The 56831-nt window shown below is 46.4% G+C and carries 63 protein-coding genes and 1 other annotated feature (2 of these 64 running past the window's edge); of the genes, 51 read left to right on the top strand and 12 right to left on the bottom strand.

Annotated elements, in window-relative coordinates:
* The 13 genes from alaS to KNO87_RS05355 form a co-directional block, all read left to right on the top strand.
* Positions 1-1365, top strand: partial view of an alanine--tRNA ligase gene (alaS, locus tag KNO87_RS05415; protein ID WP_214789245.1) — the 3' portion only. 1278 nt of this gene lie to the left of the window's left edge; 1365 of the gene's 2643 nt are visible here — the last part of the coding sequence; the start codon falls outside the window, past its left edge; the stop codon is at positions 1363-1365.
* A 37-nt stretch (positions 1366-1402) separates the two neighbouring features.
* Positions 1403-1669, top strand: coding sequence for an IreB family regulatory phosphoprotein (locus KNO87_RS05410; RefSeq protein ID WP_015881196.1), 267 nt, complete (start codon positions 1403-1405; stop codon positions 1667-1669).
* Position 1670: 1 nt separating this feature from the next.
* On the top strand, positions 1671-2093 hold the full coding sequence (gene ruvX / locus KNO87_RS05405) for a Holliday junction resolvase RuvX (protein ID WP_214789243.1): 423 nt from the start codon (positions 1671-1673) through the stop codon (positions 2091-2093).
* A gap of 14 nt (positions 2094-2107) precedes the next feature.
* Complete coding sequence (locus KNO87_RS05400; RefSeq protein ID WP_078146594.1) at positions 2108-2404, top strand: DUF1292 domain-containing protein; 297 nt, start codon at positions 2108-2110, stop codon at positions 2402-2404.
* Positions 2405-2471: 67 nt separating this feature from the next.
* Complete coding sequence (gene mltG, locus KNO87_RS05395; protein WP_214794270.1) at positions 2472-3614, top strand: endolytic transglycosylase MltG; 1143 nt, start codon at positions 2472-2474, stop codon at positions 3612-3614.
* 62 nt (positions 3615-3676) lie between these two features.
* Positions 3677-4318: an O-methyltransferase gene (locus KNO87_RS05390; RefSeq protein ID WP_214794585.1), complete on the top strand. Its 642-nt coding sequence runs from the start codon at positions 3677-3679 to the stop codon at positions 4316-4318.
* A gap of 16 nt (positions 4319-4334) precedes the next feature.
* A complete protein-coding gene (gene udk, locus KNO87_RS05385) occupies positions 4335-4970 on the top strand; it encodes a uridine kinase (protein WP_074035132.1) in 636 nt (211 codons plus the stop codon).
* 66 nt (positions 4971-5036) lie between these two features.
* Positions 5037-5510: a transcription elongation factor GreA gene (gene greA / locus KNO87_RS05380; protein ID WP_214789237.1), complete on the top strand. Its 474-nt coding sequence runs from the start codon at positions 5037-5039 to the stop codon at positions 5508-5510.
* Between the two features lie 54 nt (positions 5511-5564).
* Complete coding sequence (gene mtnN, locus KNO87_RS05375; protein WP_214789234.1) at positions 5565-6266, top strand: 5'-methylthioadenosine/S-adenosylhomocysteine nucleosidase; 702 nt, start codon at positions 5565-5567, stop codon at positions 6264-6266.
* Between the two features lie 85 nt (positions 6267-6351).
* The gene (locus KNO87_RS05370) at positions 6352-7311 is read left to right on the top strand and encodes a beta-ketoacyl-ACP synthase III (protein ID WP_214794269.1); all 960 of its coding nucleotides are present in this window, start codon (positions 6352-6354) and stop codon (positions 7309-7311) included.
* Entirely contained in the window at positions 7308-8540 is a 1233-nt protein-coding gene (gene fabF / locus KNO87_RS05365) for a beta-ketoacyl-ACP synthase II (protein ID WP_214794267.1), read from the top strand. Before KNO87_RS05370 ends, fabF begins: the two co-directional genes overlap by 4 nt.
* 66 nt (positions 8541-8606) lie before the next feature.
* Positions 8607-10139, top strand: coding sequence for a peptide ABC transporter substrate-binding protein (locus KNO87_RS05360; protein ID WP_214794265.1), 1533 nt, complete (start codon positions 8607-8609; stop codon positions 10137-10139).
* A 202-nt stretch (positions 10140-10341) separates the two neighbouring features.
* On the top strand, positions 10342-11997 hold the full coding sequence (locus tag KNO87_RS05355) for a peptide ABC transporter substrate-binding protein (protein ID WP_214794263.1): 1656 nt from the start codon (positions 10342-10344) through the stop codon (positions 11995-11997).
* 107 nt (positions 11998-12104) lie between these two features.
* Here the strand turns inward: KNO87_RS05355 and trpS are convergent, their stop codons facing one another.
* Together trpS and KNO87_RS05345 are read right to left on the bottom strand one after the other, a co-directional pair.
* The gene (gene trpS / locus KNO87_RS05350; RefSeq protein WP_214794261.1) at positions 12105-13106 is read right to left on the bottom strand and encodes a tryptophan--tRNA ligase; all 1002 of its coding nucleotides are present in this window, start codon (positions 13104-13106) and stop codon (positions 12105-12107) included.
* A gap of 51 nt (positions 13107-13157) precedes the next feature.
* Positions 13158-13364, bottom strand: a binding site (T-box leader).
* 42 nt (positions 13365-13406) lie between these two features.
* On the bottom strand, positions 13407-13775 hold the full coding sequence (locus tag KNO87_RS05345) for a DUF3899 domain-containing protein (protein WP_214794259.1): 369 nt from the start codon (positions 13773-13775) through the stop codon (positions 13407-13409).
* 270 nt (positions 13776-14045) lie between these two features.
* On the opposite strand from KNO87_RS05345, the gene KNO87_RS05340 reads away from it, so the two are divergent.
* From KNO87_RS05340 to KNO87_RS05320, 5 genes are all read left to right on the top strand, one after another.
* Positions 14046-15665, top strand: coding sequence for a peptide ABC transporter substrate-binding protein (locus KNO87_RS05340; protein WP_214789212.1), 1620 nt, complete (start codon positions 14046-14048; stop codon positions 15663-15665).
* Between the two features lie 306 nt (positions 15666-15971).
* Positions 15972-16898: an oligopeptide ABC transporter permease gene (gene opp3b / locus KNO87_RS05335; RefSeq protein WP_214785236.1), complete on the top strand. Its 927-nt coding sequence runs from the start codon at positions 15972-15974 to the stop codon at positions 16896-16898.
* Positions 16898-17923 (top strand): oligopeptide ABC transporter permease, encoded by a 1026-nt coding sequence (gene opp3C / locus KNO87_RS05330; protein WP_371816623.1) that lies wholly within the window; start codon positions 16898-16900, stop codon positions 17921-17923. Before opp3b ends, opp3C begins: the two co-directional genes overlap by 1 nt.
* Positions 17924-17946: 23 nt before the next feature.
* The gene (locus KNO87_RS05325; RefSeq protein WP_015881213.1) at positions 17947-19020 is read left to right on the top strand and encodes an ABC transporter ATP-binding protein; all 1074 of its coding nucleotides are present in this window, start codon (positions 17947-17949) and stop codon (positions 19018-19020) included.
* The gene (locus tag KNO87_RS05320; protein ID WP_074035095.1) at positions 19020-19970 is read left to right on the top strand and encodes an ABC transporter ATP-binding protein; all 951 of its coding nucleotides are present in this window, start codon (positions 19020-19022) and stop codon (positions 19968-19970) included. The genes KNO87_RS05325 and KNO87_RS05320 overlap by 1 nt, the downstream gene beginning before the upstream one ends.
* A 73-nt stretch (positions 19971-20043) precedes the next feature.
* Here the strand turns inward: KNO87_RS05320 and KNO87_RS05315 are convergent, their stop codons facing one another.
* Entirely contained in the window at positions 20044-20577 is a 534-nt protein-coding gene (locus KNO87_RS05315; protein ID WP_214794257.1) for an HD domain-containing protein, read from the bottom strand.
* A 221-nt stretch (positions 20578-20798) separates the two neighbouring features.
* Here KNO87_RS05315 and KNO87_RS05310 point away from each other — a divergent pair, with 221 nt between their 5' ends.
* From KNO87_RS05310 to KNO87_RS05295, 4 genes are all read left to right on the top strand, one after another.
* Positions 20799-20936 (top strand): hypothetical protein, encoded by a 138-nt coding sequence (locus KNO87_RS05310; RefSeq protein ID WP_015881216.1) that lies wholly within the window; start codon positions 20799-20801, stop codon positions 20934-20936.
* 177 nt (positions 20937-21113) lie between these two features.
* Positions 21114-21512, top strand: a complete 399-nt coding sequence (spxA, locus tag KNO87_RS05305) for a transcriptional regulator SpxA (RefSeq protein ID WP_015881217.1) — start codon at positions 21114-21116, stop codon at positions 21510-21512.
* A gap of 171 nt (positions 21513-21683) precedes the next feature.
* On the top strand, positions 21684-22340 hold the full coding sequence (mecA, locus tag KNO87_RS05300; protein ID WP_214794255.1) for an adaptor protein MecA: 657 nt from the start codon (positions 21684-21686) through the stop codon (positions 22338-22340).
* A 64-nt stretch (positions 22341-22404) separates the two neighbouring features.
* Complete coding sequence (locus KNO87_RS05295) at positions 22405-23637, top strand: DUF2254 domain-containing protein (protein ID WP_214794253.1); 1233 nt, start codon at positions 22405-22407, stop codon at positions 23635-23637.
* A 38-nt stretch (positions 23638-23675) separates the two neighbouring features.
* Here the strand turns inward: KNO87_RS05295 and KNO87_RS05290 are convergent, their stop codons facing one another.
* Positions 23676-24401, bottom strand: a complete 726-nt coding sequence (locus KNO87_RS05290; protein WP_214794251.1) for an SDR family NAD(P)-dependent oxidoreductase — start codon at positions 24399-24401, stop codon at positions 23676-23678.
* A gap of 83 nt (positions 24402-24484) precedes the next feature.
* On the opposite strand from KNO87_RS05290, the gene cls reads away from it, so the two are divergent.
* The 3 genes from cls to pepF are packed head-to-tail and all read left to right on the top strand — an operon-like array spanning position 24485 to position 28890.
* Positions 24485-25996 (top strand): cardiolipin synthase, encoded by a 1512-nt coding sequence (gene cls / locus KNO87_RS05285; RefSeq protein ID WP_214789197.1) that lies wholly within the window; start codon positions 24485-24487, stop codon positions 25994-25996.
* A gap of 12 nt (positions 25997-26008) precedes the next feature.
* A complete protein-coding gene (locus KNO87_RS05280; RefSeq protein WP_214794249.1) occupies positions 26009-27103 on the top strand; it encodes a competence protein CoiA in 1095 nt (364 codons plus the stop codon).
* The gene (gene pepF / locus KNO87_RS05275) at positions 27088-28890 is read left to right on the top strand and encodes an oligoendopeptidase F (RefSeq protein ID WP_214794247.1); all 1803 of its coding nucleotides are present in this window, start codon (positions 27088-27090) and stop codon (positions 28888-28890) included. Before KNO87_RS05280 ends, pepF begins: the two co-directional genes overlap by 16 nt.
* 204 nt (positions 28891-29094) lie before the next feature.
* On the opposite strand, the gene KNO87_RS05270 is transcribed toward pepF, so the two are convergent.
* Both KNO87_RS05270 and KNO87_RS05265 read right to left on the bottom strand, forming a co-directional pair.
* Positions 29095-29868, bottom strand: coding sequence for a DsbA family protein (locus KNO87_RS05270; RefSeq protein WP_214794245.1), 774 nt, complete (start codon positions 29866-29868; stop codon positions 29095-29097).
* An 86-nt stretch (positions 29869-29954) separates the two neighbouring features.
* Complete coding sequence (locus KNO87_RS05265; RefSeq protein WP_214789185.1) at positions 29955-30536, bottom strand: CYTH domain-containing protein; 582 nt, start codon at positions 30534-30536, stop codon at positions 29955-29957.
* Between the two features lie 109 nt (positions 30537-30645).
* Here KNO87_RS05265 and yjbM point away from each other — a divergent pair, with 109 nt between their 5' ends.
* Genes yjbM through KNO87_RS05250 form a run of 3 tightly spaced genes read left to right on the top strand, consistent with a single transcriptional unit; the run spans position 30646 to position 32967 of the window.
* Positions 30646-31290 carry a GTP diphosphokinase gene (yjbM, locus tag KNO87_RS05260; protein ID WP_015881226.1) on the top strand — a complete coding sequence of 215 codons (645 nt, stop codon included), beginning with the start codon at positions 30646-30648 and terminating at the stop codon, positions 31288-31290.
* 12 nt (positions 31291-31302) lie between these two features.
* Positions 31303-32100, top strand: coding sequence for an NAD kinase (locus tag KNO87_RS05255; protein ID WP_214789179.1), 798 nt, complete (start codon positions 31303-31305; stop codon positions 32098-32100).
* Positions 32101-32103: 3 nt separating this feature from the next.
* The gene (locus KNO87_RS05250) at positions 32104-32967 is read left to right on the top strand and encodes an RluA family pseudouridine synthase (RefSeq protein WP_214794243.1); all 864 of its coding nucleotides are present in this window, start codon (positions 32104-32106) and stop codon (positions 32965-32967) included.
* A gap of 41 nt (positions 32968-33008) precedes the next feature.
* On the opposite strand, the gene KNO87_RS05245 is transcribed toward KNO87_RS05250, so the two are convergent.
* Positions 33009-34175: an FtsW/RodA/SpoVE family cell cycle protein gene (locus KNO87_RS05245; RefSeq protein ID WP_214789173.1), complete on the bottom strand. Its 1167-nt coding sequence runs from the start codon at positions 34173-34175 to the stop codon at positions 33009-33011.
* 149 nt (positions 34176-34324) lie between these two features.
* Between KNO87_RS05245 and fabI the strand changes: the two genes are divergently transcribed.
* Both fabI and KNO87_RS05235 read left to right on the top strand, forming a co-directional pair.
* Positions 34325-35098 (top strand): enoyl-ACP reductase FabI, encoded by a 774-nt coding sequence (gene fabI, locus KNO87_RS05240; RefSeq protein WP_214695521.1) that lies wholly within the window; start codon positions 34325-34327, stop codon positions 35096-35098.
* Positions 35099-35181: 83 nt separating this feature from the next.
* Positions 35182-35370 carry a hypothetical protein gene (locus KNO87_RS05235; protein ID WP_074035057.1) on the top strand — a complete coding sequence of 63 codons (189 nt, stop codon included), beginning with the start codon at positions 35182-35184 and terminating at the stop codon, positions 35368-35370.
* Positions 35371-35372: 2 nt separating this feature from the next.
* Here the strand turns inward: KNO87_RS05235 and KNO87_RS05230 are convergent, their stop codons facing one another.
* Entirely contained in the window at positions 35373-35882 is a 510-nt protein-coding gene (locus tag KNO87_RS05230; RefSeq protein WP_214789170.1) for a YjcG family protein, read from the bottom strand.
* Between the two features lie 175 nt (positions 35883-36057).
* On the opposite strand from KNO87_RS05230, the gene KNO87_RS05225 reads away from it, so the two are divergent.
* The 7 genes from KNO87_RS05225 to KNO87_RS05195 all read left to right on the top strand — a co-directional run bounded on the left by KNO87_RS05225 (position 36058) and on the right by KNO87_RS05195 (position 41649).
* The gene (locus KNO87_RS05225) at positions 36058-36603 is read left to right on the top strand and encodes a phosphatidylglycerophosphatase A family protein (protein WP_015881233.1); all 546 of its coding nucleotides are present in this window, start codon (positions 36058-36060) and stop codon (positions 36601-36603) included.
* A complete protein-coding gene (locus KNO87_RS05220; RefSeq protein ID WP_214794241.1) occupies positions 36603-37190 on the top strand; it encodes a phosphatase PAP2 family protein in 588 nt (195 codons plus the stop codon). Before KNO87_RS05225 ends, KNO87_RS05220 begins: the two co-directional genes overlap by 1 nt.
* The gene (locus KNO87_RS05215; RefSeq protein WP_214794240.1) at positions 37187-37723 is read left to right on the top strand and encodes a hypothetical protein; all 537 of its coding nucleotides are present in this window, start codon (positions 37187-37189) and stop codon (positions 37721-37723) included. Before KNO87_RS05220 ends, KNO87_RS05215 begins: the two co-directional genes overlap by 4 nt.
* Positions 37716-37907: a hypothetical protein gene (locus KNO87_RS05210; RefSeq protein WP_214794238.1), complete on the top strand. Its 192-nt coding sequence runs from the start codon at positions 37716-37718 to the stop codon at positions 37905-37907. The genes KNO87_RS05215 and KNO87_RS05210 overlap by 8 nt, the downstream gene beginning before the upstream one ends.
* A gap of 160 nt (positions 37908-38067) precedes the next feature.
* The gene (locus tag KNO87_RS05205) at positions 38068-40092 is read left to right on the top strand and encodes a BglG family transcription antiterminator (RefSeq protein ID WP_214794236.1); all 2025 of its coding nucleotides are present in this window, start codon (positions 38068-38070) and stop codon (positions 40090-40092) included.
* Positions 40089-40355, top strand: a complete 267-nt coding sequence (locus tag KNO87_RS05200; protein WP_214739852.1) for a PTS sugar transporter subunit IIB — start codon at positions 40089-40091, stop codon at positions 40353-40355. The genes KNO87_RS05205 and KNO87_RS05200 overlap by 4 nt, the downstream gene beginning before the upstream one ends.
* A gap of 31 nt (positions 40356-40386) precedes the next feature.
* Positions 40387-41649, top strand: coding sequence for a PTS ascorbate transporter subunit IIC (locus KNO87_RS05195; protein ID WP_214789155.1), 1263 nt, complete (start codon positions 40387-40389; stop codon positions 41647-41649).
* A gap of 48 nt (positions 41650-41697) precedes the next feature.
* On the opposite strand, the gene KNO87_RS05190 is transcribed toward KNO87_RS05195, so the two are convergent.
* Together KNO87_RS05190 and KNO87_RS05185 are read right to left on the bottom strand one after the other, a co-directional pair.
* Positions 41698-41985 carry a hypothetical protein gene (locus tag KNO87_RS05190; RefSeq protein ID WP_015881237.1) on the bottom strand — a complete coding sequence of 96 codons (288 nt, stop codon included), beginning with the start codon at positions 41983-41985 and terminating at the stop codon, positions 41698-41700.
* A 273-nt stretch (positions 41986-42258) separates the two neighbouring features.
* Positions 42259-42990 carry a hypothetical protein gene (locus KNO87_RS05185; RefSeq protein WP_214789152.1) on the bottom strand — a complete coding sequence of 244 codons (732 nt, stop codon included), beginning with the start codon at positions 42988-42990 and terminating at the stop codon, positions 42259-42261.
* A gap of 149 nt (positions 42991-43139) precedes the next feature.
* On the opposite strand from KNO87_RS05185, the gene KNO87_RS05180 reads away from it, so the two are divergent.
* The 8 genes from KNO87_RS05180 (at position 43140) to nadE (ending at position 48723) form a co-directional block, all read left to right on the top strand.
* Positions 43140-43715: a GNAT family N-acetyltransferase gene (locus tag KNO87_RS05180; protein WP_214789149.1), complete on the top strand. Its 576-nt coding sequence runs from the start codon at positions 43140-43142 to the stop codon at positions 43713-43715.
* The gene (locus tag KNO87_RS05175; protein ID WP_214794234.1) at positions 43712-44431 is read left to right on the top strand and encodes an alpha/beta fold hydrolase; all 720 of its coding nucleotides are present in this window, start codon (positions 43712-43714) and stop codon (positions 44429-44431) included. Before KNO87_RS05180 ends, KNO87_RS05175 begins: the two co-directional genes overlap by 4 nt.
* Entirely contained in the window at positions 44418-44978 is a 561-nt protein-coding gene (locus KNO87_RS05170; RefSeq protein ID WP_214794232.1) for an NADPH-dependent FMN reductase, read from the top strand. The genes KNO87_RS05175 and KNO87_RS05170 overlap by 14 nt, the downstream gene beginning before the upstream one ends.
* 68 nt (positions 44979-45046) lie before the next feature.
* The gene (locus tag KNO87_RS05165) at positions 45047-45286 is read left to right on the top strand and encodes a hypothetical protein (RefSeq protein WP_214789140.1); all 240 of its coding nucleotides are present in this window, start codon (positions 45047-45049) and stop codon (positions 45284-45286) included.
* Between the two features lie 85 nt (positions 45287-45371).
* Positions 45372-46463 (top strand): virulence factor, encoded by a 1092-nt coding sequence (locus KNO87_RS05160; RefSeq protein WP_214794229.1) that lies wholly within the window; start codon positions 45372-45374, stop codon positions 46461-46463.
* A gap of 245 nt (positions 46464-46708) precedes the next feature.
* Entirely contained in the window at positions 46709-46903 is a 195-nt protein-coding gene (locus KNO87_RS05155) for a hypothetical protein (RefSeq protein WP_214695545.1), read from the top strand.
* 98 nt (positions 46904-47001) lie between these two features.
* Complete coding sequence (locus KNO87_RS05150) at positions 47002-47796, top strand: BsuPI-related putative proteinase inhibitor (RefSeq protein WP_214794227.1); 795 nt, start codon at positions 47002-47004, stop codon at positions 47794-47796.
* Between the two features lie 111 nt (positions 47797-47907).
* On the top strand, positions 47908-48723 hold the full coding sequence (gene nadE, locus KNO87_RS05145; protein ID WP_214789128.1) for an ammonia-dependent NAD(+) synthetase: 816 nt from the start codon (positions 47908-47910) through the stop codon (positions 48721-48723).
* 45 nt (positions 48724-48768) lie between these two features.
* Here the strand turns inward: nadE and KNO87_RS05140 are convergent, their stop codons facing one another.
* Positions 48769-49155 carry a disulfide bond formation protein B gene (locus KNO87_RS05140; protein ID WP_214794225.1) on the bottom strand — a complete coding sequence of 129 codons (387 nt, stop codon included), beginning with the start codon at positions 49153-49155 and terminating at the stop codon, positions 48769-48771.
* Between the two features lie 108 nt (positions 49156-49263).
* On the opposite strand from KNO87_RS05140, the gene KNO87_RS05135 reads away from it, so the two are divergent.
* From KNO87_RS05135 to KNO87_RS05115, 5 genes are all read left to right on the top strand, one after another.
* Positions 49264-50139 carry a transcriptional regulator CcpC gene (locus KNO87_RS05135; RefSeq protein ID WP_214789121.1) on the top strand — a complete coding sequence of 292 codons (876 nt, stop codon included), beginning with the start codon at positions 49264-49266 and terminating at the stop codon, positions 50137-50139.
* Entirely contained in the window at positions 50139-51260 is a 1122-nt protein-coding gene (locus tag KNO87_RS05130) for an N-acetyldiaminopimelate deacetylase (RefSeq protein WP_074035009.1), read from the top strand. The genes KNO87_RS05135 and KNO87_RS05130 overlap by 1 nt, the downstream gene beginning before the upstream one ends.
* Positions 51261-51518: 258 nt before the next feature.
* Positions 51519-52907, top strand: coding sequence for a cytochrome ubiquinol oxidase subunit I (locus KNO87_RS05125; protein ID WP_214794222.1), 1389 nt, complete (start codon positions 51519-51521; stop codon positions 52905-52907).
* A 14-nt stretch (positions 52908-52921) separates the two neighbouring features.
* Positions 52922-53953, top strand: coding sequence for a cytochrome d ubiquinol oxidase subunit II (locus tag KNO87_RS05120; protein WP_214794220.1), 1032 nt, complete (start codon positions 52922-52924; stop codon positions 53951-53953).
* Between the two features lie 130 nt (positions 53954-54083).
* Positions 54084-54746, top strand: a complete 663-nt coding sequence (locus KNO87_RS05115; protein ID WP_214695570.1) for a potassium channel family protein — start codon at positions 54084-54086, stop codon at positions 54744-54746.
* Between the two features lie 82 nt (positions 54747-54828).
* Here KNO87_RS05115 and KNO87_RS05110 read toward each other — a convergent pair whose 3' ends face one another.
* Positions 54829-55605, bottom strand: a complete 777-nt coding sequence (locus KNO87_RS05110) for a Cof-type HAD-IIB family hydrolase (protein WP_251126751.1) — start codon at positions 55603-55605, stop codon at positions 54829-54831.
* 212 nt (positions 55606-55817) lie between these two features.
* Here KNO87_RS05110 and rnjA point away from each other — a divergent pair, with 212 nt between their 5' ends.
* Positions 55818-56831, top strand: partial view of a ribonuclease J1 gene (gene rnjA / locus KNO87_RS05105; protein WP_015881254.1) — the 5' portion only. It continues 654 nt past the right edge of the window; the window shows 1014 of its 1668 coding nt (coding positions 1-1014); the start codon lies at positions 55818-55820; its stop codon lies off the right edge, out of view.

Here is a 56831-nt window from a genome sequence, read left to right as displayed (position 1 = left end):
GCGATGAACGAGCAACGTGAACGTGCACGTCAAGCACGCGCTGACGTCGAATCGATGCAAATCCAATCTGGCGTACTCGCGGATATTACGATGCCATCGACGTTCCTCGGATACAACAATCTTGAGACGAACGCGAAAATCGTCAGCTTGATTCACGACGGGGAACTCGTCGACGTGGTTGCAGCAGGAGAAGAAGCGCAAGTGATCCTTGATCAAACGCCATTCTATGCAGAGAGCGGCGGTCAAATCGGGGACAAAGGACAAATCGTTGGGGAAGACTTCCTTCTTCGCGTGAAAGATGTCTCGAAAGCACCGAACGGCCAAAACTTGCATACGGTCACAGTTGAGTCAGGCGTCGCGAAAGCGGAAGTGGCAGTGACAGCGACGGTTGACCAAGACTCACGTCAAGCGATTGTGAAGAACCATACCGCGACGCACCTCTTGCACCGTGCACTCAAAGACACACTCGGTGAGCACGTCAATCAGGCAGGGTCACTCGTGACACCAGACCGTCTTCGTTTTGACTTCTCTCACTTCGGACAAGTGACACCAGAAGAGCTTCAATCGATTGAGCGTCAAGTGAACGAGAAGATTTGGGCATCGATCGGTGTCGACATCGAAGAAATGAACATCGCTGATGCGAAAGCAAAAGGGGCGATGGCACTCTTCGGCGAGAAATACGGCGATGTCGTTCGCGTCGTATCTGCTGGAGATTACTCGGTTGAACTTTGCGGTGGGTGCCACGTATCCAATACGGCTGAAATCGGACTCTTTAAAATCTTGTCTGAGTCAGGAATTGGCGCAGGAACACGTCGAATCGAAGCGGTCACAGGGGCTGGCGCATACGAAGTGATGAACCAGCAAATCGAGACGCTCGAAGCGGCGGCGAAACTGTTGAAAACGAAACCACTCGAAGTTCCAGCACGTGTTCAAGCACTTCAGGCTGAAATCAAAGACGTGGAGCGTGCTTCAGAGTCGCTCAAAGCGAAACTCGCGAACATCGAAGCTTCTTCATTGACGGATGCGATCGAGACAATCGGTGACGTCCAATTGATCGCGAAGCGTGTCGATGGACAAGACATGGATGCCCTCCGAAGCATGGTCGACGATTTGAAAGGAAAACTCGGCTCTGCCGTGATCATCCTTGGGTCGGCGAACGGTGAGAAGGTCAACCTCGTCGCAGGTGTGACGAAAGACTTGAACGACCGTGGCTTCCATGCCGGAAAACTCATTAAAGAAGTCGCAACACGCTGTGGCGGCGGTGGTGGCGGACGTCCAGACATGGCACAAGCAGGTGGCCGTGACGCAACAAAACTGGACGAAGCATTGAAGTTTGCTTCACATTACGTTCAATCACTGGCATAATAGAGTGTGAAGTGCAAACGGAAAGAGGTGGATTCTTGTGAGCCAAATGGATCGCACGATGCAATTCAATTTTCCAGAAGATGATCAACGTGCTAACACACGTGAGACGCTGATTACGGTATATCAAGCACTCGAGGAAAAAGGTTATCAACCGATCAATCAAATCGTGGGATACTTATTATCAGGTGACCCCGCCTACATCCCACGTCATAATGATGCGCGAAACTTGATTCGCAAAATTGAGCGGGATGAACTTCTCGAAGAGTTGGTCAAATCGTATTTGAACGATCGTAGAGAGGATTAATATGAAGCGAGTCATGGGACTCGATGTCGGATCGAAGACAATTGGTGTCGCAGTAAGTGACCTGATGGGATGGACGGCGCAAGGTGTGGAAACGGTCTACTGGACTGAACCCGACTTTGACGAAGCCGTCCGTCTCCTTCGTCCGTTTATCGAGCAGTACGATGTGAAAGAAGTCGTCGTCGGTCATCCGAAAAACATGAACGGGACAATCGGTCCGCGTGGTGAGGCGTCTGAGGCATTTGCCGAGGCGTTCACAGAGCAGACAGGCTTACCTTGCGTGTTGGTGGATGAACGATTAACGACGATGCAAGCGGAACGGATGCTCATTTCAGCAGATGTAAGCCGGAAAAAGAGAAAAGCGGTCATCGACAAAATGGCGGCCGTGATGATTTTACAAAACTACCTGGATCGTTCCGGGAAATAAAGGAGGAATCTCTCATGGCAGAAATCCGTCGTGAAGAAGAAATGTACCGTATTCCAGATGAAAATGGAGACGAGCATTTATTTGCAGAAATTTTCCGTATGACAAGCGACCGTTCGAAGAAGACATTCGTCGTGCTCGAACCGGTTGGCGCTCCGGAAACAGAAGATGAAGACACAATCGAAGTATACGCATTTGAAATTGAAGAACTTGAAGATGGCGAATTCATCTTGAAGCTCGTCGAAGACGATGAAGACTTCGAAGAGGTCATGGAAGCATTCGATATCGTCAATGACGAAGTCGGTCTAGACTAAATAGGGGATGGGCGGCTAGGGATCTCCCTCGTCGCCTCTCTTTATAAAATGAACAGGGGAGAAATGCATGAATCATCCATCTATGTCAGATGAGAAACGTGCCCGCAACCGGATCGTCCGTCGCATCACGGTTGTCATCCTTGCCATCTTCCTTCTCGTCATCGCCACAGGCTCGGCACTCGCTTATGTGTTCGTGAAGCGCTCCGTCGAACCGATTGATCCAACATCGACTGAAACAGTTGAGGTCGAAGTCCCGCTCGGAGCTGGTTCGGGATATATTGGTGAATTACTTGAAGAGAATGGGCTTGTAAGGAGTAGCACGATTTTCCGTTTCTATACGCGTTTTAAAAACGAATCATCGTTCCAAGCGGGGACGTATACGTTGTCACCGTCTCAATCAATCGATGAGTTGATTGAAACGTTGCAAACAGGTAAAGTCATTGTGGTTCCTGATATCAAGCTTGTCATTCCGGAAGGATTCACAATCGACCAAGTCATCGCACGACTTGCGAAAGAGGCCGATATTCCAAAAGAACAGATTTCTGAACAATTGAGCGACCGTGAATATATCAGTTCGCTCGTGAACGAGCATGAGATGTTGACGGAAGAAGTATTGCAGGAAGGCATTTATCATCCGCTTGAAGGATACCTGTTCCCAGCAACGTATGAATTCAATAAAGGGGTAACGCTCACTGAAATCATCGATGAGATGCTACTCCCGACTGAAAGCATGTATCAAGAGTACAAAGGTCGTTTGGCCGATTCAGGACGTACGTTCCATGAGACGCTCGCGCTCGCATCGGTTGTCGAGAAAGAGGCCGTGTCAACGGAAGACCGAAAAGAGATTGCCGGTGTCTTTGAGAATCGTCTGAACGATGGTATGAAACTACAGTCTGACCCGACCGTCTGGTACGGTACAGGGGAGACGTCGATTTTCACTTCATTCGCAGACCTAGAGAACGATTCCTTATATAACACGTATCGTTATGAAGGAATTCCGATCGGTCCAATCGCGGCTGTTAGTCGTGATGCGTTTGAGGCGGTACTCAATCCAAATGATACGGAGAACATCTACTTCTATGCACGCCCTCCACGTGAAGGATTCCCGAATGGGGAAGTATTGTTCGAAGTGAACTATGAGGACCATCAACAAAACGTCAATAAATACCGTTCCGAATGGGAAGCGTTTGAAGAAGCGAACAGTAATTGATGGGACGACCGGAAGCGGATGCTTCCGGTCGTTTGAATGAAGAGAGTTAAGAGGTGGAACGAGTGGACCATGCATCCTATGAGGGATATGTAGAACAATTGATCAATGACCGCTCTCCGCTGCTGACGGAGATGGAAGCATTTGCGCGAGAACATCACGTTCCAATCATGGACTTGACGGGCTCTGAAGTGCTTCTCTCCTTGTTGGCGATGCAGCGACCGACCCGCATCCTTGAGGTGGGGACGGCAATTGGCTACAGTGCAATCCGTATGGCGGAGTTGTTGCCAGAGGCCGAAATCGTCACGATCGAACGAAACGCCCGTCGATTCGAAGAGGCGACTGGTTTTATCGGGCGATCGGACGTCCGCGATCGCATCACATTGATTCATGGCGACGCCGTTGAATTGATCGGTTCGATCGAAGGTGAGTTCGATGCCGTGTTTATTGATGCGGCAAAAGGACAATATCAAAAATTTTTTGATGGGTATGGCGCTTTAGTACCAATTGGTGGTACGATTTACAGCGATAATTTGTTTTTACGAGGGGACGTCTTGCTCGAGGATGTGTCAGTACTTGACCGTCGCAGACGCCGGCTTGTCCGTCTCGTGAAACAGTTTACTGAGCAATTGATGGCACGGACCGATTATCATACTGCAATTTTGCCCCTTGGTGATGGCCTAGCAATCAGTCGTAAATTACGATGAGGAGGACTTAACTTTGATGCAACATAAACCCGTCATTATTGGCGTGGCCGGGGGTACCGGATCTGGAAAAACGACCGTGGCCCGTGCGCTCGTCGATGCGTTTAAAGGTCAATCGGTCGTCATGATTGAACAAGACGCGTATTATAAAGATCAATCCGAAATGACGATGGAGGAACGGTACAAGACGAACTACGACCACCCCTTCGCCTTTGATAACGATTTGCTAATTGAACATATCCAACAATTGCAACAGCATCAAGCTGTCGAAAAGCCGGTATATGATTATGCGGCCCATACACGGTCTGATGAGACGATTTTGATCGAACCGGTCGATGTCGTCATCGTTGAGGGGATCTTGGCACTTGAAGATGCCCGCTTGCGTGAATTGATGGATATTAAAGTGTTCGTGGATACGGATGCCGACGTTCGAATCTTGCGCCGCATGCAGCGAGACATCAATGAACGAGGCCGTTCAATCGATTCAGTCGTGGCACAATACACGAATGTCGTACGCCCGATGCATTTACAATTCTGCGAGCCGACGAAACGGTATGCGGATATCATCGTTCCTGAAGGCGGAGAAAACTTTGTCGCAATCGACTTACTCGTGACGAAGATCCGTTGGGTGCTCACTGAGCGCAATCGCGCGTGAGGAAATAAATCGTTTTCAATTTACCCTAGCTGTAATATACTAGGAGACAATGAAGGAGTGACAGAAATGGCTGAAAAACAACATTATATGACGTTAGACGGAAAAGCGAAGATCGAGAATGAATTAAACGAACTGAAGACGGTCCGCCGTAAAGAAGTCGTTGAAAATATTAAGATTGCTCGTGATTTCGGTGACTTATCAGAAAACGCGGAATATGACGCGGCAAAAGAAGAACAAGCGATGGTCGAAGGACGAATCGCACAATTAGAAGAAATGCTCCGTAACGCCGTTATCATTCAAGATGATGCAGCGGATAACTCGGTTGTCTCAATCGGGAAAACGGTCACGTTCTTCATCCAAGAAGATAACGAAGACGAGACGTACACAATCGTCGGTGGTGCTGAGGCAGATCCGTTCACAGGGAAAATCTCGAACGAATCACCAATCGCGAAAGCACTTCTCGGTCGTACGGTCGGAGATGTGGTCACGGTTCAAACACCAGGTGGCGACATGATCGTCGAAATCAAAGAAATCAAATAAGTTGTTGAGCGACCTCCATCTTGGAAGTCGCTCTCTTTCTGAGGAGGAATCGGAATGAAAGTTGGAATCATCGGTGCGATGGAAGAAGAAGTGAACTTGCTTCGGAATGAATTGACGGAGCGCAAGGATACGGAAATCGCAAACTATCATTTTTATGAAGGTTATCTTGGAAACATGCAAGTCGTCATCTTGAAGTCAGGCATCGGGAAAGTCAATGCCGCGATCGGGACGACACTCTTGATTGATAAATTCAAACCGGACGTCGTCATCAACACCGGTTCTGCAGGCGGATTCAAAAAAGGGATGAAAGTCGGTGACGTCGTCGTCTCGACGGAAGTGCGCCACCACGATGTCGATGTGACGGCATTCGGTTATGAATACGGTCAAGTGCCAGGAATGCCACCGGCGTATGAAGCCGATGCGAAGCTCGTCAACGTCTGTAAAGATGTGATTGAAAGCTTGCCTGACGTGAACGTGCATCAAGGATTGATTGTAACGGGAGATTCGTTCATCAACGACTCGAAGCGTGTGGCTGATATCCTCGGTCATTTCGATGGCGTCGCTGCCGTCGAGATGGAGGCTGCTCCAATCGCGCAGACCTGTTACCAGTTCGGCGTACCATTCGTCGTTACGCGCTCGATCTCAGACAGTGCAGACGAAGAGGCGAACTTATCGTTTGATGAATTTTTAGAAACGGCTTCAATCAACTCCGCGAAGATGGTCATGGCTGTCACGAAACGTCTCGAACAAGCTTAATCGATTGATTACGAGGAGGATGCATTGACATCCTCTTTTTATTCCCTTATATTAGTACCAGATACTAAGAATAGGGGTCGACGATATGAATATTGGAATCATCGGCATCGGATCGTTCTTACCGGACAATCGGGTGACAAATATCGATTTAGAAAAACGAATGGATACGAGCGATGAGTGGATTCGTACGCGTACAGGCATCGAGGCACGACATTTAGCAGAAAGTGACGTGTCGGTCTCGGATATGGCAACACGCGCTGCAGAACGGGCGTTACAAAGCGCTGGTGTCACCATCGACGAGATCGAGGCGATTGTCTGTGCGACGGCGACTGCGCCAGCGTTTCCGGCAACCGCATGTGTGGTTCAGGCGAATCTTGGTGCGAAAGCCGCTGTGGCGTTCGACGTCAGTGCGGCGTGTAGCGGGTTTATCTTCGCGATGGATACAGCGAAGAGCCTGATGGATTCGAAAGGCTTCAAGAAAACGCTCGTGATCGGAGCGGAGAAGATGGGAAGTTTGATTGATTGGGATGACCGGTCGACAGCTGTCCTATTCGGAGATGGAGCTGGGGCTGTCGTACTCGGGGAAGACGATATCGCTTCAATCGACTCAATCGTACTTGGAAGTGATGGGACAGGTGGCAAGCACTTGTACGAAAATGATGAAGGAAAAATCGTCATGAACGGTCGCGAAGTATTCAAGTTCGCCGTACGGAAAATGCCCGAGATCGTTCTCGAGTCGTTAAACAAGGCCGATAAGTCGTTGAATGACCTCGACGTCCTCGTGCCGCACCAAGCGAATCGTCGAATCATTGATGCGGCGATGGAACGGTTAAACTTAGAAGAAGAGAAAGTCGTCATGACCATTCAAGACCATGCGAACACATCGGCGGCATCCATTCCGCTCGCCTTAGCGGAAGCCGTCAAATCTGGTAAAATCCAAGATGGACAAACGGTCGTCATCGCAGGGTTTGGTGCCGGGCTCACATGGGGTGCAAGCTGTCTGACATGGAATCATGCAACAATTACGGAGGGGAATCATTCATGAAACGAGTAGTAGTGACAGGATTAGGAGTCGTATCACCGTTAGGAAACGACGTGTCGGCAATGTGGGATCGTCTTTTAAAAGGGGATAACGCAATCGATACGTTGACAAAAATCGATATCAGTCAATATCCGGCGAAAGTCGGAGCGGAAGTGAAAGAGTGGAACATCGATCATTTGGTCGAACCAAAAGAAGCACGCAAGATGGACTCATTCATTCAATACTCTCTTTTAGCAGCAGACGCTGCTCATAAAGATAGTGGGCTCGATGTCAAAGCGATCGCGGATGAAGTCGGTACGTGGATCGGGAGCGGAATCGGGGGCGTCGAGACAATCGACAAGCAATCGGCGATCCTCCATGATCGTGGGCCGCGTCGTATCAGTCCATTCTTCATTCCGATGATGATTCCGAATATGGCGAGCGGACAAGTTTCCATCTATCTTGGAGCGAAAGGACCGAGTAACTGTTCTGTGACAGCTTGTGCGTCAGGAACGAACTCAATCGGAGAAGCGTTCCGCGTCATTCAACGGGGAGATGCGATTGCCATGTTCGCCGGTGGAGCGGAAGCACCGATCACACCACTCTCGTTCGCAGGTTTCTGTTCAAACAAAGCACTCTCGACGAATCCAGACCCGAACACGGCGTGCCGTCCATTCGACGAGAACCGCGACGGGTTTGTCATGGGTGAAGGCGCTGGCGTACTCGTATTAGAAGAGTACGAACATGCGAAGGCACGTGGAGCGAAAATGTATGCAGAAGTCGTCGGATACGGGATGAGTTCAGACGCTTATCACATCACTGCACCGTCACCAGAGGCAGAGGGTGGTTCAAAAGCGATGAGTGAGGCGATTCGCGATGCGGGAATCACACCGGAAGATGTGCAATATATCAACGCACACGGCACGAGCACACCGCTCAACGATATGCTCGAGACGAAAGCGATTCGTCGTGTGTTCGGGGAACACGCTGACAAACTCGCGGTCAACTCGTCGAAATCGATGATTGGACATCTTCTCGGAGGAGCAGGTGGCGTCGAGGCAGTCATCACAGCCCTTTCGATTCATGAAGGAAAGATTCATCCGACCATCAACTGTGAATCACCTGCAGCAGATTGCGACCTTGATTATGTACGTGAAGGAAATCGGGAACTTGACATTCAGTATGCACTCAGTAACTCACTTGGCTTCGGGGGCCATAATGCGACACTCGCATTTGCGAAAGTGACGAACTGACGGTAGAAAAATCATTCAAAAAAGGTTAGGGTATAAGGGTTGGTCTAACAGAAAGGAGTGCAACGAATGAAAAAGAAATCATTCATCGTGGCCGCCTTGTTAGGTTCAGTCCTTATCCTTTTTTTATTTATTTGGAACGAACAACGAGAGCAGTCACGTGAACTAGTACCACCAGAAGAACAAACAATTACAATCAATGGAGAATCTCTTCCGACACAACCGGACGTCATGCTCGCGATTGACCCGGCATCCCAAACGGTACTGTCGCATCTTTATGAAGGGCTCTACCGATTCGGCTCAGATGGGTCGATTGAACCGGCACTCGTCGAGAAGCTAGAACGTTCAGATGATGGGACGGTATATACATTCACGTTGAAAGAGAGTGTGACGACCGAAGGAAATGCGATCACGGCACAGACGTTCGTCAATCATTTCCGAAAACTCGTCGACGATGATACGAATTCACCATTTAGTTTCTTACTTGCGGATGTCAAAGCGGCAAAAGAAATTGGTCTCGGACAACAAGAACCAGACGCGTTAGGTGTTCGAGCCATCGATGACCGAACGCTTGAACTCACACTCATCCGACCGATGGAAGGGTTCGAAGAAATATTTGCAATGCCAGCATTTTTACCACAACCATCCGTGACATCATGGGAAGAGTTGGAAACGAACGGACCGTTTGAATTGAATCAAATGGATGATACAAGCATCTCGTTACATAAAAACGAAACGTACCGTGAAGCTGATCAAGTCACGCTCGAAACGATTTCCATCAGAAACGAGTCAAGCTTGTCGGAAGTGTCGGGGATGCATCCGATTCCGTATGACTTCGACACGTCTACCGTTGATGAGGAAGTCATGAATATTGAGGACGTTCCGCGAAGTGGCGTTTTTTATTTAAAACCGAACGTTGAAAAAGCACCATTCGATGATGTTGCGTTTCGACAAGCCCTCGCACTGACGCTGGAACGGACGACACTCGAAGAATCGCTTGCACGGTCGGAACAAACGACGGAAAGACTTCTCGTCATGGATGAAGAAGCTGCAGTTGCAGAGTTGGAAGGCGATGCCGACCAATTATTTGAAACCGTGAAAAAACGGTTAAAAACAGAAACAATCGAGATTGAATTACTTAGCTTTGTCGATGAAGAAGCACGTGAAATTTCGACAAAATTGAAGAATAATTTGGAACAGTTAGACGGATTGACCGTCAATGTCGTGGAGCTTCCGCTAGGAGATAAAGTTAGGAAAGAAGTCTCAGGAGATTATTCTTTCTCTTTATCCGGGTGGCAACCGGACTACCCGATGCTATCAGCCTATTTGACTCAGTTCGAATCTGACGATGTGCTCAATTCAAGTCGATATAGAAGCGAATCGTACGATCAGTTGATGGACGAGGCTCGCTCAACTGAGAATTTAGAAGAGCGCAATACAATTTTACGAAATGCAGAAGCGAAGCTATTAGAAGAGGCGGTTGTTATGCCAATCTATCAAGCGGGACGTTCCTATTTGGTTGAAAAAGGATACGATGAGATCGGTTATCCGGTCATCGGTCCTTCATATGTCCTAACCTTTTCGAAAAAATATGAAAATTGAGCTAAAAGCCCGCCGCTCTAGGCGGGCTTTTTGACTATAGAGAAAATTTTTTAGAAAAATCAAAATAAACACTTTGCAAAATTATCAGAATATTGTATTATTGCATCAACGGGATTTTGGTAACAAATACTGTCAGAAGAAATGACTGAATTTTCTACCATCATTCACTTCGTTAAAACGAAAAAATCAGGGGGTCATCGCAATGAATAAGAAAAAAGGTTTTGCTTTAGCATCTTCGGTTACACTTCTTTCAAGTGCTTTCCTAGCTGCATGTTCGACAGGGGATGAAACAGATTCTTCACAAGGATCATCAAATGAAGGGTCATCTGGTGAAGCGCAAGTCCTCAACTTGCTCGATAGCTCAGACATTCCTTCACTTAACCCAACACTCGCAACGGACGCTGTTTCGTTCAACGTATTGAACAACGTTAACGAAGGTCTTTACCGCATGGACGAGAACGATGAGCCAACTCCAGGTATGGCTGAATCTCACGAAGTTTCTGAAGACGGGAAGACGTACACGTTCAAAATCCGTGAAGGTGCGACTTGGTCAAACGGGGAGCCTGTCACAGCGAACGACTTCGAATACGCTTGGAAAGAAGTACTCAACCCAGATAACGCTTCACAATATGCATACGTTATGTCAGTCATCGAAGGCGCAGACGCGTACAACACTGGCGAAGGCGAGCGCGATGCAGTAGGCGTTAAAGCAATCGACGATCAAACGCTTGAAGTTAAATTGACAGCACCAGCTGATTACTTCCTCGGATTGACAAGCTTCGGCGTGTTCATGCCAAAACTTGAGTCATTCGACACAGAGCAAGGCGAAAACTTCGGTACATCTGCAGAGACAACTCTCTACAACGGACCGTTCAAACTCGACAGCTGGGAGCGCGAGCAAGGCTGGAAAATGGTCAAGAACGAAGACTATTGGGATGCGGACACAGTTAAACTTGAAGAAATCAACGTTAAAGTCGTTAAAGAAGTTTCAACAGGTGTCAACTTGTATGAAAACGGTGACGTTGACCGCACAGGCTTGACTTCTGAGCTCGTTGCTCAGTATCAAGATAGCGAAGACTTCTCAACTGTCGTTGAGCCAACACTCTTCTACCTCCAGTTCAACACTGCTGTGGAAGCGCTTGACAACCAAAAAATCCGTAACGCGATTGATCGCGCATACGATAAAGCTGCAATCTCTGAAACACTTCTTGCAAACGGTTCAGTCCCTGCAAACTACCTCGTACCGAAAGACTTCGTAACAGGTCCTGACGGTAAAGACTTCCGTGAAGCGAACGGCGACATCGGCGGATACAACGTTGAAGAAGCTCAAAAACTTTGGGAAGAAGGTCTTTCTGAGCTTGGAACGGATACAGTTGAGCTTGAACTCCTCAACTATGACTCAGAGTCTGCGAAGCAAATCGGTGAGTTCATCAAAGGTGAACTTGAGAAGAACCTTCCAGGTATGAGCGTTTCAATCAAGCAACAACCGTTCAACAACAAACTTGACCTTGAGAACAAAGGAGAGTTCCAATTCACATTCGCTGGTTGGGGCCCTGACTATCAAGATCCAATGACGTTCGTTGACCTCTTCGTCACAGACGGACCATACAACCGTGGTAAGTGGTCGAACGACGAGTTTGACAAGTTGATTGAATCTGCGAAGTCAAGCACAGATGCTGAACAGCGTTGGGCTGACCTTCAAGCTGCAGAGAAAATCGTTCTTGAAGAGAACGCGATCTCGCCAGTTTACCAACGTGGATCGGCTCGCCTCACGAAGCCATATGTTAAAGATATCGTTGAGCACGCATTCGGTGCAGACTACTCTTACAAGTGGGCTTCAATCGAAGGTAAAGAATAATTTCATTACACGCTTACAAGAGAGACAGGGACGCCTGTCTCTCTTTTTTATGTATCATTTTTTATACAAAAAAGAACTCTCACATGGAGAGTTCTGTAAAGGATGAGTTATTTTTTAACTTTCGCACGTTTACGACTGAGTCCCATCGCTTTTTCGATCTTCGCGAGGTTTTTGTTTGCGACGGCTTCCGCCTTGGCACGACCCGCATCGAGAATTTCATCAAGTTCTGGAGAATCGATCAGTTCGTGATAACGTGCTTGAATCGGTTCGAGCAAAGCAACGACCGCTTCTGCCACATCTTGTTTAAATGTTCCGTAATTTGAGTTCTCATATTGCTTGACGAGGTCATCGATTGATGTACCCGTCGATAACGAATAAATTTCTAACAAGTTTGAGATTCCTGGTTTGTTCTCTCGGTCAAAGGAGATGACACCACTTGAATCAGTCACGGCGCTCTTGATTTTCTTACGGATGACATTTGGCTCATCGAGCATCGAAATATATCCTTTCGCGTTTGCGTCCGATTTCGACATTTTCTTCACCGGATTCGTGAGGGACATAATCCGTGCGCCTTCTTTTTGGATCAGTGGTTCCGGCATTGTGAACGTCTCGTAATAACGTTTATTGAAACGCTCCGCCAAATCACGGGTCAATTCGATATGTTGTTTTTGATCATCTCCGACAGGGACTAGTTCTGTATTGTATAACAAAATGTCAGATGCCATGAGGGTTGGATAAACAAATAACCCTGCTCCGACATTCTCGTTTCCTTGTGATTTATCTTTATATTGCGTCATACGACCGAGCTCGCCCATTCCCGCGATGCATGTTAACATCCATCCGAGTTGAGCGTGTGCTTTCACTTCAGATTGAACGAAGATTGTCGCTTTTTCAGGGTCGAGGCCTGAAGCGAGATAGAGTGCAGCTAGTTTTCGCGTGTTGTTCATTAACTCGACGCGGTCGAGTTGTACGGTAATTGAATGCAAATCGACGATGCAATAATACGCATTGTTGTCGTCTTGAAGATCGACAAATTGTTTCATCGCGCCTAAGTAGTTGCCGAGCGTCACGACGCCGGTCGGTTTGATTCCTGAAAAAATCGTTGCCATGTGTATACACCTCCGAAGAATATAAAAAAACCGCAGTCGTCCGTCCGAATAAATCGGGACGAATAACCGCGGTGCCACCCAAATTTGCATATCATATGCCACTTGAACGCGGTAACGGGCGTGATCCGTCTCGCCATACTTACGTTCAAGCGAGCCACTCCAAAGTCCATTCATTCAAGTCTTTTCATCTACTCGCAGCACCGTAGACTCTCTGAGGAAAAGGGGATTTGAATTACTTGTCTTCTTCATTGTGTTCTTATTCTGCATTTAGTTTAGCATAGGATCACGCTCTCGAAAAGATTAAATCAAAGCGACGAGGAACGAGAGTGCGATACTTCCGACACCAACAAACACCCAGTTCCAAGCCGATTGTTTACGGAGTTGTCGATCTTCAGGATCTTCTTCTTCATCCTCTTCATAATCTGCATCAATTTCCTTTAACTTGGCACGCCGACTTCGCTTGAAACCGTACATGATGCCATCAAACAATCCAGTCGCACTCATATGGGAAAACATTCCGATCGCAAACGTGAGAATACCGGAAACGAAGAGGCCTCCGCTTAAATGAAATAGAACAGACTCGGTTCGAAAGTATGAAAAAATGGACCAAACGGTGTAGAGAATTGTGACAATCCCCCAAACAATCAATATATTTCGAAACTTTTTCAATGATGTAATCTCCTTTCAAGCAGTCAAAGGAATGGGGACACCATTCCACGTTTCTTCTATGATACTAGGAAGGCGGGGGAGAAAGCGAGTAAGAAAGTTGCGTTATATGACAGCGTTTTATTCTGTAGTTGACAGTTTGATTAAAAATTTCTTACAATAGCCCTAACGTTCTTTCGTCGAATACTTTATGAAATATTCAGAAAATTAAAGAAAAAGTAAGATGTTTATTCGACGAACGGCTAGCTTTTTAAAACGAAAGGGGAAATCGCAATGAAGAAAAAATCGATTTTGCTCATGATGACGATCATCTTGGCACTCGGTTCAGTACTCGCGGCTTGTTCGACAGGCGGAGACTCTGATGGCGGCGGTTCTTCATCAAACGGAGAAAAAGTTCTTCGCTTGACGGATACGTCAGATATCACAACAGCCGATCCGGCTCTTGCTACAGACGCGGTCGCATTCAACTTGATCGCCAACACAATGGAAGGTCTTTACCGTCTTGATAAAGACGGAAATGCCGTACCAGCTCTCGCTGAAGGCGAACCAGAAGTAAACGAAGATGAGACTGTTTACACATTCACACTTCGTGATGCAGAATGGTCAAACGGAGAGCCAGTCACAGCGAACGACTTCGTGTATGCATGGCAACGTGCTGTCGATCCTGCAACAGGTTCACAGTATGCATATATCATGAACACAATTAAAAACGCTGAAGCAATCAACACAGGTGATACACCAAAAGAAGAGCTTGGCGTTAAAGCAATCGATGAGAAAACACTCGAAGTCACACTCGAGCGTCCAGACCCATCATTCCTCTCACTTACTTCATTCGGTACATTCACACCGATCAATGAAGCATTCGCAACAGAAAAAGGCGAAGATTTCTCAACGAATCCTGAAAACCTTCTCTACAACGGACCATTCACTTGGTCGGAGTGGGATCGTGAACAAGGTTATGTCTTAACGAAAAACGAATCGTATTGGGATGCAGAAAACGTTGCTCTCGATTCAGTTGATGTGAAAGTTGTTAAAGAAACTTCTACAGTCGTAAACTTGTATGAAGCTGGCGATGTCGATTATGCTGGTCTCGCATCAGAACAAGTTGCTGCGTTCCAAGAAGATGAAGATTACAACACAGGTCTTCGTTCTGCCATCGGATATTTCAAATTCAACCACGAAGATGAAATCTTCTCTGATGTAAATGCACGTAAAGCAATCGCACGTGCGGTCGACCCAACTGGAATCATCGACCAACTCTTGAACAACGGTTCAATTGCAACAACATCATTCATTCCGAAAGACTTCATCAAATATGAAGACGGTACGGATTACACGGAAGGTGTTGAGTACTTCCAAACAAACGCTGACGAAGCGGCTTCACTTTGGGAAGAAGCTACAGGCGGAGAAGCGACAACAATTGAACTTCTCTCGTTCGATAGCGAAGTATCTAAACAAATCTCTGAATACATGAAAGGTCAAATCGAGTCGAACTTGCCGAACGTAACGGTTGAGATTGCTCAACAACCTTTCAACAACAAACTTGAGCGTGAAGCAAACGGTGACTACCAAATGTCATTCGCACTTTGGGGACCTGACTACCAAGATCCACTTACGAACCTTGGTATCTTCACATCAGACAATGGACAAAACGATATCAACTACTCGTCATCTGAGTATGACCAGTTGATTGACGAAGCGTCTGCTGAAACAAACATCGATGCACGTTATGACTTGTTCAAAGAAGCTGAAGCTCTCTTGATTGAACAAGACCAAGCGATCATGCCGATTTATCAAGCAGGTGTGGCATACTTGATTCGTCCAAACATCGAAAACTTTAACCGTCAATTGTTCGGTGCTGATTACCAGTACAAATACGTTGATATTAAGTAATGGGATGAGGGGGCATGCGATCCGCATGTCCCCGATTTTCTAAAAAAATCTTTCGAAGTAAGAGAAAATACTGTTCAAATGTTTTGTTGGTAAAGTATAATGTAGTAACAGTGAAAATTCAGAATAATCTCTGAAAAGAATATTCTTTGTTTTCAGCCGCTGTGCTAAGAGCCTTGAGATGACGTATACGCTATTCTTTCAGAATATTCCTTTCATTTTGTGAATTTGAAAAATAGGTCATATGTCATAGTGAAGCTGTTGGTGCAAGTAGTAGAAAGAATTAGAAAAAACAGGGGGTTTTTATTCATGGGACGTTATATCCTACAACGGCTGACTTACGGCCTCATCACGTTCTTCTTGATTGCCACGTTCACGTTCTTCCTGATGGACCTGCTCCCAGGTTCGCCGTATCAAAACCAGGAAAAACTGACAGAATCACAAATTCAATTATTGAATGACCGCTACGGACTCAACGATCCGCTTCCGGTCCGCTATGCAACGTACATTGGAAACATGCTCCAAGGAGATCTTGGCGTTTCATTCCGTACGGCTAACCGTCCAGTAACTGAGTTGATTATGGAACGAATCGGGCCTTCGGCACAATTAGGGCTCCAGGCATTAGTTCTTGGAACTCTTGTAGGTGTATTGTTAGGTGTTGTTGCGGCGATTCGTCACAATACGGTCATTGACTATGGTTCAATGTTCGTATCGGTAATCGGGATTTCTGTCCCATCGTTCGTTTTTGCAGCCCTCCTTCAGTACTATGTTGGAGTTAAATTGCAATTGCTTCCGGTCGCATTCTGGGAAACTCCAGCTCATACAATATTACCAACAATCTCATTATCGCTCGGTGTCACGGCAGCGATTGCCCGTTTCGTCCGAACGGAGATGTTAGAGGTTACCGGACAAGACTACGTCACCCTCGCGAAAGCGAAAGGATTGACGGGTAACGCCATCGTATGGAAACACATGGTTCGTAATGCGATGATTCCTGCAATCACGATTCTTGGACCGATGACAGCTGGACTCTTAACGGGTACGTTCGTTATTGAGAAAATCTTCGCGGTACCAGGCCTAGGAGAATTATTCGTCACGTCAATCACATTGAATGACTACTCAGTCATCATGGGAACGACATTGTTCTTCTCAGGATTGTTCATTATTATCATTTTGCTTGTCGACTTGCTCTATGGGGTTGTTGACCCACGTATTCGTCTTGGGGGGAATAACTGATGATTGAAAACAAAAAGAATTACGAACAGTTCGACCAAGACATGTTCACACCTGTTGAGATGAATGAACAGCTTGGTGAACGAATCGCCGGGAAAAGTTTAAACTTCTGGCAAGATGCATGGATGCGCCTAAAGAAAAACAAAGCGGCCATCATCTCGCTGTCGATTATTTTGATTCTCGTCGCACTTGCGTTGTTTGGACCGATGTTATCGGCTCGCGATGCTTATGAACAAAACATTTCACAAGCTAAACTTCCACCAAAAGTCACAGGACTTGAATGGGCTGGCTTCGATGGAATGGCGACACTCGGTGGACGCGATATCGACTTCTACGAACAAAAGAACGTAGAAGAGAACTTCTGGTTCGGTACCGACTACCTCGGTCGTGATCTTTGGTCACGTATTTGGGAAGGGACACGTATTTCCCTCTTCATCGGTTTCGTTGCGGCTATCATTGATACATTGATTGGTGTCGCATACGGTGGTGTCTCAGCTTACTTCGGTGGGCGTACGGATAACATCATGCAACGTATTGTTGAGATTTTGACTGGTGTACCTAACTTGATCTTGATCATCTTGTTCATCTTGATCTTTGACCCAGGTGTCTTCACCATCATCCTTGCCATGGCCATCACAGGATGGATTGGGATGAGTCGACTTGTTCGAGGTCAGATTTTGAAACTCAAAAACCAAGAATTTGTCTTGGCAGCTCGTACACTTGGAGCATCTAGTAGTCGTTTGATTTTCAAACACTTGATTCCAAACACATTGGGTGCGATTATCATCACGCTCATGTTCACGATTCCATCTGCCATCTTCTTCGAGGCATTCCTCAGCTTTATCGGGATCGGGCTTCAACCGCCACAAGCATCACTTGGTACGTTGATTAACGATGGATACAAAGAACTACGGACATTCCCGTTCCTTCTTATTATCCCGTCTGTCATCATCGTCTTGCTCATGGTCAGCTTCAACTTGCTTGCCGATGGCTTGCGTGATGCGTTCGATCCGAAAATGCGTAAATAAAAAAGAAAGAGGGGGACTCGTGCATGGAAACGATTTTATCAGTCCGAGACTTAGAGGTCTCGTTCCACACATATGCAGGAACGGTTCAAGCCGTTCGTGGCGTATCGTTTGATTTGAAAAAAGGCGAGACGCTCGCCATCGTAGGAGAATCGGGTTCAGGTAAATCCGTCACTTCGAAGGCAATCATGCGTCTCATTCCGAACCCTCCAGGTGAAATCACGAACGGAGAAATCATGTTCGAAGGAAAAGACTTGGCGAAACTTTCGGAAAAAGAAATGCTTAAAATTCGTGGTCGCGATATCGCAATGATTTTCCAAGACCCAATGACATCACTCAACCCGACCATGACGATTTATAAACAAATCGCAGAAGGGTTGAAACAGCACCAAGGGTTAACAGGTGAGGATGCAAAGAAACGTACACTCGAATTGTTGACACTTGTAGGGATTCCAAACCCAGAAGCACGCTTGAAACAATATCCACACCAACTCTCTGGTGGGATGCGTCAGCGTATCGTTATTGCGATCGCGCTCGCATGTAATCCGAAAGTGTTGATTGCCGATGAACCGACAACGGCACTTGATGTTACGATTCAAGCTCAAATTCTTGAACTATTAAAAGATATTCAACAAAAAACGGGCACAGCGATTATCTTCATCACGCACGACCTTGGCGTTGTTGCGAACATGGCTGACCGTGTCGCTGTTATGTATGCAGGTCGTCTCGTTGAAAAAGGAACGGTTGATGAAATCTTCTACGAGCCACGTCACCCGTACACATGGGGACTTCTTGGTTCGATGCCGCGTCCGACAGATGACCGGAACGAAGCGTTACCTGCAATCCCAGGTACGCCTCCAAACTTGCTCGATCCTCCGAAAGGGGATGCGTTCGCACCGCGTAACCCATACGCGATGAAGATTGATTTTGAGAAAGAGCCACCGATGTTCCAGGTAAGTGATACACACTTTGCTTCAAGTTGGTTATTACACCCACAAGCACCAGCGGTCAACCCGCCACGTGCGATTCGTGAACTCGCTCTCAAGTATCGTCCGGACAGTGCGTTCGCTAAATCGTTTACGAAAGGTGGTGCTGAATAATGGAACGCGAGAAGTTACTCGAAGTAAAAAACCTGAAGCAGCACTTTAAAATTGGCCGTGGCCGCGTCGTCAAAGCGGTAGACGGAATCTCGTTTGATATTTTCAAAGGTGAAGTGCTCGGACTCGTAGGTGAGTCTGGTTGTGGGAAGTCTACGACAGGACGTACAATTATCGGTCTTTATGACGCGACAGATGGTGACGTTGTGTTCAAAGGCGAAAACGTCCACGGTAAAAAATCAAAAGCAGACAAGTTGAAATTCAACCGTGCCATGCAAATGATTTTCCAAGACCCATACGCATCGCTTAACCCGCGTATGACGGTTGCGGATATCATCGCAGAAGGGATTGATATTCACGGTCTTGCGAAGACGAAAGAAGATCGTATGAACCGCGTCTATGACCTTCTTGAAACGGTTGGTTTGACGAAAGAGCACGCGAGCCGTTATCCACACGAATTCTCGGGTGGTCAACGTCAGCGTATCGGGATTGCCCGTGCCCTTGCGGTTGAACCGGACTTCATCATCGCCGATGAGCCGATTTCTGCACTTGATGTATCGATTCAAGCGCAGGTCGTCAACTTGATGAAAGAATTGCAACGCGATCGCGACTTGACGTATTTGTTCATCGCCCACGATTTGTCGATGGTTAAATACATCTCTGACCGTATCGGTGTTATGTATCAAGGTCACCTCGTAGAGCTTGCGACAGCAGATCGTCTTTATGAGAACCCGATTCATGCATACACGAAATCGCTCTTGTCAGCGATTCCGCTTCCGGACCCGGAGCATGAGCGTACACGTAAACGGATCGTATACGAGTCAACATCAAAAGGTCCAGTTGGACGTTCGGATGAAGATTCAAGTATCCCACCACTTCGCGAAGTCGAGCCTGGACACTATGTCTCGCTCACGGATGAAGAGTACGAAGCATACAAAGCACAACTCGTTTAATATAAAAACCTGATTTCTTCGCGAAATCAGGTTTTTTTGCACAAAAAAATCACCTAATGAACTAGGTGATTGATTATCCGTTTGAAATACGTGGCAAGTTCGCAAGGCGTTCCACGATGGCGTCGATTTGACGGACGCGAGCCAACGCATCCTCGATTTCCATTGTCTCATAGTGGTGAAGACCACCTGGTTGCTCCACGAACGTATCCGCGTCATGGACGAGTTGTTGGAGCGGTGTTCGTTGAATTCGGCTCGGTGGTAAATAAGAGTCGGTGTGTAGAAGAATCATGACAGAGATTTCTTTGGCACGGGCAGGGTCTTCCCCGAGACGAATCAATAACTTATGTGCCCGTTCCGCGCCTTTAATCGCATGAATGTCGTTCTGGCGATATAAATCATAATTCCATTTGCCTTCTGTATACCACTCATAGTGACCGATATCATGAAGAAGCGCAGCTTTCGTCGCCAAATCCGTATCGAGACCACGTTTCGTTGCCATTTCGAGAGCGCGTTCGCATACATCAACCGCATGCTTTAAGCCTGATCGAGTCAAATATTTTTGGGTAACCGGATGTCCCATAATCGTTTCTAGTGTGATTCTCATCATCGCTCTCCTCCTTATATAGAAAAAGGTTATTTCTATAAACTATACAGGTTTTTTAAATGTAATGCAAATGATACCTATGTAAAGAAACGATGAACTCGCAAGAATGATTCACATTTTACAAACAAATGTGCTATAATTTAATTGTAGATTAGTGCAAGTTCAAGATTTTCAGAATCGGTAATGCTCGGTCGGTTGCTTACGCTGTACGGGGGTGAGAGGCCATGAAAGAACGTGACAAAGTTCTACGAGAGAAAAAACGACTTTTGAAAGAAGTTTTGAAGAAGAAGTTGAAAGACTTACAAGTCAAGCCAGGGAAAGAGACGGTGTCTCAACCAGTGTCTCGAATCCCGGCATCTTGAGATGGGTCATTCAAGGTCGCATTCAACGAATGCGCCCTCTTTTCTTATCTGAATGATAAAGAATATCATTGAAGTTTTAATAATTAAGAATTATTATAATTAAGTGGATGCGAATTTGGGTATACAAATAGAGTCACTTAAAAAGATGGACGCATACTCGATCAGGGAGGAAGAAAAATGGTCACACTTTATACGTCTCCAAGCTGTACATCTTGCCGTAAGGCACGGGCTTGGCTCGAAGAACACGATATCCCGTTTACAGAACGAAACATATTTTCAGAACCGCTCTCGCTTAATGAGATTAAACAAATTTTACGTATGACGGAAGATGGAACAGATGAAATTATTTCAACCCGTTCAAAAGTCTTCTCTAAAATCGACGTATCCGTTGATGCGTTATCGCTTCAACAGCTGTATGATTTGATTCAAGAATATCCAGGCTTACTACGTCGTCCGATTTTGATTGATGAAAAACGATTGCAGGTCGGATACAACGAAGATGAGATTCGTCGATTCCTACCACGGAAAGTTCGAACTTTCCAATTACAGGAAGCACAACGACTTGTGAATGAATGAAAGCATACTGTTTAAGCAGTGTGCTTTTTATTATTGATTATTTCCTATAAAATAAAGTTATAACCCGTCATCTAGATTGAACGATGTCAAAAAGGGTACAACTATAAAAAGATAATTTCCCCTCTCCTCCTTATGTGAATTGGGAGTGAGGTGAGAAGGGAGTGGACAATCGTGAAAATTGAGCGCATCAATGACAATACCGTTAAATTTTTCATCACATATGTGGATATCGAGAAACGTGGTTTCGCACGTGATGAAATATGGTACAACCGAGAACGAGGCGAGCAGCTGTTCTGGCAAATGATGGACGAGGCTCACGAACGTGAAGACATCTCGTTTGATGGTCCACTGTGGATTCAGGTCCAAGCTTTTGAAAAAGGTCTAGAAGTAACCGTAACAATCGCTAAAAATGTGATGGACACGGAAGATGATTCTGAACTCGGTTCGCTTCTTCGCTCTGCGATTGATGAAGCACGGGATCAACAATCGGTACTTGACCAATTGAGTGAGTTGGATGAACTCGAAGCTGAGGCAGATGCTTGGGCGCCACTTGCGATGGAAACGAATGATTTTGAGGCAATCATTTCACTGAGTAAGCGTGCAGGTGACACGTTCAGTGATCTTGATTTGAAACTATATCATTATCAAGACCGCTACTACTTGTGGATTGATTTCCCTGATGAAATGGAGCCAGAAGACGAAGAGAATGCACTCAGTCTTTTAGCAGAATATTTAACATTCAGTACACAGACGCAACCGATGCTTGAAGAGTATGGTAAAGTCATTCTCGATGGCGACGTGTTTGCAAAAGTACGTCACTACTTCTAATGGTACATCGCCTGTTCAAACGGACAGGCGATTTTTTTCAAATCAATGTCAAAGAGGTGTTGGTATGGTGAGACGAATTCGACTACTACTAGACGATAGTGCATGGTTTGTCCCGTTTCTATACGGAATGGGAGGAATCGTATTAACGGCATTAACCCAGGTGTTCGGTGAGTTTTTCCGAGATTTATTGCCGGACTTTATTTATTTAGACCTAGACTCTGCGGCGTCTGTATTATCTTCGACGTTTACGAGTCTCATGACGATGATGACGTTCAGCTTTTCCACAATCCTCGTCGTGTTGACGACATATTCCTCTCAGTTTTCTCCTCGGACAATCAATAACTTTTTGACGAACTCATCGGCAAAGCATACGCTTGGTCTTTTCATCATGACGACCGTGTATGGGATTTCAAACTTATTCCTCGTCCGTACGGCAGATGAAGGTGTCGTTTTATCGTCAGGGATCAGTGTGCTCTTGGTGATTGGTTCAATTTGGGCGTTCGTGAAGTTCATTCAAACCATCAGTGTCTCGATTCAGGCAGAACGTTTGTTATCTGCGCTGCATAAGGAAGCGTTATCGGTGATTAGTGAGCAAAAAGATGCAATCGAGTCAGATGATGTAAATCTCGTACTACCACGTTCTGTTCATTCCTTTGAGGGTCAAGCGTTACGGGCACCGCAAACGGGTTATGTTCGCTTATTTTTAAGAGAGAAGCAAGGAGATCATGAAACGGACTTCGAGTCCATCGTTGCCGTTGGAGATTTCGTCGCTAAAGGTGATTTACTCGGATTCTGGAAAGGTGAGGACGCGCCGGACATCGACTTGTTTGAGATTGGAGAAGTCCGTTCTTCGATGCAAGATCCATCATTTGCGATTGAAAAATTAAGTGAGATTGCGCTGCGTGGTATTTCTCCAGGAATTAATGACCCGAATACCGCGATCCATGCGATTCACTATATTGGAGACATTTTACGAGAGCTCTGTGAACTGCCGGATGGTGATTTTTTATATTCGAACGGGAAGTCCGATTGGCATGTGAAGCGCAAAACGCTTGAGACGATTCTTTTTGAATCATTATCGCCGATGCAGACTTACGCCAGTAAAGATATCTTTGTGATGGGTTCCGTATTTGAGGCGGTTCGAATGGCGCGTCTTCAGGCGCATGAGACGTTAGATTCGACGTTTGAGGAGATGATTGATTACTTTGAAGATGTGATCGATTGGGAGAGTCTTCATACAAAAGAACAGAATTATTTACGTAATAAAATCGGTCGCGCGAAAAAGATGGCGACATGACAGGAGACCACCTTTTCAGAAGAAAAGGTGGTCTCTTTTCAAGAGAGGGTATAGCCGCCGTCGACCGTGATGGCTTGACCGTTAATATACGATGAGGCGTCGGTTAATAAAAACTCGACGACCGGAGCTATTTCTTCAGGCGAGGCAGCATGTCCCCGGAAATGATGAGACATCGCCTCTTTAAACTTTGCTTCTCCTCCATATAGCTTATGACTAAGCGGCGTATCGACTGGACCGAAACAGACGGCGTTGAATCGGACTTTCCCTTTCATCCGATGGGCGAACGTTTTCGTTAAGGCGACCACTGCGGCCTTGGAGGCGGCATAATGGGCGAGCATAGGTGGAAACTTGACGTGTCCGACGATCGCGGCATTGTTGACGACGCTGGCTCCTTGGTCAAACAAAGGAATGGCTCGTTGCGTCACCGTATTTAATGCATAGAGGTTGACGTCAAACACTTCAGTGTAAGCATCGTGCGTTAGACGCTCCGGTGTACCGGGTCTGCCGAACGTTGCTGCATTGTTGAAGAGACCATGTAACGTCACACCTTGCTCTTTTAGGTGAACAAAGAGATGGTCGATGTCTTCGGTTGAATGGAGATCACATCGGATGAACGTAGCCAATCCGTTCGAATCTGATTCGAGAGAAGCCCCTCTCGTCTCGTCACGACCAATCCCGATGACACGATGGCCATGTTCGGTTAACCGCAATGCTACGGCGCGCCCAATCCCACTTGTCGCACCTGTTATTAGAAAAGTCCCCATAATTTATTCGCTCCCCTCAAAAAATTGGCGTTACGATGTATAATTAATGATAATACATGACAGAAACGAGGTCAGGTTATAATATGTTGCGACGCATACAAGTACTCTTTTCCCTTATTTTGCTCGCAGGACTCATTGCGATATTATCGTATTACTGGAGCTCACAAGTAATCGGGCTCTTCTCGATTCTCGTTTTTTTGACAACGTTCAGTATTTTGCTTGTGATTTTGCTTGAAAATCGAAATCCGCAACGGACGTTGATCTGGGCGATTGTCATGATTGGCTTTCCTGTCGTCGGGCTGTTCGCTTACTTTGTGTTCGGTCAGAACTATCGTCGTAAGCGGATGTTTAAAGAGAAGGCGATGCTCGATGAAGAGACATACTTGGCTTATCGGCAAAAAGCAATGACGCTATCCCCGTCACTGATGTTTGCGCATGATGATTATGAGAAATTGATGCATCTCACCTCATCATTGAACCAACTACCGGTCTCTTCGAATACGTATACGCAGGTTTTGACGAACGGTCGTGAAAAATTCTCGAAGCTGTTGCCAGCCCTGAAAGGGGCGACAAGGCATATCCACTTAGAGTATTACATCTTTAGGGAAGACCGTATTTCTCGGGAAATTCAGCGCATTTTAATCGAGAAGGCCAAAAAAGGGGTAGAGGTTCGATTTTTATATGATGCGGTCGGTTCTATTCATACGAGTAGTACGTTCTTTGAAGAAATGAAACAAGCTGGTGTCCAGGTGCAGGCGTTCTTTCCGGTCGTCCTTCCGCTCGTGTCGAGTAAGACGAACTACCGAAACCATCGTAAGATTGTCGTCATCGATGGGACCGAGGCGTTCACTGGAGGGTTGAACGTAGGGGATGAGTACTTGGGCGAACACTCTAAATTTGGGTTTTGGCGTGACACCCATCTCTATGTCAGAGGAGAAGGGGTATCGGAGTTACAACTGATCTTTTTACAAGATTGGTATTACATGACTGGGGAGCGGCTGTTCACCCCGTTCTATTTAGAACCGCTCGAAACGGTAAGGAGTGCGAGCGGCGGTGTCCAAATCGTTGCCAGCGGACCAGATGAACCGTATGAGACGATGAAATCGATTTATTTCTCGTTAATTAATGCGGCGAAAAAGTCCGTCTATATTTCCTCCCCGTATTTGATTCCGGATGAAGACATTATGAGTGCGTTAAAGACGGCGTCGCTATCAGGCATCGATGTTCGTATCGTCTTACCGAGTTACCCGGACCATAAAATTGTATTTTATGCGAGCCGATCTTATTATGAAGAGCTGTTATTGGCTGGAGTGAAGATTTATTTATATGAGGAAGGATTTATGCATTCAAAAGTCATCGTCGTCGATGATGGGCTTGCTACGATTGGGACGGCGAACATGGACTTTCGTAGCTTCCATTTAAATTTCGAAGTGAATGCGCTTTTGTACAACACGAACTCGGTCCATCAATTGAAACAAGACTTGTATCATGATTTTGAAGGGTCTCACGAACTCGTGTTAGAAGAGTTCGCGAAGCGCTCATTCTTTATAAAACTCGTAGAATCATTAGCCAGAATGTTTTCACCACTACTATAAGGGGGGAGCAAGATGCGGTTTGCGATCGGTCGAGAAGGAAACATCGTTGATTCCTTTACGCTCAATCGAATGCAGGCGGAGCAACTTGCTCCTTTTCGATGTCCGACATGTCAGGAAATGCTGATTTTGAAGCAAGGAGCGAAACGACGGCTGCATTTTGCCCATATCCATACGTGTGGGAGAGCGGAATCCGTCACGCACCATCAGGATAAATGGGCAGTGTGCCAGTGGCTTCAAGAAAGAGGATATCCGGTCGAACAAGAGGTGACGATTGGGAATCGTCGGGCTGACGTTCTTACAGACGTGGATGGGAACAAAATCGTATTCGAGATTCAAGCATCCCCCTTGCAATCGGAAGAGTACGTCGCGCGAACGAACGATTATAAGCGAGCTGGTCTCGATGTGATTTGGCTCGCGAGTGGACTCGATTTAAGAATGAACCAATCGTTTCAACCGTGGATGCGCCTCGAACTCTTTCAGCGACATCGGTTGTTGACGGTGAGGGATGGGAATCTGTTGCGTTTCAATGGATTTCCGATTTCAATCAAATATGGCATCGGAAATTGGGGAATCTCGTCGTCAGTGAAAACGTCACCGTATGAAGCCTATTATCGGTTCAATGCGCTGGAATGGACGGAGATGATTCGAAGAAAGCGAATGTCGCCACTTTATCCGTCTCCAACCAATCGTCGTCTCATTTTGAATCGTCTATATCCTTTGGGGGTGATTCCCGCATTGTTACCGACCGCCTGCTATCTTCCGCTCACTTCGCTTTGGGGAGTGCATATCCATCCGATTGAATTTCAGACTGTTCTTTACTTAAATCGACGCGAGTCACCGAATGATTCGGTAGAGTGGAGTATTCAAAAGACGTGCCGCCAGTTCGGAGTGACACCGACAAGCGACTTTTCCCAGTCATTTCATGTACAATGGAAACAACTCTTGAATGCATGTCGTTTATCGTGTGATGTCAGTTCATGGCCGCTTCCGACCACATATGAAGAAGCGAGACGTCACGATACACGATTGTTTCAAGGACTTCAGCGATTGATGTTACAATCGGCTAGCCAATCAGAAAAGGGAGTGAACGTATGTCGGAAGTATTGACACGACAACAAGTTCCAGTTGAAGAGACGTGGAACTTAGAGACGATCTACAGTAATGACGAAGCTTGGGAAGCGGATTTTCAAGCGTTGAAAGAGCAAGTACCTGCTTTAATCGGTTTTAAAGGGAAGCTCGGAGAATCGGCAGAAACGTTATACGAAGCATTACAACTCCGCGATGAGCTTTCTCGTAAGTTACATAAGCTGTATACATACGCACACATGCGTTATGACGAAGATACGGCGAACAGTCATTATCAGGCGCTAAATGACCGTGCGGGCTCACTCGCCTCGCAAATTTCAGCTCAACTCGCGTTCATGACGCCAGAGCTTCTCTCAATCGATGAAGCCCAAATTGAAGCCTTTATGGAGCAGCACGAGTCACTCCGCGTTTATCGTCATGCGTTCGATGAGTTGGCGCAAGAACGTCCACACGTGTTGACGGAAGCGGAAGAAGCGATTCTTGCACAGGCCGGAGACGTGCTCGGTCAATCGAGTTCGACGTTCGGTATGCTCAACAACGCGGATTTGAAATTCCCAAAAGTGAAAAATGAAAAAGGGGAAGAGGTCGAGTTGACGCACGGTCGTTATATCACATTCCTCGAATCAAGTGATCGAAGTGTCCGTGAGAACGCCTTTAAAGCGATGTACGGGACGTATGGGCAATATTTGAACACGTTTGCCTCTACGCTTTCGGGAAGTGTGAAAAAAGATAACTTCTATGCGTCTGTTCGTAAGTTTGAGAGTGCAAGACAGGCAGCACTTCACCATAATGCGATTCCGGAGTCTGTATATGACGGACTAGTCGAGGCAGTGAACGAGCGTCTTGACTTGTTGCATCGTTATGTCGCACTTCGTAAGCGTGCGCTCGGGTTAGATGAGTTGCATATGTATGATTTATATACACCGCTCGTGAAAGATGTTGAGATGAAAGTGTCATATGAGGAAGCGAAACAATTGATGGTTGATGGTTTGGCACCTCTTGGTGAAGAGTATGTTCAAATCGTGAAAGACGGACTCGACTCACGTTGGGTCGACGTTCGCGAGACACGTGGTAAACGTAGCGGCGCTTATTCATCAGGAGCATACGATACACAACCGTTCATTCTCATGAACTGGCAGGACAACGTCAACAACTTGTTCACACTCGCGCACGAGTTCGGTCACTCCGTGCATAGCCATTATACGCGTACGTCACAGCCGTATCCGTATGGTGACTATTCAATCTTTGTGGCAGAAGTCGCATCGACGACGAACGAGGCTCTGTTGAACGACCATCTATTGAAAACACGAACAGCAAAAGAAGAGCGTCTCTACTTATTGAACAATCAACTTGAAACGTTCCGTGGGACGTTGTTCCGTCAAACGATGTTCGCTGAGTTTGAACATATGATCCATCAGGCTGCGCAAGAAGGCGTCTCACTCACTCCAGAATACTTGAATGAGACGTATTTGGAATTGAACAAACGTTACTTCGGAGACGAGATTGTCATCGATGAAGAGATTTCGTATGAATGGGCGCGGATCCCGCACTTCTATTACAACTACTATGTCTATCAATATGCGACAGGTATTTCAGCATCGGCAGCGTTGTCGCAACAGATTATGGAAGAGGGAGAGCCAGCTGTTCGTCGCTACATCGATAACTTCCTCAAGGCTGGATCAAGTGACTATTCGATTGAAGTGTTGAAAGCGGCGGGTGTCGATATGACGACGAAAGAACCGGTGCTCAAAGCGCTTGATCAGTTCGAGGCAGTGCTCGACGAAATGGAATCATTATTGTTCTCGTGAACAATATGTGACAATGTACACAAACTAGTTGTCAGATGAAGTGGGACTCGGTATATTATAAGTGTGAAATCAATCACAAACCCCTTTATTGACCGTAAACTTTCTCCCATCTTGTAGGCCTTCCCCGGGCCTCAAGGTAAGACGGCTCTTGTCCCCGCTTGAGACGTCAAAAACCCCACGGCTCCCCGGCCGTGGGGTTCTTTTTTATTTCGTTTGCGCCCATGCTTCACCGCTACATCCAGGTACAGGACGGCAACGCTGTTGCAAGGAAAGCTTCTTCAGTTCGCGTTCAATCACAGCTTTATCTAAGTCTAGAATATACGATAGTTCGGTAATTGTAGAGGCGTCATATCGAGCCAATACTTTCGCTACATCCCAGTCAGTCGAGCGACTCGGTGCATAACCTAGCAACTCGGTCATGACTGATTGATAGACATCGTACGGATAAACCCCTTCAATCTTCAATGCTTCATCGCGCGTCACGAAGGTGAGGGCGGGCAATGACTCAATCTCCCAATCTTTCAACACTTGATGATCGACTGCTAAAGCATTCAAGAGCTGGTTCGATTGAAGATCGGCTTCGAGTTCACTCAAATCAAGACCATACTCTTCGAAAGAACGTGCGATTTCCCATAAATCGATGGAGCCAAATTGTTTACTAGAGAATAAATCGTTCACATGCATGTGACGTAAAAAACGCATCGCATGACGTTTCCCTTGTAATTCTAGCGCTTTGATCATAGTGAGAAGGCGAACTTCTTCCTGACATCCGCCAACACAGCTAGGAACGGTAGAGACCATTCGGAAACGAATCACATGTCCGTATTCAATCTCTAACTTTTTGATCAGTGTCATCACGTGAAAATTTTCAGGACTCGAGATGTCCATGAAATAGAATAACTCCAATGGCTTATACGTTACTTGAATAGGAGTTTCTTCCAGTGAACAGGATGACCCATTACATTGTTCAAGTTCCATTTGTGTCGCCTCCTCTCGGCAAAAAACTCATTTAACTTTGTAAACTCATTGTAGCAACGAAAAAAAAAGGTTGGCAATGTATCTGCTCAACCTTCAGACCGACTCATTTTTAATTCCATGAATCGTACGATTTTATTTTTGGCGGGACGGTACGGGAGACCGTGCTCCGCTAGCAGTCTTTCGAATGCGCGCTGACCTGCTTCTTCATTCGCGACCTCAAATTCTATTTCATAGTCGGTCGTCTCCAAATAATGGCTTTCATCTAAAACGAGTAGACCGTCCTCTGTTTGATATTCGGCTCGATTCGTCTCGAGGCGTCCGAGGTGTTCGAGTGCGGCATTTAATTTGAATGGAGCAAGAGCTTGCTTCATTTGGTCATCGTGAACGATTCCGTATTTGAACAAGTCTTCAGCTTCTTCTTCGGTGATTTTGGCATGCGTCTCTAGCAATCCGATTTCGTTCGGTTGTTTCAGCGTCAACACTTGACCTTGTTTTTTCTCACGGATGCGAAGAGCTGCGCCATTCTTTTTTAACTGAAAAGATGGCGTATCAAAATAATCGTTCGCTTGCCAGCGTACTTGATCTTCTAGTTTGTAAGCTCGAATCAGCTTTTCATACTCATCTTTCGTCAACATTGATTTGAATTCAATTTCCACTTCTTGGGTCATAAATCATCGCTCCATTCTATGAACAATTGTTCGTTTATGATACCATACAAACGGATACATACGGAAAGGACGCGTTTTTTCCGGAAAAGAACGAAAGTGGTGACAGCGTATGCAATCAGTGAACTGGGATCAGTTTTTAGTACCGTATCAAATCGCGGTAGACGAGTTGAAAGTGAAGTTAAAAGCCGTTCGTAAGCAATTCAAGTCGCAAAATGACCATTCTCCGATTGAATTTGTCACAGGTCGTGTGAAGCCAGTCGGGAGTATCCTCGAAAAAGCAAAGCGAAAGAATATCGCTGATCATGAATTGGCGACTGATATGCAAGATATTGCTGGATTACGAATCATGTGTCAGTTTGTCGATGATATCGTTCATGTCTTGGATTTGCTTCATCGTCGGACAGATTTTAAAATAGTGGAAGAACGTAATTATATTACGCATCAAAAAGATTCTGGCTATCGATCGTATCACGTCATTATCGAATATCCGGTTCAGACGATTCATGGGGAGATTCCGACACTTGTCGAAGTGCAAATTCGTACCCTTGCGATGAACTTTTGGGCAACGATCGAGCATTCTTTAAATTATAAATACGATGGCGATATGCCTCTTGAAGTACAAGAACGATTGAGACGTGCGGCTGAGGCGGCCTTTCTTCTCGATGCAGAGATGAGTCAACTTCGTGTCGAGATTCAAGACGCACAGCAAGTGTTTCGGGATAAAGAGATGAATGTGAAAACGGACGAGGACTAGGGGGAAATCGATATGCAGTTTGCGATTGTATCGAGGGGAGATACGCGATCAGCGGAAATCGCCCAAGATCTGACTGAAAAACTTGAAGCCGCGGGGCACACGTTATCGGAAGAACCACGAATCGTGGTATCAGTCGGTGGGGACGGGACGATGTTGCAGGCGTTCCATAAATATATTGACCGACTCGATGAAACACTTCTCGTCGGCATTCATACCGGACATCTTGGATTTTATGCGGACTGGCAACCGGATGAGTTGGATGAACTGACGGAAATGATTACGAGTGAGTCGTTCGAACCGGTCTCTTATCCGCTCGTCGAGGTACTGATTGATTATGAGAACGGAAAGACCGATCGTCAACTGGCGATGAATGACTGTACGATTAAAAATTATAAGCGGACGCTCGTCTGTGATTTGTCGATTCGCGACGATTATTTTGAAACGTTTCGTGGAGACGGGCTATGTATCTCGACCCCATCAGGTTCGACCGCCTATAACAAAGCGCTCGGTGGTGCGATTGTTCACCCATCGATTGAGGCGATTCAAGTGACAGAGATGGCCTCCATCAATAACTTGGTTTATCGGACGATTGGGGCGCCGCTCCTATTGCCGAAACATCATCAAGTGAAAATTAAGCCGCACACGAAAACGGAATTCGAATTGGCGTTCGACCATCAAGAAGCGTTATCTTGGTCAGACGTCGTGTCGATCCGATGCGCGGTCGCAAAAGAAAAAGTGACATTCGCCCGTTTCCGCCCGTTCCCATTTTGGCGCCGTGTACGCGAATCGTTCATCGAGGAAGGAAAGTAACAGATGCAAGGATTTATGATGCGTCGCGTTGTGGAGAAGTCGATTCCACTGCGCGACTTTTTAATGCAGGACCTCGGGATATCCCGAAAGATGCTCACGCTCGTAAAGCATGAAGGTGAAATCGAGGTGAATGGAATACATCGCACCGTTCGGCACGTTCTCGAGCCAGGGGATGAAGTGACGGTACGTTTCCCACCCGAATCCCCTTCAACAGACATGGTCGCCTCAGACAGACCAATCCGCATTTTGTATGAAGATGATACGGTGTTGGCGGTCGATAAGCCGGCAGGAATCGCCACGATTCCATCACGACTACATCCGACCGATACACTCGCAAACGCCGTACTCGGTTACTATTATCGAATCGGTCTGGCATCTGCGATCCATGTGATCAATCGACTCGATCGCGATACGAGCGGGGTCGTCCTGTTTGCAAAGTATGGATTCATTCACCATCGATTTAGCGAGCTTCAGAGAGCGAATGCGCTCACACGCTCTTATGTGGCGCTCGTTGAAGGCGAAGTTCCTATCCAAACAATCGATGCACCGATTGGACGCGCCGAGAATTCGATTATGGAACGAGTCGTGACAAGAGACGGACAGCGCGCCGTCACACATATCGTCGCGTGTCAGCCATTCGGGAGTGACTCTTTATTGACGATTCGACTTGAGACAGGACGCACGCATCAAATCCGTGTTCATTTGCGCCATATCGGTCATCCGCTAATCGGGGACTCGATGTATGGGGGAGCGGCTCGGATGTCACGTCACGCCCTCCACAGCGCGTCAGCGCGCTTTATTCATCCGATGACAGGGGAAGAAGTGATCATCGAAGCACCGATTCCGCAGGATTTTCAATCTATGTAAAAAATCCCCTCGAGGTTTTTCGTAACCTTGAGGGGATTTTGTCAATCGTCATCAAACATATAGGTTTTTGATTTAGAGGCAACGTTCATGACGAGACCGATGGCGATCATGTTCATGATGATCCCTGTCCCTCCATAACTGACGAATGGGAGGGTGAGTCCCGTGATCGGCAAGACCCCGATTGTCATCCCGATGTTTTGGAACACTTGGAATGTGAACATGGCGATGACGCCGGTAACGATATAGCTTCCGAATGCGCTGCTTGATTCAAGTGCGATGTGAATCATGCGATAGAGGAACAAGAAAAAGACGATGATCACAAGTGCTGCGCCGATGAAGCCGTAATGCTCGGCGATGACGGCGAAGATGAAGTCTGTCTGTGATTCTGGTAGGTAGACGAGTCCTTGTCCATATCCTGCCCCAAACATCTGCCCAGACCCGATCGCTTGTAATGATTTGATTAACTGGAACGCCAAGTCATCCGAGTATTCATATGGATAGATCCATGCCTGGAATCGGTTGAGGGCGTGTCCTGGTACAATAGCCTGCAACACTTCAAAATGGGAGAAGAACAGATACATGAACGTCCCGATGGTCAAAGCGGCGGCGCTGAAGAGGCCGAGCAACCACTTCCAGCCGATACCGGAGACGATGATAATCGCGCCGAGCATCGTGATCAAGACGAGTCCTGTTCCTAAGTCCGGTTGCGTCACGATCAGCCCAAGTGGTGGAATGGCGACCAATACCAATTTGACCAAGAGCCATGTGTCGAGTTGAGATGAGCCGTATCGCTTATTGTGGTCATATACAATCGTCGACATCGAAATCAAAAGGAACAATTTCATGAACTCTGCCGGCTGAAAACTGAATCCCGGTACGTTATACCAACCATACGCTCCGTTTATGTTCGGAACGAGTGTTGTGTCGCGGAGAGGAATGAGTCCTACGAGCAAGAGAAGACCGAATGCATATAAGTACCAATGGATTTTTCGAAGTTGCTCATATTCGATTGTCATGATGGCAAACATCGCGAAAAAGCCGATGACGTATCGAATGCCTTGCTCGAGAGCGAAGTTGATATGTTGAAGTCGGGTCGGCAACATCGGTTGTGCCGTATAGATTGCACCGAGGCTGATGATCATCAATAAGAAGACGATGGTCAATAACGTGGTGTCTATACTTTTGAAATATGATTGAATGCGGTTCATAATGGAGTCGAGTCACCCTTTCTATACGTATTTTATCTTACCGCAACTTAAAAAAATCGCAATACGAAACGAGCCGGTTGACAAAACAGAAACCTTTCTGTAATCTGATAACAGATATTATCACCAGGTACTAAAAAGGGGAGTTTATGATGTCAATTTTTCCAACATTAACGAATAAAACGTATGTCGTCATGGGGATTGCCAACAAGCGTTCCATCGCATGGGCGATTGCTAAAACGCTCGATGAGGCGGGAGCGAAGCTCGTATTAACGTATGCAGCAGAACGATTCAAATCAAGTCTCGAATCGCTTGCGAGCGAGTTGAAGCAAGAAGCGATTTTGCTCGAGTGTGACGTTACAAATGATGAAGCGATTGAAACGACGTTCCGTTCCATCCATGAACAAGCGGGCGAAATTCAAGGGATTGCCCATTCGATTGCATTCGCAGATAAAGAAGCATTGCGCGGCGAGTTCTCGGAAATGACACGTGGACAATTCGCGCAGGCGTTAGACATCTCTGCGTATAGTTTGACGGCAGTCGTGAAAGCGGCGAAACCTTACTTCGCATCAGATGCCTCGGTGATCACGTTAACATACCTCGGTGGGGAGCGCGTCGTTCCGAACTATAACTTGATGGGTGTCGCAAAAGCAGCGCTTGACTCTAGCGTCAAGTACTTGGCAAATGAGTACGGCCCGCATGGCGTTCGTGTCAATGCGATCTCGGCTGGTCCTATTCGCACATTGTCGGCTAAAGGGGTAGGCGACTTCAACAGTATCCTTTCTGAGCTTGAACAAAAAGCGCCGTTACGTCGAAACGTCTCTGCAGAAGAGGTTGCGTCAACTGGACTTTTCCTTCTCTCGGGAATGGGGAGCGGCGTCACGGGTGAAGTCATTCACGTCGATAGCGGGTATCATATTTTATAAGTTTGGGGAATGGCGCAGTGATGCGCCATTTTTGTATTATGTAGCCGTTGAATCGGGTAAGGACCTATGAAGGAGGTCAGATCATGGGTCCTTATCAGATTGACTTTACTGTCGTTCAATACGTCAACCGGCAAGTCCAGCCGTCAGGTCGAGCGAGCATCGAACCGGTGACGCGTATCAAACGCGTCCAGCGAATCCGACCTCGACGAGAAGAATGGTTAGAAGAAGAGCAAGAAAAAAACCCCGGTCGCTTTGTCGACCGGAGCATATAAGATTAGCCTCGGAAACGGAACGTCTCATAGACGTTCCATGTTTCATTTTCGAGTTCGTACATGACAGCCATCCGAGTGATCGTCTCTTCAAAATGGACTTGCTCCATACGCATCCGTTCGAGGACGTCGAACAGTTCGGCATCGGTCAAATCTTGACCGATTGTAATATGTGGCAAGAACTCATATTTTGGAGACTGACTGAGCACGTCTTCATGTAGTCGCTGCTGCAAAGCAGACAGTTCGCGTGTCGGTAACACTTTCAAATACAGCACGTTGTTCGTTGGCGCAAAAGAGCGGACGCCATCGACTTTTAACTGAATCGGTTTAGTCGAATCCGCAACTTGTTGCAAGTACTCGAGTACTTTTGGCAAGTCTTCTTCTGCTACCTCTGTCCGCTCCTTGATGGTCACGTGAGGTGAAATCAACGCATATTTAGTGTCATAACGTTTTCGATAAGAGTTCGCAAAATCTTGCACTTGTTTAGACGGAAATAAGACTACCCCAATCTTCATTCCTCTTCCCCCTTTAATCGTTTAACCTACATGTTTATGATGACCGATTTAATGAGGGAAGTCAAAGCAGGGTTCGTCTTTTTTCGATTTTTCAGTATAATGGTTATATTAACTAGAGAGGCGATGACTCTCTGAACGAAGGGATGTGAAGCGGGATTTCAATCCTGCGCCTATTATGAAACACGTACCACACTCACGAGATGTCCGAGAAGCAGCGCGTGCCCGCCTGCTCGAGCGCGGCGTCACGATTGAATCGATTGCAGAAATTGTCTATCAGATGCAAGCCCCTTACTCGCCGCATCTTTCCTTAAAAGATTGTATGGATTCCGTAGAAGCCGTTCTCGACAAACGTGAATTGCAACATGCTATTCTCGTTGGATCGGAACTCGATATGTTGGCGGAAAAGGGCCAACTGTCTGAACCGCTCTTATCCATCATTGCATCTGACGAAGGTCTATTTGGAGTGGACGAAACGATTGCCATCGGTGCCGTTAACACATATGGTTCGATCGCCGTCACGACGTTCGGGTACTTAGACAAGGCAAAAATCGGCATCATCAAGCAGCTCGATACGAAAATGGACGACGGTCAAGTGCATACGTTCATGGACGACCTTGTCGGTGCGATTGCAGCGAACGCGTCTGGACGATTGGCACACCGTCTTCGAGATATGGTCGACTTCGGAGAAGAAGAGATGCGTGAACGAAAAGGGTTGTATTAATGAAATATACACCCATGCAGGTGGTCATCGCCGGGACGATCGCATATGTGATCGTGTCGGTGTTTGTCGTTTTGGGAGCAGTCGGTCCCATGAATACGTTCGTATATGAGTTGTTACAACCGCTACCGGATCGTGTGTTTGCATACGTCACGGAATTAGGGAGCGCGCAGGTCATTGTCGGGCTATCGATTTTAGGTTTATTGTTTTGGTTCTGGCGCGGTGACCGCGTCGAGGCGTGGCGACTCGTGCTCGTCGGGATTGGGACGCTCCTTTTCACACAAGTGCTAAAGCTCGTCTATGGGATTGATCGCCCGCTCATCGATGCATCGCTCGATGCGACAACGTATAGCTTTCCGAGCGGTCATGCATCTGGATCGCTTGCGTTATATGGATTGACGGCTTATGTGCTGTATCGAAAGGGGCAGTCAACATTCGCCATCTTCGTACTGATCTGTCTCGTCCTTGCAGTATCGCTCAGTCGAGTCGTCTTGAACGTCCATTATTTTAGTGACGTGATTGGTGGCTGGCTCGTCGCGCTGACCATGATTGCCTTGTCTGAATGGTTTATAAGGAGGAAAACAGTTTGATCGTCGTTGTAGATGTAGAGAAGTGGTTATTTGTTCAAAAGAAAGAAGCGGATGAAGCGTCGGTGCCTACGATTTTGGTGGAAAAGAATATAGAAGGGGCCACATGGTTCACTTCGATGAAAATTTTGTTCCAACTGAAGAAATGGACGGGTCAACGCCAATTCGTCCCACTGTTACCTTATGATGAAGAGACTTATCGCTCGTATGAGGTATTCCACGTCGATGCCGTGCCTCCGATGGTGTTACTCGACAGGGGGCGCACGTTACTCGTGAACAACCAACGAGATGAATCGTATGAACTCGCCTTACAGGAAAGTGGACATGTATCGGAAGCGTCAATCCTAACGTTTGCGCTCAACTATATTGAACAGGTGACGAATAACCGTGTTGTGTTTGCAGGAGAAGAGACAATTGATGGCGTTCCCGGCGTCCCGAACGAGTTATGGGATGCGACCGATCGATTGGATTCAGGACGCCGACTGTTCGAATGGATTCGAGAAGAAGACGCACGTAAGGAGAATGTACATGACTGATTGGGAACATACGTTTCAACAATTACTTGACGAACAACAAGATGAAGTGAAAGTACCACGGGAAGACTTTTTATCCGTTCGGACCATGCTGATTGAGAAAGGTTGGCTCTTTCAAGTTGTAGGAGAAGCCAAGCACGGCGGGATCACGATTTATCGCCGTAACCCGGTCGTACCGACTTCATAACTGAAAAAGAGACGAACGAATTTGAACGATTCGATCGTCTCTTTTTTGTGTTTTCTTGTAGAGACAGAAGTTTGTGGAGGTGTCTCCGAAAAGTCTGTCGTAACCGCTTACATTTTTTGTCCCGATTCGTTTTATACTACAGGTGTAGGAGGCCTCTACCATGCAATTGAATGAAAAAAGTAAACGAATGTTAAATGTCATCTTACACGAAAAGCAGATGACCATCGATACGTTGACGATGATGCTTCCATATTCTCGTCGAACGGTCGAATATGAGCTTGAGCGCATTCAAGAATGGCTCAGTTACCATGGTTTATCCAATATGAAAGTGGATGGGACAAAAATTGAATTGACAGTGACAGAAGCGTTAATCGATCAAGTGGAGCGTGCGGAATTAGTTTGGTCAGAAGAAGAACGTGAGCTTGTGATTACGCTTTATGCGATGACACAAGTTGAGTTTCTTTCAAGCTTCCACTTTCAGCATTTGTTGGATGTGTCCAAGTACACCGTTCAAGAAAGTTTAAATGCGATCAAGAAAAAGGCCGCCCGATTCGGTCTCGACTTCTCCTATACGAGAAAAGAAGGGTATCGATTCAACGGTCATTTCCAAACGGTCACGTTATACGTTTATCGAACAATTGAACAATTGCTTGATAAGTCGACGTCCTCACAATTACTCGATTTATGCTTCGATGATTGGCAAGAGGAGTTTAGGAAGCGTGTCCGTCAGATTGAACAGTTTGAGACGCTTAAACAGTTTCAATTTGTGGAAAGTCACCGCGAAAAAATAGCGTATTTTCTTCTCATTGGTTCCAAGTTGTCTCCAGAATCATTTGTTCGAGATGAGGACTCTTGGTTGACGGAAAAAGTAGAACAATCAGTTCGAGTGCATTTTCAAGATGTCCCGCAACTGTGGGATATGTTGATGATGCTCATCCAAAGTGGACCGAAAGTGTCGGAAGAGATGGATGAAACGGTCCAACAGAATCTTGCCGCCACGATGATTCAGGTGATTGAGCGATTCGAGGGATTAAGTTGTACGCGGGTCATTGAACGGGAGGCATTATGTGAAAAATTAGTTCTTCACGCCAAAGCGACACTGAAGCGTGTTCATACGGAAGTCATGCCGCCAGAAGAGTTAGAAAGGTATGTCTTGAAAGAGCACCGGGTTTTAAATGTGATCGTCGATCGTTCACTCGATCCGATTCGACAACAAATTCAAGCCGAACTTCCGAAAACGGAAGTCATGTATTTCACGTTGCATTTCGCAGCCCACCTTCATCAACAAGGACAGCACCTTGATGAAAAAATGAAGGCGATTGTCGTATGTCCGAGCGGGATTAGTGTGTCGCATATGCTCGACCATATTTTGAAGAATCAATTTCCGGACTTTGTATTCTTACCACCGATCTCACAACGTGACGTGTTAGAGTATGCGCCGCTTGTCGATTTAATTTTCACTACGGTCCCATTGCCGTTAGCCGTGCAGCAGCAGGCGCATGTGACCCTCGTACCGACACTTCCGACGAGGCTCGAGCAACTCGCCTTAAAGCGACAAATCCATCAACGCTTTATCGCCAGCGGAGGAATGGCTCGATTAGAAGTGTCCGATATTCTCGAAGTGGTGAAGAAATATGCGACAGTCCATCAAGAATCACAATTGAGAAAAGAATTGAATCATTTACTACAAGATGAAGCGACGAAAGATGAATGGAAAGGGGGACAACCCGTGCTAAATCAACTCGTAACAAAAAATGAAATTCAACTTCGCGATCATGTGTCGAATTGGCAGGAGTCCATTCGTCTCGCGGCCGAACCACTTGTCCAGAACGGGGCAATCGAAACACGCTATGTGGAAACGATGATTGAGAACGTCGTGGAGCATGGTCCGTATATCGTCCTCATGCCACAAATTGCTATCCCACATGCGCGACCTGAGGATGGTGTGAATCAACTTGGGATGAGCGTGTTGAAACTTACAGAACCGGTCTTCTTTCCGGGGGATAAACCAGTCCGTGCATTTTTTGTGCTAGCGGCTATCGATCAAACGACTCACTTGAAAGCGCTTGCGCAGTTGACTGAACTGTTAGGGAATGAACAAGACGTGTCACTCGTATTAGGGGCAGACAACGTCGAAGAGATTGTCGAGATACTCAATCGTTATTCAGAGGAGGAAGAAAAATGAAAAAGATTTTAGTAGTATGTGGGAACGGATTAGGTTCAAGCTTCATTATGGAGTTGAATGTGAAGAAAGCGCTCGAACAAATGGGGAAAGAGGCGGATGTCTCTCATACGGATATTGCGACAGCACGAACTGAACCTGCTGATATTTACCTTGGGGCACAAGATATCATCGGAACACTGGACGATGGTGCGAAAGAAATTGTCGCCCTTGAGAATGTCATGAATATTGAAGAAATCAAATCTAAACTTGAAGGCAAAGTATAACGAATAAATAAACCGTAAAGGGGGAGCGCTTATGCTTGATTTGATTATGCGAGATATATTGGGGACACCTGCCATACTGGTCGGATTGTTCGCATTAATCGGGCTCGTTTTACAGAAAAAAGACATTGCTTCCATCGTCTCTGGTACGCTGAAGACAATCATGGGGTTCGTGATTATTGGAGCGGGGGCCGGTGTGATCATTGCGGCCCTCGACATTTTCGGACAAATGTTCGACGAGGCGTTCAGTATTCGTGGCGTCATCCCAAACAATGAAGCGATTGTTGCAGTTGCACAAGATGCATTCGGTGTTGAAACAGCAATGATCATGGTGTTCGGGATGGTTATGAATATCGTTTTGGCTCGCATCACACCATTTAAATACATCTTCTTGACGGGTCACCATACGTTATTCATGGCGAGTTTACTCGCAGCCATTCTTTCCGTCTCTGGTCTCGAAGGTACGCTCTTGATCATCATCGGATCGGTATTGCTCGGATTATGCATGGTCTTGTTCCCTGCTCTTCTTCAACCGTTCGTTCGTCAAATTACGGGGTCAGACGATTTTGCAGTCGGACACTTTGGTTCACTCGGTTACTTTATATCTGGAACGATTGGGAAATATGCCGGAAACAAGGAGCACTCGACGGAGCAAATTCAAGTACCAAAACAACTTGGGTTTCTACGGGACACATCCGTTGCCGTTTCGTTGACGATGACCCTGTTATTTGTGGTGGTAGCTATCTTTGCCGGACCAGCGTTTGTTGAAACGGAATTGTCAGATGGATCAAACTACATCGTCTTCTCTATCATTCAAGCGATCACCTTTGCTGCAGGGGTATATATCGTCCTTGCTGGTGTACGGATGTTGATTGCAGAAATTGTACCGGCCTTCAAAGGGATTGCCGACAAGATGGTACCGAACGCAAAACCTGCGCTAGATTGTCCGACCGTCTTCCCGTTTGCGCCGAATGCGGTCATCATCGGATTTTTAGCGAGTTTTGCAGCTGGGCTATTCTCGATGTTTCTTCTCCCGTTATTCGGTCTGGCTGTCATTGTACCAGGCCTTGTCCCACACTTCTTTACAGGGGCGACGGCAGGGGTATTCGGGAATGCTACCGGTGGACGTCGCGGAGCGATTCTTGGATCGATTGCCAACGGTGTATTAATCAGTTTCTTACCGGCTCTCCTCTTGCCACTCTTGGGGAATCTCGGATTTGAGAGTACGACATTCGGGGACTCTGACTTTGCCCTTGTTGGTATTTTGGTCAGTTGGCTTGTTTCATTGTTCTCATAATATAGAAAATGAGGTCTTTCTCCCACACGGAGACAAGACCTCATTTTTTTACGCATTTGAAGCGAGTTTAATTTTTTGTCGTTTCATCTTGTGGAGTAACCATGCATAGAGGACTTCACAAGAGTTGTGAGGAAGGGTCAGCTCCACAAGTGGGTGGGCATGACCAAATATAGTGAAGCGCGAATGGTCCTCGTCGAGCAGAGAGACTTGAATGTCAGTCGCATCCTGAAGTGAAATGCGTTGTTCTCCTGCGTGAGCATCTTTAAGTTTCAGCATTTTTCCATTCGTCGCAAACTTGGTGAACGAAGAGACTCCTTGTACTTTCAGTTGTTCCATTTCGTGTATCTATCCATCCGCGTGATGAATAGATTTTCACCTCGCTTTCTCTATATTGCCTTCCATTCCTCCAGAAGGTTATTCCTAGTATAACGCCTTGTCCGAAAAAGAAAAGTGTTAATTTAACAAAAAATTAAGACAATTTGTTATCAATTTTTAAGAATAGCGTTCACACCCATTCTTGAAGGGAATTGACTTGAAACAATCGGGCTGAAAATAACAAAAAAGAACCTCATTTTCAGAGGTTCGATTGCGTTCTATACATCCATGACCTTATAACCGTTCAATGTGCCATGTACGACGACGGTACAACAACTGTCCTTTCAGCGCGATTGATTCCTTTTTGGCGTCAAAGTCTTCTTCGAGGACGGACATATCTTCATAACGACCGGCCACATAGAAGGAAATGACGATTTGGCGATTGAACAGACTTCGTTTCGTGTGATCAAAATCGATGATCAGTCCTTGAGGTGCCAAATCGAGCAGCTCATCGATGACAGGAAGCGGGATTGGGACGAAACTAATGTTTCGGATATCGCGGTCTAGCTTGCTTTGCAACATATTTTGAACGAAACGATTGATTGTCGACCAATCGCGGATGTAGAGACTACTATGGCGATCGTTTGCTTCATTGAAGAACACAATCTCGTTATCAAGCGAATCCAAAAACGGTTTCTTGATACCACGCTCCATATGACTTAAAAATAGGATCTCTGCGATTTCATGATCGGACAACGTCTCAAGCGTGTTGTAGTCCGGGAAATCAATTGCAGTGAATGTCGTCTGGTTATTTAAATACTTAGACGAGAATGAAGAGAGCTCATGCGCTTCGATATATCGGAATCGTGACCTAGAAGATTGTCTCATTCCTTTAATATCGGTTCGACAAATAATCATCGGTCTCGTGACAGAAAGTGCCTCTGTCACATCAGCTAACGTAACCCCATGTAGCGTAAAGCGCTGAACATCTCGGTCTTGTTTTAAATAAAAGAGTTGTTTTGACATATGGTATCCCCTCAGTTTGACATACTACATTCATAGTAGCAAAAACACATGATTTCCGCTATCTTGAGACGGTTCGAGAGGGTTGAGTTCGATACATTTGGGAAAAGAGAAGTATACTTGAGGAAACGAATAGGAAAGGCGGGTTCCACATGTGGGGATTAAAACGTAGTTTTCCTGAGCTCGCTACGCCCCGGTTTATCCTGCGAGAGCTAGAACCGCGTGATGCTAGAGCACTTTATACCATTTTATCGACTGAAGAAGTAATGCGATATTACGGGTCGGACCCGTTGCTTGCAGTCTATGAGGCGAAAAATGTCATCGCATACTTCAAAGATCAATTTCAACAAGGAAAAGCGATTCGCTGGGCCATTTGTGATCGATTGACAAACGAGTTAGTCGGGACAATCGGATTTCATAATTGGACGCCTCAATATTACCGGGCTGAAATCGGTTTTGAAGTCTCCCCCCATTATTGGAGACAAGGGGTGGCTTTCGAAGCGGCGACTGCTGTCATCCAACATGGATTTGAAGAGTTCAAGTTTCATCGCATCTCCGCCTTGGTTGCACCAGGGAATGAGGGTTCGAATCGCCTCGTACAAAAACTTGGATTTATAGAAGAGGGCTTATTACATGATTATGCATATAGCCATGGTCGATTCATGGATTTAACAATGTATCGACTACTCAAAACAGAATGGGAAGAAAAGGAGCATTTGATGATATGAAGGAACTCGTATTGATACACGGATTGTGCGGTTCGCCAAAGTATTTTGAACGAATGGAACCGTTATTGAATGCAGAAGTCCATGCCCTCACACTGCCGGGTCATGCAGGGACAGAAGTCGGACCAGAGACGATGGACCAGTTCGCAGACTGGGTCATCGAAGAGATTCGACTTCGCAATCTTGAAAAACCGTTCGTCCTCGGACATTCCTTCGGAGGATACGTGACGACCAATCTCGTACGTCGCTACGGTGAAGAATTATCCGGATTTGGATTGCTTCATTCAACTGCCGCCTCTGATACAGAAGAAGCGAAAGAAAAACGGAACGGGGCAATCAACAAAGTCATCGAAGAGGGTGTGAAGCCATTTATTGATGGGATGATTCCGAACGTTTTCTCGGATGATTCCGATCCAACACTTATTCAACAGTCGATTGAGATTGGATATGAGATGTCTGTGGAAGGTATTGTGAATGCACAACGAGCAATTCGTGACCGTGAAGATGAAGTGGGAACCGTTTTAGCGACTGAACTCCCTGGCTTATTCATTTATGGGGAGAAAGATCCGAATATGGACGAGACACGGGCGTTTTTAGGTGCGGATCGTCACAAGAAAGCCGTTGTATCTTATAGCCACATGGGAATGATGGAGGCCCCCGAAGAAGAAGCGAAAATTGTGAATCAGTGGATGCAGGAGGTGGAGCATGGAAAAGTATAAATTAATCGCGATGTCGGGTAGTCTTCGTAAACAATCTTTCAATACAGCACTTTTACATTCGATTATTGAGCTGGCTCAAGTTGATTTTGACATCGATGTCGTTTCCATCGAACTTCCGTTATTTAACGACGATTTAATCGATCCGGATGAGCCAGAAGTTGTAGCCGCTTTGAAGCAAGCCGTCCGAGAAGCTGATGGAATATTGATCGTCACACCTGAATATAACCATAGCATTCCAGGCGTACTAAAGAATGCAATCGACTGGCTCTCACTCGAGCCGGGGACCCCACTCCGAGAAAAGCCCGTCATGATTGCGGGTGCTTCGCCGGGCATACTCGGTACGGCAAGATGTCAAATTCATCTCCGACAAGTATTTGCCACAAATCGTGCAAATGTTTTACCAGGAAATGAAATTTTCATCACGCATTGTAAAGAGAAGATTGATGAGACTGGATTACATGATGAGAAATCGATTCATCAAATTAACAAAACATTATCTGAGTATCGTAAATGGATTGATTTTTGGAAGCGTAACGCAAAAAATTAACTTGAAGTCGCCCTTTTTGTTTGATAGAAATGAATTGTGAAAACAAACACAAGAGGAGCGACACCAAAATGGAAACTTACATCGAACTGTACAATGGCGGCGAATTAGGTGATCGGGCGGTAATGAACGATGGTATGACGTTTGGTCGGATGACGATTGTTGAATTGTTCTATCAATCCAATCATATTTTTGGTTACGTAAAAGAGAATGGTGAAAAACGTTTCTTCCTTGAACCGATTTCAGAGGATGACACATTTACTGTGGATGGGGTCACGTACTCGCTCCAACAGTTTATCGCGTTGTTCTAAAAAAGAATAAATGGGTGATTAAACGCAAGCGACTCGCTTGCGTTTTTTTGTCATTTTCGTCACGATGAAGAGTGAGGTGATGAGGATGAAACTAGTAGCAATCGAACCAACTCCAAGTCCGAATAACTTGAAAATTATTGTGGACCCTCCGTTTGAAGGAAGAGGGACAACGTATGACAAAGCGAGTACCGATGCTCCAGCGATCATTCAAGAAATCGTTGGCCTTCGAGGCGTAAAATCGGTTTACGCTGTATCTGATTTTCTTGCCGTCGAGCGTCATCCGAAACATGACTGGCATGACGTGATGAATGAAATCCGACGAGCGTTCGGTGAACAAGTCGAAGAAGTCGAATCCGCACAGATGGACACGGACTATGAACCGGTTCATGTGTCTGTCCAGTTCGTGCTAGACGTCCCGATGCAGTTGAAACTCGTCAAAGGAGACGAAGAAAAACGAATCGGATTGTCGAAACGGTTCGTTGATGCTGCGATGGAAGTTCAGGCACAAGTGAAGAATGTCATTCAAGATCGGCGCTGGGTCGAACAAGCCCCACGCTATGGTGAATTAGATGAAGTCAGTGTCGTCGCGCAAGAAGAATTAGAAGCTGCATATCCACAGGAGCGCCTTGAGCGCATCGTGGCACGAGCGTTTGGGCGCGAGGCTGATTTCGAGGCAAACGCGAACCACTTGCAATCTGACAATTGGAAAGACCGGATGGCTTTCTTGGATGAATTGGACATCCGAGACGAGAACATGGTCTATTTCCGTCGCGCACTCGAAGACTCCGTAATGGCGATTCGCCGTCAAGCTGTCGTCATGATCGGGATGTTTGAAGAACGGCGTGAGGAATATGTCACATATATTGAACAAGCGCTCGTCGACGCTTCTCCTATTGTGCGACGTACGGCTGGGGATACGGTCTCGGATTGGGCGTTACCTCAATCTCAACCTTCGATGATCGAGGCATTAAAAGATAAGAATAAACTTGTCCGTTGGCGTGCAGCCCGTTTCTTATTTGATTGTGGGGACGAACGTGCTGTATCGGCTCTAACGGTTGCCGAACAAGACCGTGAATTTGAAGTTTCTTTACAAGCTCGCCTTGCGAAAGAGCGCATCACAAGCGGAGAAACGGCACTTGGAACAGTGTGGCAACAAATTTCGAACCGTACGAAGTAACATTTCGTTCGACATGTGGTGAATCAATTTCATTTACATTTTTAGGGAGAGAGAGGCGTCCGTAAGGCGGATTTCCTCTCTTTTTCAATATTATTTATGCACATTTCACCATTTGACTAACATTTGATGTAAGCGTTTCGACAATAGGTAAAACGTCACGATTTCCCTGTCGAACGATAGGACCTGCATCTTGGTTTCAGATTGGTACACTAGGTTTATCACAGATGAACAAAGGAGCCATACTTATGATGTTGTTTGCAGAAACGCCTGAACTTGTAGCTTATAAAGAAGTGGTAGGAGAAACGATGGTCGTCACGTTCGAATCGATGCATAGTGAGACGTTCTCCATTTCGGCGCAAGTCCGGTCTGATCTCGATATCGCTGATTCGTTGTTCATGACCGGTTGGCAACAGTACATGGAACAAGCTAAAGTTTCGTAAAAAAGGTAAATAATATAAGGAAAATCATTACAAACGTCTGCACTTTGTATACACTAGTGCTATAGACGTTTTTTATTTTGTTGAGGAGAGTGGGATCCATGAAAAAAACTTGGTTACTCGCCGTTGTGACGGCAATCATACTAGTCGTAGCAGGATGTGGAAAAGAAGAGGCGAAACCGAGTCAAGTGAATAGTGATTCGTCCGAACCACCAGCTCCATTAACACTTGACACCGAAGTCGCATATGATGCGTCAGCTAATACATTATCAGCAACTGTCAAAATGGCGAACCCGAATGAAGAAGCAGCGAACGTGACGTTTAACTCGTCACAACGCTTTCAATTGATTGTTAAACAAGGTGACGAAACTGTGTTTGATTATGGTAGCGAGTATATGTTCACAGAATCGATTATCGAAGAGACATGGGAAGCGGATGAACAAAAGGTATTTGATGAAGTATTCCCGTTAGAACTAGAGGCTGGTGAATATTCGGTCGAAGTGATTGGGCTCGGTCAAGTCGACGGGGCACCAGAGATTGCTGTGACGGATGAGACCTCTTTCACTGTTGAACGAGCTGTAGAAGAGCCAGAAGAGGACACTACAGAAACGCCGGAAGAAACACCTTCATCTGAACCGCAAACAGATGGTGCGTTCCGCGATGTTAAGATCGATGTGAATGGTACGATGATTCAAGTCAGTGGCTTCACGGAAGAAGTGGAGTTTGAGTGGTCTGTGTCAGACGGCCATAACCTGTACGCACAAGGTGCTGCCGAAGTGACGGGGGGGAGCTTCACGTTTGGTGTGTTGCTCGATGAAGCGCCAGCTGAAGGACAAAAACTATTCCTCGAATTGACGCCAATCGGTGGGGACGTCACGTCATTCCAAATTCAATAATCGCGAGACGGAAACGAATGTTTCCGTCTTTCTTTTTTGTGTCGCTAGTTGACGGGGTTTGTGAATTATCAGACAATAAAACGAAATGAGAGAATTATGGGAGGGTCATTCATGCAACAACATATTATCGAATCAACACATGTCAAGCCGACCATCGATCCGAAAGCAGAGATTCGTCAACGAATCGATTTCTTAAAAGCGTATGTGAAACGTGCGGGCGCTAAAGGTCTTGTACTCGGAATTTCGGGAGGTCAAGACTCAAGTTTGGCAGGGAAACTATGTCAGCTCGCCATGGAAGAACTTCGCGCAGAAGAAGCTTTAGACTATACGTTTTACGCGGTAAGGTTACCGTATGGTGAACAACATGACGAAGACGATGCGCAACTCGCCCTTGAGTTCATTCGCCCGGACAAGTCGCTCACGGTCAATATCAAACCTGCCGTCGATGCATCGGTAGAAGCGTTCCGCCAAGCGACAGGGTTGGAATTGAGTGACTTCCATAAAGGGAACACGAAGGCACGTGAGCGAATGAAAGCACAGTATGATATCGCAGCGACGTTCGGCGCCCTCGTTGTCGGTACGGATCATGCAGCCGAATATGTGACAGGGTTTTACACGAAGCATGGGGATGGGGCATGTGACCTCACGCCGTTGACTGGTCTAAACAAACGTCAAGGGAAGGCTTTGCTTCATGAACTAGAAGCACATGAGCGTGTCATTTATAAAGTCCCGACAGCAGACCTTGAAGATGGTCGCCCGGGACTTCCTGACGAAGTGGCACTCGGTATGACGTATGATCAGCTCGATGACTATTTAGAAGGTAAGTCTGTCGACCCAGTGATTGCAGAGCGAATCGAGACGATTTTCAAACGTTCACGTCACAAACATCATATGCCTGCTTCTCTATACGACGAGTGGTGGCAATAAAAAAAGGAGAGGCTGTCATGATGACGGCTTCTCCTTTTTTGCGTCTCACGCCTTTTTGAATGGGACGAATTGAATCATCAAAATACATGTGAATGCGATGAAGCTGAGTAGCGGAATCGTGACGAAGCCGAAGTAGTTCACCCAGCGAATGAGGCAGTCATTCGTGCAGAAGGCATCTCCGTTCGGAATTCGCTCTAGAATGACGTGATAGAGACTGATACACCATCCGGCACCGGCCATGATGCCGACGAATAATCGATTCACGTCACGGACGGTCAGCATGATCGTCAAGTAGTAGATGGCAAGTGGATACATAAAGATGCGTTGAAACCAACATAGTTTACATGGTAAGAAGAGCATGACTTCAGAAAAATATAGGCTGCCGAGCGTCGCGACGGTGGCGACGATAAAGGCGAAATGATGGCGTTGCATCAGATTTCCTCCTAACACTCAAATTGATTGATAAACATGATATGATACATTGAAACAAATACTTATTCAGTATACAATCTTTCAAACGATAGAGAAACAGGTGACGTCATGCAAGTATCGGAAGTAGAAGTGTTGATTATCCTTGCAGAAGAATTGAATATGCGTAAAGCGGCGGAACGATTATTCGTTTCCCAGCCGGCGCTTAGTCAACGGCTCGTGACCATCGAACATCAATGGGGGAAAAAGATCTTTGTCCGTTCGACTCGTGGTCTTGCCTTGACGCCAGATGGGGAAAAAATCATCGAGTTCGCTAAAAAAATGTACAGTGAGGAACAAGAACTACGAAGCGAGTTGACCGCGAATCCAGGGGAAGTATATGGGACGTTAAAAATTGCGGTCGCTTCCATCATGGGGCAGTACTGGCTCCCGAAAGTGTTAAAGACGTTCGTGGAGCGTTATCCGTCCGTCCGAGTCAAATTGGTCACTGGATGGTCGAGTGAGATGATGCGTTACATGCTCGAAGAGAATTTTCATATCGGTATCATTCGGGGGAATCCGGATTGGCGCGGGGAGCGTATGAAGCTGTTCTCTGACTCCCTGCACTTGGTCGATTTGAAAATGACAGACCTCGCCCAACTCAAAAATAACGAGCGCTCGTTCATTCAATTTAAGAGTGACTCGACATATTACCAGGAAATATTAGAATGGTGGCAGGAGCGCTTTTCAAGCCCGCCGCTCACTACTCTCGTCGTCGACCAGATTGAGACATGCAAACAGATGGCATTGCACGGAATCGGCTTTGCGATTTTACCGGAGTCCACCATCAAAGATGTCAATGAGATGAATAAGATTCCGTTAACCTCGTCAGGCGGCGTGCCGCTCGTTCGGGACACTTGGATGCTGTCGACAGAATCGATGTTAGAATTGGCACAAGTTCAAGCATTTTGGGACATTGTTGAAGAAGTTACGAAGGAGACTGAATGATGAATTGGGCAATCGAAGCAAGAAGACAACTGCATTTAATTCCAGAAGCAGGATATGAGGAATTCAAAACACAAGCGACACTCGAGCAATTGATCCGTTCGCTTGATTCGCCACGTGTTCATATCACCCATTGGCGGACGGGTCTCTTCGTCCGCGTAGACGGTCTTGTCGGTGAGAAAACGATTGGGTATCGCGCCGACATGGATGGGCTGCCGATTACCGAGGAGACGGGTTTAGAATTTGCATCGATTCATGAAGGGATGATGCATGCATGTGGTCATGACGTTCATATGTCCATTGCGCTCGGATTGATTAAGCGGGCGGTCGAAGTCCCGTTCAATCACCATCTTGTCGTCTTCTTTCAACCTGCTGAAGAAGGGCCGGGCGGGGCAGAACCGATGGCGAAATCTGAATTGTTCTATCACTTTCGTCCGGACGCCTTATTCGGATTACACGTCGCACCGGAATATCCGGTTGGGATGGTGGCCTCTAGACCAGGCGTATTATTCGCGAGTGCACGCGAACTGCATATTACGATTCATGGAAAAGGAGGGCACGGTGCCTTCCCACACGCAGGAATCGATGCCGTCATCGTCCAAGCCGCCCTCATCATGCAACTGCAAACAATCGTGTCACGGAACATTGATCCGATGGGCAGTGCAGTCGTCAGTATCGGGAAAGTCGCGGCTGGAACAAAAGAAAATATCATCGCCGATACGGCCAAATTAGATGGGACGGTCCGCGCGCTGTCTGACAAGGAGATGGTCGTACTCGAGAGTCGGATTCGTCAAATCATCGCCGGTGTCGAAATGACATATAACGTTCAAATCGACCTGGAATTCGGCAATCGCTATCATGAGGTCGTCAATGATGAGCGCTACCTCTATCAATTCGAAGAAGCGGTCGAAGAAGTGGGATATTCGTATAAGACGTGTGTCCCTGCCATGACAGGTGAAGACTTCGGTTATATGCTGAAGCAAGTTCCGGGGTTCATGGTTTGGCTCGGTGTGAACGATATGGGATCAGGTCTCCATCAATCAACACTCAACCCGGATGAACGGGCGATTGAAGTGGCCATCGAATTGTTCGACCATTATTTCCGTACAGTCATGATTCAATGACGTGAGCGGTCGCAGTTGCGACCGCTTTTAGTGTGCCCGAAAAAGAGTGAACGAGGGAGAAAAGGGGAAAGAAAGATGCATGTAAAGCGACGATTTTGTGGCGATTGCTCAAATGTGAACATTTTGCGAACTCGAGCATTGAGACATTACAGCGCAATATAAAATCATTATGATGTAAGTATCGAAGGGTATTCATCTGTGATTGTCGTTTCATACATGGGTTCGAAGCGATAGAGAGAGATAGGAGGTAATCAATAGATGTTTCAAGATCCTGTCCTGATGAGTCGAGCATTGACGGCACTCACGTTAGGTTTTCATGTGATTTTTGCCACACTCGGCGTCGGGGTTCCACTTTTAATCTTATTGGCAGAATTTTTAGGGATTCGTAAAAAAGACCCGAAATATACCCTTATGGCTCGCCGGTGGTCACGCGGTTATGTCGTGACGGTTGCGGTCGGGGTTGTAACGGGTACGGCAATCGGTCTACAACTTTCATTATTATGGCCGAACTTGATGCGCGTTGCGGGTCAAACAATTGCACTCCCGCTATTCATGGAGACGTTCGCGTTCTTCTTTGAAGCGATCTTCCTCGGGATTTACTTGTACACGTGGGATCGTTTTAAAAATCCATGGCACCATATGCTGGTCGGGATTCCAGTCGCGGTCGGTGCATTGTTCTCTGGGTTCTTCATCACAACAGTAAACAGCTTTATGAACCAACCTGTAGGGTTCGATATCGTAGACGGTCGTTTGGCGAACGTCAGTCCGCTTGAGGCGATGTTCAGTCCGGCTATGCCGACGAAGATGGCACACGTACTGACATCTGCGATTTTAACATCTGCGTTCATCTTAGCTGCGATCGCAGCCGTACAATTGTTGCGTCAGCGTCGTAATCAACTTGACAAGATGTCGATTGAGTATCACAAAAAAGGTCTTCGTTTGACGATGACAGTTGCTTTGATTTTTGCGATCGCGACAGCACTCGTCGGAGATTTCTCAGGTAAATATTTGGCTCAGTATCAACCAGATAAATTAGCAGCAGCAGAATGGCATTTTGAAACCTCCTCCGAGGCAGAATTGATTCTCGGTGGTTGGTTAGAAGATGACGGAGAAGGCGGATATGAAGTCCGAGGCGCATTGAAAATTCCTTACGCGCTCTCCATTCTCGCCGGTGGTGTCCCGAACTATGAAGTGACGGGTCTCGATGAATTTGCTAAAGAAGACCAACCACCGCTCTTTGTTCACTACTTGTTTGATGCGATGGTCGGGATTGGGATGCTTCTCGCACTCATCTCCTTCCTATTCGTATTAGGGCGTTATATTAAACGTTTGAACCAGTTCAGTAAACCGATGCTCTTTGCGATTGCAGCCGGTGGACCGCTTGCTATGGCAGCCATCGAATTCGGTTGGTTCTTCGCTGAATTTGGTCGCCAACCGTGGGCGCTTTATGAATTGATGCGTACGAGTGAAGCAGCTACGACGTCGGCGAATGTCGGTTGGATGCTTGTCGCTTTCGCGATCCTCTACGCGGTACTCGGAACAGTCACGGTAGTCGTACTATCACGTCTGTTCAAAGAGAACCCAGTAGGGAAAGAACTAAAACAATCCGAACATCGTGGTGAAGCGATGTTTGCGGATGATGTGTGATCGGAGGGTATGACATGCAAATTCAAGAGTTAGGGATTGCCGTCTTATGGACGTTCTTGTACGGCTACCTCATCGTCGCATCGATTGACTTCGGTGCTGGCTTCTTCGCATTCTATAGCCGTTATACGAAACGGGACCACTTAGTGAACCGTCTCGTCAAACGGTATTTGTCACCGACGTGGGAAGTGACGAACGTGTTTTTCGTCTTCTTCTTCGTCGGGATTGTCGGATTCTTTCCGGATACGGCCTACTATTATGGAACGGCTCTACTCGTTCCAGCGTCAGTCGTGTTGATCTTACTTGCGATTCGCGGTAGTTTTTACGCGTTCGCCAACTACGGGTCGAAAGAAAGTACGCTATATATGTTTCTATACGGGGCCACGGGATTACTCATCCCGGCTTCGATGTCGACAGTATTGACGGTCAGCCAAGGTGGGTTCATCACTGAAACCGAGAATGGCGTCTTCTTCGATGGGGCGAAATTGTTCACGAACTTTTACTCGTGGACGGTCGTTATTTTAGCGATTGTCTCAGTGTTGTATATTAGCGCAATGTTCCTCTTGTTCTATGCGGACAAGGCGCGCGATCAAGGTGCGATCGAACTCGTCAGAAAATGGGCGCTCTTCTGGAGCGTTCCGACGATCATCGCTTCAGGTCTCGTCTTCTTCGGTTTGAAGTCGCAGGCAGCTTGGCATTATGAGAGCATTCTCGGAGGGAACTGGTGGTGGTTCGCGATGAGCTTCCTTTTCTTCGTGATTGCCGTCTCATTCGTCTATATGAAGCGAAACTATGGGATTGCCTTCTTGATGGTCATGGGACAATTCTTTATGGCGTGGTTCGGCTACGGATATTCACACTTACCGTATATCTTGTATCCGTACATCGATATCAACGGAAGCGTCGTCAACGAGTCGATGGCGGTGGCACTCGTCATCGTGTTCATCTTAGGATTGCTCCTTCTCGTTCCGGCCCTCTATTTGTTACTCCGTTTGTTCCTGTTTGACAACGATTATGTGCGCGGGAAACGTTCGAGCGGAAAAGCGTGATTTGAAAGATGGGGTTTCCTTCATATAAGGAGATCCCGTCTTTGTTTTTTATGTAGAGTTTTGAAAGGGAATCAGTTACACTGAACGAAGAATCAAGAAGAGAACAGGTGTAGGAAAGGGATGTAGCATCATGACAGGTGAATTTGCAGTCATTGGATTAGGACGGTTTGGTGGGTCGATCGTCCGTGAATTGTCTTCAAACGGATATGACGTCCTCGCCATCGATTCAGACGAAGAACGCGTCAATGAGTTTATGGGGCTGGCAACTCATGCGGTTATCGCGGATACGACAGATGAAAATGTGTTGAAGAGTTTGGGGATTCGTAACTTTGAACACGTCATCGTCGCCATCGGTGAAAACATTCAAGCTTCGATTTTAACGACGTTGATTTTAAAGGAACTTGGCGTCCAAATCATCACCGTCAAAGCGACGAACGATTACCATGAAAAAGTTCTCCGTCGCATCGGTGCGGATAACATCGTCCACCCGGAACGTGATATGGGTGTTCGAATCGCAAACGGATTGATGAGCCAGAGCATTTTGGATTATCTAGAGTTATCAAATGAGCATTCGATTGTCGAAATCAAAGCATCAGACAAGCTATCGAATAAATCACTCATCGATTTGGACTTACGGGCGAAGTACGGAGTCAACATTGTCGCGATTCGTCGTGATGATGATGTCCTCATTTCTCCGCAGGCAGATGAGATGATCTTATCGGAAGATATTTTAATTATCATCGGGAAAGATACCGATCTAGACCGGCTCGAGCGAACGTTACGCTCGAAGTAAAAACAAAAAGACCTCTTGAGCGATACCGTGATCGTTGAATCGATTGATCCAACTCGGCGGTTTGACTCAAGCAGGTCTTTTTTTAGATTAACTTCATCGCTTTCAATCCGTATTCGATTCCATCTTCAAGGATTGATTTCGTGACGAAGTCCGCAACGTCCTTCGCTTCAGAACGTGCATTTCCCATGGCAATGCCTGTACCTACATACTGGAGCATAGCCAAGTCGTTCAACGCGTCTCCGAACGCATACGTATTCTCGAGACGATAGCCGTTCGCTTCGATAAAGTGACGAATGCCGTCAGCTTTGCTGGCGCCTTTGTTAATGACGTCCATCGCATGCGGATGCCAGCGGATGAAGTCAAACTCATGATAGGCATCGAGATAGTGATGCTCGTCTTCAGGTGTGCAGTAAAGGAGCGTCTGATACACGTCTTCTTCCGCGTGGAAGTTTGGTTCATAACGAGGGATCGGCATATCGAGCTCTCCAAGCGATTGTTTGACGATGGCGTCATCCGGTTTAGAAGCACCTCCACGGTCTTGTCCGAGATAGACGAGAGTATGGTCGTTCGAAGTGGCGTGAGTCGTCAAACGACCGAGCGCATCTTTAGATAGCGTGTTGCGATACACGATCTCACCTTGATGCACGACGATTTGGCCGTTGTAACAAACGAAGCTATCGATTCCAACGCGCGCTGGGATGTCCGATAACATCGCCGGTCCTCGCCCCGTTGCGATAAACGTCTCGACACCGTTTTCGCGCAGCGCTCGAATTGCTGAAATCGTCGAAGGTGGAATATAGCTGCCTTCATGTAAGAGCGTGCCGTCAATGTCGAAAAAAACAACTTTTTGATCTTCCATGTGATTCACCATTCTTTCTCTTTGTCTAAAAAATATGTTTTTCAAACCTACTAAAAGGATAACACGAAATAGGGAAACTACCACGAATATCACATCGTTAGTGAAATATTGCCATGATATGAGCTATAATGAAAAAAGAATCTTACGGACATATTCGAGAATCACTTATGTTTCACATAGATGTATTAATAATTGAAGTAAGGAGAGATTAAATGAAGTTTGTTAAGAACCACCAAACAGCCGTGTTCGCATTAGGCGGACTAGGAGAAATCGGGAAGAACACATACGTTGTTCAATTCCAAGATGAAATCATCGTCATCGATGCGGGAATCATGTTCCCAGAGGATGACTTGCTTGGGATTGACTATGTGATTCCAGATTACTCGTATTTGATTAAAAACAAGGACAAAGTAAAAGGGGTATTCATCACGCACGGTCACGAAGACCATATCGGGGGGATTCCATTCTTACTCAAGCAAGTCCAGTTACCGATTTACGCTACGAAACTTGCGCTCGGTTTGATTAAAGTAAAACTCGAGGAACATGGATTGTTGCGTGAGGCGGAACTCCATGAAATTGATGAGGATTCACTCATCAAGTTCCGGAAGACGAGTATTTCCTTCTTCCGGACGACACACTCGATTCCGAACTCACTCGGTGTCGTCGTGAAAACACCACAAGGGAACATCGTCCATACAGGTGACTTCAAGTTCGACTTCACTCCAGTCGGTGAACCGGCTGACCTCGCGAAGATGGCGGAGATTGGAAAAGAAGGTGTGCTCTGTCTCTTGTCTGACTCGACAAATGCGGAAGTCGAAGGCTTCACGATGAGTGAGAGCGTCGTCGGCGGAACGATTAGCGAGACGTTCCGTAAAGCGGATGGTCGAATCATTTTCGCAACGTTCGCTTCAAACATTTATCGATTACAACAAGTCGTCGATGCGTGTGCCGAAACAGGACGTCATCTCATGATCTTTGGTCGTTCGATGGAGAAGGTCATGACGATTGGGCAAGAACTCGGATTCATCAACGTTCCAAAAGGGATGATCATTGAAGCGAATCAAATGCGTCACTATGACCCGAATGAGATCGCCATTCTTTGTACCGGCTCACAAGGTGAACCGATGGCAGCGCTTAGTCGAATCGCCAACGGGACACACCGTCAAGTGTCGATCATTCCTGGAGATACGGTCATCTTCTCATCTTCTCCGATTCCGGGGAACGCT

It is taken from the genome of Exiguobacterium sp. s34 (assembly GCF_018617435.1).
Taxonomy (GTDB): Bacteria; Bacillota; Bacilli; order Exiguobacteriales; family Exiguobacteriaceae; genus Exiguobacterium; species Exiguobacterium aestuarii.
The sequence above is the reverse complement of the archived record's forward strand: the minus strand, read 5'-3'. Positions and strand labels throughout refer to the sequence as shown.

What these genes read in the sequence shown, in the direction of transcription:
- opp3C (WP_371816623.1), top strand. Translation starts at nt 16,898, where the DNA reads ATGATTGAAAACAAAAAGAATTACGAACAGTTCGACCAAGACATGTTC.
- KNO87_RS05160 (WP_214794229.1), top strand. Translation starts at nt 45,372, where the DNA reads ATGAAACTAGTAGCAATCGAACCAACTCCAAGTCCGAATAACTTGAAA.
- pepF (WP_214794247.1), top strand. Translation starts at nt 27,088, where the DNA reads ATGTCGGAAGTATTGACACGACAACAAGTTCCAGTTGAAGAGACGTGG.
- KNO87_RS05255 (WP_214789179.1), top strand. Translation starts at nt 31,303, where the DNA reads ATGCAGTTTGCGATTGTATCGAGGGGAGATACGCGATCAGCGGAAATC.
- KNO87_RS05310 (WP_015881216.1), top strand. Translation starts at nt 20,799, where the DNA reads ATGAAAGAACGTGACAAAGTTCTACGAGAGAAAAAACGACTTTTGAAA.
- udk (WP_074035132.1), top strand. Translation starts at nt 4,335, where the DNA reads ATGCAACATAAACCCGTCATTATTGGCGTGGCCGGGGGTACCGGATCT.
- mltG (WP_214794270.1), top strand. Translation starts at nt 2,472, where the DNA reads ATGAATCATCCATCTATGTCAGATGAGAAACGTGCCCGCAACCGGATC.
- fabI (WP_214695521.1), top strand. Translation starts at nt 34,325, where the DNA reads ATGTCAATTTTTCCAACATTAACGAATAAAACGTATGTCGTCATGGGG.
- KNO87_RS05355 (WP_214794263.1), top strand. Translation starts at nt 10,342, where the DNA reads ATGAATAAGAAAAAAGGTTTTGCTTTAGCATCTTCGGTTACACTTCTT.
- KNO87_RS05400 (WP_078146594.1), top strand. Translation starts at nt 2,108, where the DNA reads ATGGCAGAAATCCGTCGTGAAGAAGAAATGTACCGTATTCCAGATGAA.
- KNO87_RS05315 (WP_214794257.1), bottom strand. Translation starts at nt 20,577, where the DNA reads ATGATGAGAATCACACTAGAAACGATTATGGGACATCCGGTTACCCAA.
- KNO87_RS05110 (WP_251126751.1), bottom strand. Translation starts at nt 55,605, where the DNA reads ATGGAAGATCAAAAAGTTGTTTTTTTCGACATTGACGGCACGCTCTTA.
- KNO87_RS05360 (WP_214794265.1), top strand. Translation starts at nt 8,607, where the DNA reads ATGAAAAAGAAATCATTCATCGTGGCCGCCTTGTTAGGTTCAGTCCTT.
- KNO87_RS05245 (WP_214789173.1), bottom strand. Translation starts at nt 34,175, where the DNA reads ATGAACCGCATTCAATCATATTTCAAAAGTATAGACACCACGTTATTG.
- KNO87_RS05115 (WP_214695570.1), top strand. Translation starts at nt 54,084, where the DNA reads ATGACAGGTGAATTTGCAGTCATTGGATTAGGACGGTTTGGTGGGTCG.
- mtnN (WP_214789234.1), top strand. Translation starts at nt 5,565, where the DNA reads ATGAAAGTTGGAATCATCGGTGCGATGGAAGAAGAAGTGAACTTGCTT.
- KNO87_RS05250 (WP_214794243.1), top strand. Translation starts at nt 32,104, where the DNA reads ATGCAAGGATTTATGATGCGTCGCGTTGTGGAGAAGTCGATTCCACTG.
- KNO87_RS05135 (WP_214789121.1), top strand. Translation starts at nt 49,264, where the DNA reads ATGCAAGTATCGGAAGTAGAAGTGTTGATTATCCTTGCAGAAGAATTG.
- KNO87_RS05220 (WP_214794241.1), top strand. Translation starts at nt 36,603, where the DNA reads ATGAAATATACACCCATGCAGGTGGTCATCGCCGGGACGATCGCATAT.
- KNO87_RS05270 (WP_214794245.1), bottom strand. Translation starts at nt 29,868, where the DNA reads ATGGAACTTGAACAATGTAATGGGTCATCCTGTTCACTGGAAGAAACT.
- ruvX (WP_214789243.1), top strand. Translation starts at nt 1,671, where the DNA reads ATGAAGCGAGTCATGGGACTCGATGTCGGATCGAAGACAATTGGTGTC.
- KNO87_RS05150 (WP_214794227.1), top strand. Translation starts at nt 47,002, where the DNA reads ATGAAAAAAACTTGGTTACTCGCCGTTGTGACGGCAATCATACTAGTC.
- KNO87_RS05125 (WP_214794222.1), top strand. Translation starts at nt 51,519, where the DNA reads ATGTTTCAAGATCCTGTCCTGATGAGTCGAGCATTGACGGCACTCACG.
- KNO87_RS05325 (WP_015881213.1), top strand. Translation starts at nt 17,947, where the DNA reads ATGGAAACGATTTTATCAGTCCGAGACTTAGAGGTCTCGTTCCACACA.
- KNO87_RS05340 (WP_214789212.1), top strand. Translation starts at nt 14,046, where the DNA reads ATGAAGAAAAAATCGATTTTGCTCATGATGACGATCATCTTGGCACTC.
- KNO87_RS05235 (WP_074035057.1), top strand. Translation starts at nt 35,182, where the DNA reads ATGGGTCCTTATCAGATTGACTTTACTGTCGTTCAATACGTCAACCGG.
- cls (WP_214789197.1), top strand. Translation starts at nt 24,485, where the DNA reads ATGTTGCGACGCATACAAGTACTCTTTTCCCTTATTTTGCTCGCAGGA.
- KNO87_RS05185 (WP_214789152.1), bottom strand. Translation starts at nt 42,990, where the DNA reads ATGTCAAAACAACTCTTTTATTTAAAACAAGACCGAGATGTTCAGCGC.
- KNO87_RS05170 (WP_214794232.1), top strand. Translation starts at nt 44,418, where the DNA reads ATGGAAAAGTATAAATTAATCGCGATGTCGGGTAGTCTTCGTAAACAA.
- KNO87_RS05205 (WP_214794236.1), top strand. Translation starts at nt 38,068, where the DNA reads ATGCAATTGAATGAAAAAAGTAAACGAATGTTAAATGTCATCTTACAC.
- opp3b (WP_214785236.1), top strand. Translation starts at nt 15,972, where the DNA reads ATGGGACGTTATATCCTACAACGGCTGACTTACGGCCTCATCACGTTC.
- KNO87_RS05130 (WP_074035009.1), top strand. Translation starts at nt 50,139, where the DNA reads ATGAATTGGGCAATCGAAGCAAGAAGACAACTGCATTTAATTCCAGAA.
- KNO87_RS05265 (WP_214789185.1), bottom strand. Translation starts at nt 30,536, where the DNA reads ATGACCCAAGAAGTGGAAATTGAATTCAAATCAATGTTGACGAAAGAT.
- KNO87_RS05165 (WP_214789140.1), top strand. Translation starts at nt 45,047, where the DNA reads ATGGAAACTTACATCGAACTGTACAATGGCGGCGAATTAGGTGATCGG.
- KNO87_RS05155 (WP_214695545.1), top strand. Translation starts at nt 46,709, where the DNA reads ATGATGTTGTTTGCAGAAACGCCTGAACTTGTAGCTTATAAAGAAGTG.
- KNO87_RS05210 (WP_214794238.1), top strand. Translation starts at nt 37,716, where the DNA reads ATGACTGATTGGGAACATACGTTTCAACAATTACTTGACGAACAACAA.
- KNO87_RS05120 (WP_214794220.1), top strand. Translation starts at nt 52,922, where the DNA reads ATGCAAATTCAAGAGTTAGGGATTGCCGTCTTATGGACGTTCTTGTAC.
- KNO87_RS05200 (WP_214739852.1), top strand. Translation starts at nt 40,089, where the DNA reads ATGAAAAAGATTTTAGTAGTATGTGGGAACGGATTAGGTTCAAGCTTC.
- KNO87_RS05180 (WP_214789149.1), top strand. Translation starts at nt 43,140, where the DNA reads ATGTGGGGATTAAAACGTAGTTTTCCTGAGCTCGCTACGCCCCGGTTT.
- KNO87_RS05290 (WP_214794251.1), bottom strand. Translation starts at nt 24,401, where the DNA reads ATGGGGACTTTTCTAATAACAGGTGCGACAAGTGGGATTGGGCGCGCC.
- trpS (WP_214794261.1), bottom strand. Translation starts at nt 13,106, where the DNA reads ATGGCAACGATTTTTTCAGGAATCAAACCGACCGGCGTCGTGACGCTC.
- spxA (WP_015881217.1), top strand. Translation starts at nt 21,114, where the DNA reads ATGGTCACACTTTATACGTCTCCAAGCTGTACATCTTGCCGTAAGGCA.
- fabF (WP_214794267.1), top strand. Translation starts at nt 7,308, where the DNA reads ATGAAACGAGTAGTAGTGACAGGATTAGGAGTCGTATCACCGTTAGGA.
- yjbM (WP_015881226.1), top strand. Translation starts at nt 30,646, where the DNA reads ATGCAATCAGTGAACTGGGATCAGTTTTTAGTACCGTATCAAATCGCG.
- greA (WP_214789237.1), top strand. Translation starts at nt 5,037, where the DNA reads ATGGCTGAAAAACAACATTATATGACGTTAGACGGAAAAGCGAAGATC.
- KNO87_RS05280 (WP_214794249.1), top strand. Translation starts at nt 26,009, where the DNA reads ATGCGGTTTGCGATCGGTCGAGAAGGAAACATCGTTGATTCCTTTACG.
- KNO87_RS05320 (WP_074035095.1), top strand. Translation starts at nt 19,020, where the DNA reads ATGGAACGCGAGAAGTTACTCGAAGTAAAAAACCTGAAGCAGCACTTT.
- KNO87_RS05195 (WP_214789155.1), top strand. Translation starts at nt 40,387, where the DNA reads ATGCTTGATTTGATTATGCGAGATATATTGGGGACACCTGCCATACTG.
- KNO87_RS05225 (WP_015881233.1), top strand. Translation starts at nt 36,058, where the DNA reads ATGAAACACGTACCACACTCACGAGATGTCCGAGAAGCAGCGCGTGCC.
- KNO87_RS05175 (WP_214794234.1), top strand. Translation starts at nt 43,712, where the DNA reads ATGAAGGAACTCGTATTGATACACGGATTGTGCGGTTCGCCAAAGTAT.
- KNO87_RS05230 (WP_214789170.1), bottom strand. Translation starts at nt 35,882, where the DNA reads ATGAAGATTGGGGTAGTCTTATTTCCGTCTAAACAAGTGCAAGATTTT.
- KNO87_RS05140 (WP_214794225.1), bottom strand. Translation starts at nt 49,155, where the DNA reads ATGCAACGCCATCATTTCGCCTTTATCGTCGCCACCGTCGCGACGCTC.
- KNO87_RS05190 (WP_015881237.1), bottom strand. Translation starts at nt 41,985, where the DNA reads ATGGAACAACTGAAAGTACAAGGAGTCTCTTCGTTCACCAAGTTTGCG.
- KNO87_RS05295 (WP_214794253.1), top strand. Translation starts at nt 22,405, where the DNA reads ATGGTGAGACGAATTCGACTACTACTAGACGATAGTGCATGGTTTGTC.
- nadE (WP_214789128.1), top strand. Translation starts at nt 47,908, where the DNA reads ATGCAACAACATATTATCGAATCAACACATGTCAAGCCGACCATCGAT.
- KNO87_RS05370 (WP_214794269.1), top strand. Translation starts at nt 6,352, where the DNA reads ATGAATATTGGAATCATCGGCATCGGATCGTTCTTACCGGACAATCGG.